Annotated in this window: 56 protein-coding genes and 1 pseudogene (1 of these 57 running past the window's edge); 38 read left to right on the top strand and 19 right to left on the bottom strand. The window is 33.3% G+C overall.

Translation table 11 applies throughout. The features are described 5' to 3' along the window. Positions 1–165: 165 nt before the first annotated feature. Both K6959_RS16205 and K6959_RS19940 read left to right on the top strand, forming a co-directional pair. On the top strand, positions 166–558 hold the full coding sequence (locus K6959_RS16205) for a hypothetical protein (RefSeq protein WP_163242895.1): 393 nt from the start codon (positions 166–168) through the stop codon (positions 556–558). Further along, the gene (locus tag K6959_RS19940; RefSeq protein ID WP_394373006.1) at positions 549–704 is read left to right on the top strand and encodes an HAD hydrolase-like protein; all 156 of its coding nucleotides are present in this window, start codon (positions 549–551) and stop codon (positions 702–704) included. Before K6959_RS16205 ends, K6959_RS19940 begins: the two co-directional genes overlap by 10 nt. 580 nt (positions 705–1,284) lie before the next feature. Here the strand turns inward: K6959_RS19940 and K6959_RS16195 are convergent. The 5 genes and pseudogenes from K6959_RS16195 to bioW all read right to left on the bottom strand — a co-directional run bounded on the left by K6959_RS16195 (position 1,285) and on the right by bioW (position 6,499). Continuing rightward, a complete protein-coding gene (locus K6959_RS16195) occupies positions 1,285–2,496 on the bottom strand; it encodes a cytochrome P450 (protein WP_163242897.1) in 1,212 nt (403 codons plus the stop codon). Between the two features lie 16 nt (positions 2,497–2,512). Then, positions 2,513–3,208, bottom strand: a complete 696-nt coding sequence (bioD, locus tag K6959_RS16190; protein WP_163242898.1) for a dethiobiotin synthase — start codon at positions 3,206–3,208, stop codon at positions 2,513–2,515. Next, positions 3,205–4,392 (bottom strand): 8-amino-7-oxononanoate synthase, encoded by a 1,188-nt coding sequence (bioF, locus tag K6959_RS16185; RefSeq protein ID WP_246234835.1) that lies wholly within the window; start codon positions 4,390–4,392, stop codon positions 3,205–3,207. The genes bioD and bioF overlap by 4 nt, the downstream gene beginning before the upstream one ends. Further along, complete coding sequence (bioA, locus tag K6959_RS16180) at positions 4,367–5,725, bottom strand: adenosylmethionine--8-amino-7-oxononanoate transaminase (RefSeq protein ID WP_163242899.1); 1,359 nt, start codon at positions 5,723–5,725, stop codon at positions 4,367–4,369. Before bioA ends, bioF begins: the two co-directional genes overlap by 26 nt. Then, positions 5,706–6,499 (bottom strand): annotated as a pseudogene (gene bioW, locus K6959_RS16175) (6-carboxyhexanoate--CoA ligase). Before bioW ends, bioA begins: the two are co-directional and overlap by 20 nt. Positions 6,500–6,858: 359 nt before the next feature. Between bioW and K6959_RS16170 the strand changes: the two are divergent. The 6 genes from K6959_RS16170 (at position 6,859) to K6959_RS16145 (ending at position 12,196) form a co-directional block, all read left to right on the top strand. Further along, positions 6,859–7,497 carry a MerR family transcriptional regulator gene (locus tag K6959_RS16170; protein ID WP_163242901.1) on the top strand — a complete coding sequence of 213 codons (639 nt, stop codon included), beginning with the start codon at positions 6,859–6,861 and terminating at the stop codon, positions 7,495–7,497. A gap of 368 nt (positions 7,498–7,865) precedes the next feature. Further along, positions 7,866–8,879 carry a serine hydrolase domain-containing protein gene (locus K6959_RS16165; RefSeq protein WP_246234837.1) on the top strand — a complete coding sequence of 338 codons (1,014 nt, stop codon included), beginning with the start codon at positions 7,866–7,868 and terminating at the stop codon, positions 8,877–8,879. Positions 8,880–9,009: 130 nt separating this feature from the next. Continuing rightward, a complete protein-coding gene (locus tag K6959_RS16160) occupies positions 9,010–9,276 on the top strand; it encodes a hypothetical protein (RefSeq protein WP_163242903.1) in 267 nt (88 codons plus the stop codon). Positions 9,277–9,581: 305 nt separating this feature from the next. After that, the gene (locus K6959_RS16155; protein ID WP_163242904.1) at positions 9,582–10,361 is read left to right on the top strand and encodes an ABC transporter ATP-binding protein; all 780 of its coding nucleotides are present in this window, start codon (positions 9,582–9,584) and stop codon (positions 10,359–10,361) included. Positions 10,362–10,449: 88 nt separating this feature from the next. Continuing rightward, on the top strand, positions 10,450–11,415 hold the full coding sequence (locus K6959_RS16150; RefSeq protein WP_163242905.1) for an ABC transporter substrate-binding protein: 966 nt from the start codon (positions 10,450–10,452) through the stop codon (positions 11,413–11,415). Positions 11,416–11,419: 4 nt separating this feature from the next. After that, positions 11,420–12,196 (top strand): ABC transporter permease, encoded by a 777-nt coding sequence (locus tag K6959_RS16145; protein WP_163242906.1) that lies wholly within the window; start codon positions 11,420–11,422, stop codon positions 12,194–12,196. A 165-nt stretch (positions 12,197–12,361) separates the two neighbouring features. On the opposite strand, the gene K6959_RS16140 is transcribed toward K6959_RS16145, so the two are convergent. After that, positions 12,362–12,808, bottom strand: a complete 447-nt coding sequence (locus K6959_RS16140) for a winged helix-turn-helix transcriptional regulator (RefSeq protein WP_163242907.1) — start codon at positions 12,806–12,808, stop codon at positions 12,362–12,364. 230 nt (positions 12,809–13,038) lie between these two features. Between K6959_RS16140 and K6959_RS16135 the strand changes: the two genes are divergently transcribed. From K6959_RS16135 to K6959_RS16125, 3 genes are all read left to right on the top strand, one after another. Continuing rightward, positions 13,039–13,572 (top strand): DUF4242 domain-containing protein, encoded by a 534-nt coding sequence (locus K6959_RS16135; protein WP_163242908.1) that lies wholly within the window; start codon positions 13,039–13,041, stop codon positions 13,570–13,572. 98 nt (positions 13,573–13,670) lie between these two features. Continuing rightward, the gene (locus tag K6959_RS16130) at positions 13,671–14,711 is read left to right on the top strand and encodes an acyl-CoA dehydrogenase family protein (protein WP_218944014.1); all 1,041 of its coding nucleotides are present in this window, start codon (positions 13,671–13,673) and stop codon (positions 14,709–14,711) included. Between the two features lie 215 nt (positions 14,712–14,926). Then, entirely contained in the window at positions 14,927–18,091 is a 3,165-nt protein-coding gene (locus K6959_RS16125) for a DUF3427 domain-containing protein (protein WP_223087037.1), read from the top strand. Between the two features lie 102 nt (positions 18,092–18,193). On the opposite strand, the gene K6959_RS19725 is transcribed toward K6959_RS16125, so the two are convergent. Next, positions 18,194–18,919, bottom strand: coding sequence for a D-Ala-D-Ala carboxypeptidase family metallohydrolase (locus K6959_RS19725; protein ID WP_163242910.1), 726 nt, complete (start codon positions 18,917–18,919; stop codon positions 18,194–18,196). Between the two features lie 449 nt (positions 18,920–19,368). Here K6959_RS19725 and K6959_RS16115 point away from each other — a divergent pair, with 449 nt between their 5' ends. The 4 genes from K6959_RS16115 to K6959_RS16100 all read left to right on the top strand — a co-directional run bounded on the left by K6959_RS16115 (position 19,369) and on the right by K6959_RS16100 (position 22,145). Beyond that, positions 19,369–19,677: a hypothetical protein gene (locus tag K6959_RS16115; protein WP_163242911.1), complete on the top strand. Its 309-nt coding sequence runs from the start codon at positions 19,369–19,371 to the stop codon at positions 19,675–19,677. 231 nt (positions 19,678–19,908) lie between these two features. Then, on the top strand, positions 19,909–20,187 hold the full coding sequence (locus K6959_RS16110; protein WP_223087024.1) for a hypothetical protein: 279 nt from the start codon (positions 19,909–19,911) through the stop codon (positions 20,185–20,187). A 59-nt stretch (positions 20,188–20,246) separates the two neighbouring features. Next, on the top strand, positions 20,247–20,552 hold the full coding sequence (locus K6959_RS16105; protein ID WP_223087023.1) for a hypothetical protein: 306 nt from the start codon (positions 20,247–20,249) through the stop codon (positions 20,550–20,552). Between the two features lie 426 nt (positions 20,553–20,978). Then, a complete protein-coding gene (locus K6959_RS16100; RefSeq protein WP_163240472.1) occupies positions 20,979–22,145 on the top strand; it encodes a DUF4272 domain-containing protein in 1,167 nt (388 codons plus the stop codon). A gap of 129 nt (positions 22,146–22,274) precedes the next feature. Here K6959_RS16100 and pepT read toward each other — a convergent pair whose 3' ends face one another. Beyond that, a complete protein-coding gene (gene pepT, locus K6959_RS16095; protein WP_163240470.1) occupies positions 22,275–23,513 on the bottom strand; it encodes a peptidase T in 1,239 nt (412 codons plus the stop codon). A gap of 482 nt (positions 23,514–23,995) precedes the next feature. Here pepT and K6959_RS16090 point away from each other — a divergent pair, with 482 nt between their 5' ends. From K6959_RS16090 to K6959_RS16060, 7 genes are all read left to right on the top strand, one after another. Further along, entirely contained in the window at positions 23,996–24,724 is a 729-nt protein-coding gene (locus tag K6959_RS16090; RefSeq protein WP_163240468.1) for a CPBP family intramembrane glutamic endopeptidase, read from the top strand. A gap of 12 nt (positions 24,725–24,736) precedes the next feature. Beyond that, positions 24,737–25,705, top strand: coding sequence for an ABC transporter ATP-binding protein (locus tag K6959_RS16085; protein WP_163240466.1), 969 nt, complete (start codon positions 24,737–24,739; stop codon positions 25,703–25,705). Positions 25,706–25,729: 24 nt separating this feature from the next. Continuing rightward, positions 25,730–26,497: an ABC transporter permease gene (locus K6959_RS16080; RefSeq protein ID WP_223087022.1), complete on the top strand. Its 768-nt coding sequence runs from the start codon at positions 25,730–25,732 to the stop codon at positions 26,495–26,497. A 1-nt stretch (position 26,498) separates the two neighbouring features. Further along, complete coding sequence (locus K6959_RS16075; RefSeq protein ID WP_163240462.1) at positions 26,499–27,296, top strand: ABC transporter permease; 798 nt, start codon at positions 26,499–26,501, stop codon at positions 27,294–27,296. Between the two features lie 131 nt (positions 27,297–27,427). Beyond that, positions 27,428–28,138, top strand: coding sequence for a hypothetical protein (locus tag K6959_RS16070; protein WP_223087021.1), 711 nt, complete (start codon positions 27,428–27,430; stop codon positions 28,136–28,138). A gap of 1 nt (position 28,139) precedes the next feature. Continuing rightward, complete coding sequence (locus K6959_RS16065) at positions 28,140–28,400, top strand: PqqD family protein (RefSeq protein ID WP_163240458.1); 261 nt, start codon at positions 28,140–28,142, stop codon at positions 28,398–28,400. A 378-nt stretch (positions 28,401–28,778) separates the two neighbouring features. Further along, positions 28,779–29,366: a diguanylate cyclase gene (locus K6959_RS16060; RefSeq protein WP_163240456.1), complete on the top strand. Its 588-nt coding sequence runs from the start codon at positions 28,779–28,781 to the stop codon at positions 29,364–29,366. Positions 29,367–29,703: 337 nt separating this feature from the next. Here the strand turns inward: K6959_RS16060 and K6959_RS16055 are convergent, their stop codons facing one another. The 3 genes from K6959_RS16055 to K6959_RS16045 are packed head-to-tail and all read right to left on the bottom strand — an operon-like array spanning position 29,704 to position 32,443. After that, on the bottom strand, positions 29,704–30,747 hold the full coding sequence (locus K6959_RS16055; protein ID WP_223087019.1) for a S66 family peptidase: 1,044 nt from the start codon (positions 30,745–30,747) through the stop codon (positions 29,704–29,706). A 9-nt stretch (positions 30,748–30,756) separates the two neighbouring features. Beyond that, positions 30,757–31,368 (bottom strand): CYTH domain-containing protein, encoded by a 612-nt coding sequence (locus tag K6959_RS16050; protein WP_163240451.1) that lies wholly within the window; start codon positions 31,366–31,368, stop codon positions 30,757–30,759. Positions 31,369–31,405: 37 nt separating this feature from the next. Continuing rightward, the gene (locus tag K6959_RS16045) at positions 31,406–32,443 is read right to left on the bottom strand and encodes an asparagine synthetase A (protein WP_163240449.1); all 1,038 of its coding nucleotides are present in this window, start codon (positions 32,441–32,443) and stop codon (positions 31,406–31,408) included. A gap of 540 nt (positions 32,444–32,983) precedes the next feature. Here K6959_RS16045 and K6959_RS16040 point away from each other — a divergent pair. The 10 genes from K6959_RS16040 (at position 32,984) to K6959_RS19720 (ending at position 45,781) form a co-directional block, all read left to right on the top strand. Next, entirely contained in the window at positions 32,984–33,718 is a 735-nt protein-coding gene (locus tag K6959_RS16040) for a P-loop NTPase (protein WP_223087017.1), read from the top strand. Between the two features lie 39 nt (positions 33,719–33,757). After that, positions 33,758–34,852, top strand: a complete 1,095-nt coding sequence (locus tag K6959_RS16035) for a phosphotransferase (RefSeq protein ID WP_163240445.1) — start codon at positions 33,758–33,760, stop codon at positions 34,850–34,852. A 56-nt stretch (positions 34,853–34,908) separates the two neighbouring features. After that, positions 34,909–36,156: a phenylacetate--CoA ligase family protein gene (locus K6959_RS16030; protein WP_223087015.1), complete on the top strand. Its 1,248-nt coding sequence runs from the start codon at positions 34,909–34,911 to the stop codon at positions 36,154–36,156. Next, a complete protein-coding gene (locus tag K6959_RS16025) occupies positions 36,119–36,388 on the top strand; it encodes an acyl carrier protein (RefSeq protein ID WP_163240441.1) in 270 nt (89 codons plus the stop codon). The genes K6959_RS16030 and K6959_RS16025 overlap by 38 nt, the downstream gene beginning before the upstream one ends. Further along, a complete protein-coding gene (locus tag K6959_RS16020; protein ID WP_163240439.1) occupies positions 36,385–37,116 on the top strand; it encodes an SDR family NAD(P)-dependent oxidoreductase in 732 nt (243 codons plus the stop codon). Before K6959_RS16025 ends, K6959_RS16020 begins: the two co-directional genes overlap by 4 nt. A gap of 14 nt (positions 37,117–37,130) precedes the next feature. After that, complete coding sequence (locus K6959_RS16015) at positions 37,131–38,591, top strand: class I adenylate-forming enzyme family protein (RefSeq protein ID WP_223087014.1); 1,461 nt, start codon at positions 37,131–37,133, stop codon at positions 38,589–38,591. 20 nt (positions 38,592–38,611) lie between these two features. After that, positions 38,612–39,472: a hypothetical protein gene (locus tag K6959_RS16010; RefSeq protein WP_163240435.1), complete on the top strand. Its 861-nt coding sequence runs from the start codon at positions 38,612–38,614 to the stop codon at positions 39,470–39,472. Positions 39,473–39,499: 27 nt separating this feature from the next. Further along, positions 39,500–40,327, top strand: a complete 828-nt coding sequence (locus K6959_RS16005; RefSeq protein WP_223087012.1) for a class I SAM-dependent methyltransferase — start codon at positions 39,500–39,502, stop codon at positions 40,325–40,327. Between the two features lie 16 nt (positions 40,328–40,343). Next, positions 40,344–40,823, top strand: coding sequence for an NUDIX hydrolase (locus K6959_RS16000; protein ID WP_163240431.1), 480 nt, complete (start codon positions 40,344–40,346; stop codon positions 40,821–40,823). A gap of 341 nt (positions 40,824–41,164) precedes the next feature. Further along, positions 41,165–45,781 (top strand): cell wall-binding repeat-containing protein, encoded by a 4,617-nt coding sequence (locus tag K6959_RS19720; RefSeq protein ID WP_281350642.1) that lies wholly within the window; start codon positions 41,165–41,167, stop codon positions 45,779–45,781. A gap of 101 nt (positions 45,782–45,882) precedes the next feature. On the opposite strand, the gene K6959_RS15990 is transcribed toward K6959_RS19720, so the two are convergent. The 8 genes from K6959_RS15990 to K6959_RS15955 form a co-directional block, all read right to left on the bottom strand. Next, entirely contained in the window at positions 45,883–46,881 is a 999-nt protein-coding gene (locus K6959_RS15990; RefSeq protein WP_163240429.1) for a C40 family peptidase, read from the bottom strand. A gap of 34 nt (positions 46,882–46,915) precedes the next feature. Then, positions 46,916–47,992, bottom strand: a complete 1,077-nt coding sequence (locus K6959_RS15985; RefSeq protein WP_223087010.1) for a dipeptide epimerase — start codon at positions 47,990–47,992, stop codon at positions 46,916–46,918. 16 nt (positions 47,993–48,008) lie between these two features. Then, positions 48,009–49,172, bottom strand: coding sequence for a DUF819 family protein (locus tag K6959_RS15980; RefSeq protein WP_163240425.1), 1,164 nt, complete (start codon positions 49,170–49,172; stop codon positions 48,009–48,011). Between the two features lie 131 nt (positions 49,173–49,303). Beyond that, positions 49,304–49,621 (bottom strand): DUF3870 domain-containing protein, encoded by a 318-nt coding sequence (locus K6959_RS15975; RefSeq protein ID WP_163240423.1) that lies wholly within the window; start codon positions 49,619–49,621, stop codon positions 49,304–49,306. 165 nt (positions 49,622–49,786) lie between these two features. Next, positions 49,787–50,545, bottom strand: coding sequence for an NUDIX hydrolase (locus K6959_RS15970; RefSeq protein WP_223087009.1), 759 nt, complete (start codon positions 50,543–50,545; stop codon positions 49,787–49,789). Positions 50,546–50,702: 157 nt separating this feature from the next. Continuing rightward, a complete protein-coding gene (locus tag K6959_RS15965) occupies positions 50,703–51,413 on the bottom strand; it encodes a hypothetical protein (RefSeq protein ID WP_223087008.1) in 711 nt (236 codons plus the stop codon). A 20-nt stretch (positions 51,414–51,433) separates the two neighbouring features. Further along, positions 51,434–51,682: a DUF6612 family protein gene (locus K6959_RS15960; protein WP_223087006.1), complete on the bottom strand. Its 249-nt coding sequence runs from the start codon at positions 51,680–51,682 to the stop codon at positions 51,434–51,436. Continuing rightward, positions 51,628–52,044, bottom strand: coding sequence for a hypothetical protein (locus tag K6959_RS15955; protein WP_223087005.1), 417 nt, complete (start codon positions 52,042–52,044; stop codon positions 51,628–51,630). The genes K6959_RS15960 and K6959_RS15955 overlap by 55 nt, the downstream gene beginning before the upstream one ends. 548 nt (positions 52,045–52,592) lie before the next feature. On the opposite strand from K6959_RS15955, the gene K6959_RS15950 reads away from it, so the two are divergent. The 6 genes from K6959_RS15950 to K6959_RS15925 all read left to right on the top strand — a co-directional run. Next, positions 52,593–53,231 carry a hypothetical protein gene (locus K6959_RS15950; protein WP_163240417.1) on the top strand — a complete coding sequence of 213 codons (639 nt, stop codon included), beginning with the start codon at positions 52,593–52,595 and terminating at the stop codon, positions 53,229–53,231. 247 nt (positions 53,232–53,478) lie between these two features. Then, a complete protein-coding gene (locus tag K6959_RS15945) occupies positions 53,479–54,126 on the top strand; it encodes a hypothetical protein (RefSeq protein WP_223087003.1) in 648 nt (215 codons plus the stop codon). 31 nt (positions 54,127–54,157) lie between these two features. Continuing rightward, the gene (locus tag K6959_RS15940) at positions 54,158–55,993 is read left to right on the top strand and encodes a DUF6792 domain-containing protein (RefSeq protein WP_223087002.1); all 1,836 of its coding nucleotides are present in this window, start codon (positions 54,158–54,160) and stop codon (positions 55,991–55,993) included. Between the two features lie 64 nt (positions 55,994–56,057). Next, positions 56,058–56,405: a hypothetical protein gene (locus K6959_RS15935; RefSeq protein WP_163240407.1), complete on the top strand. Its 348-nt coding sequence runs from the start codon at positions 56,058–56,060 to the stop codon at positions 56,403–56,405. A gap of 40 nt (positions 56,406–56,445) precedes the next feature. Further along, complete coding sequence (locus K6959_RS15930; RefSeq protein ID WP_163240405.1) at positions 56,446–57,207, top strand: DUF169 domain-containing protein; 762 nt, start codon at positions 56,446–56,448, stop codon at positions 57,205–57,207. 302 nt (positions 57,208–57,509) lie between these two features. Continuing rightward, a protein-coding gene (locus K6959_RS15925; RefSeq protein ID WP_374058342.1) for a serine hydrolase domain-containing protein crosses the window boundary here: on the top strand, positions 57,510–57,671 show its beginning. The gene runs 1,557 nt beyond the window's last position; the window shows 162 of its 1,719 coding nt (coding positions 1–162); it begins with the start codon at positions 57,510–57,512; the stop codon falls past the right edge of the window.

Here is a 57,671-nt window from a genome sequence, read left to right as displayed (position 1 = left end):
CTATTATAAGGAAAGATTGGCGATTTTGATAGATGGCTTTATAAAGCCATCAACAATTTTTTCCACGCTTACAACGTGTTATTTTTAATAAATTTATTATAATTACAAAACACCAAAGGTTATTCTATTCAAAGTTTAAAATAATTTAAGCGAATGAGTGATAAAATGAAGAATTTTACGATAAACAAAATTTTGTTTATTTTATTTTTAGCAGGATTAATTATGACGATATTTATTGTATATAAGGATATGAATAGTACATTTTCTTATATATTTGTAATATTATTTGTAATTTATCTGCTTGTATATGCTTTGTTTTTAATTACCTTAGTTATGATAAATATAAGGAAGCTAAAAAGAACAGAAATAAGAAAAAGAACTTTAACGTTCATCATTTTATTTGTTTTATTTAGCGCTATGATTTTCATTACTAACTATGCTTTTCAACCCGAAAAAAATGATAAATATAGTTTTTTAATTACAGCTTTAGGCTGTTCTTTTGGTGTGTCTTTTTTCGATTTAGCATTTTTTAAAAAGGAAAAATCGGAGTGTTTGTGATAAAGGCAATTATTTTTGACTTTAATGAAACTTTGGCGAATACTTCACTGATTTGTTATAATGCTTTTCAACATATATTTAAAAAGTTCAATAATAAGGGTCTTTCTTCTAACGATATTAAAGCAATGTTTGGCCCTTTGAAATAGAGATTATAGGAGAAAATCTATTAAATAAAAATAAAGCGAGCGAATTACTATATGAAAATATGCAAAAAATCATCACGAATTTGTTAAAACTTTTAAGGAAATGAATGATTTATTTCCCCTATTTAAAAGACAAAGGATAAAATCGGGGATGATTACTGGAAAGGAGAAGTTTAGCTATTTCATTAAAGGCTTTCCACATGAAAGGTTTTTTCGACGTCATCATAACAAGGTGATTAAACGAAAACCCCATTCAGAAGGTTTTATGAAAGTGTTATCTTTTCTAAATAGTGAAGCGAATTTGTTAACAATGGTGTTCTGAGATTATACACCCTGGCATTCAGGGGGTTCAATGGTTACCTGGCTATCAAACTTCGAAATTGTTTGTTTTATAGTGTTGCTGAATTTATTAGTTTTTAAAAATAAGTATCCTTTTGAAATAGGAAAATCGGGGGTTTTCCAAAAACAATAAATGCATTAAAAATTGAAAATCAAAAAATATGGATATATTTGCATTCATGAATATAAAAAGGGGCACCTAATAGTCGAAAATCGACTTATTGGATACCCCAAATTGCCATTCTCAATCTATACTAAATGTTACTTTTAGCGTGCCTAGCGATCGAAAGCCTACTAAGTTTCGCCATTGCAGATCATTTGTTGCTATGGCAAAATTGTTAAACCGTTTTAATAGTGTTTGCATAGCTATTTGTGCTTCGAGTCTGGCTAATGTGGAGCCTATACAAAAATGAGCCCCATAACCAAATGCTAAATGCGGGTTAGGATTTCTAGTAATATCTAACTTATGCGGCTCTGTAAATATTCTTGGGTCGCGGTTTGCGGCTCCTAGCATTAAATATACTTGATCGCCCTTTTTGATCATATTTCCGTTCAATTCTACTTCTTCTGCTGCAGTACGAGCAGTCATTTGTGTCGGACTTTCATAGCGTAAAATTTCCTCGATTGCTAATTCAATTAGTGCTGGGTTTTGTGTTAACTTTTTTAATTGCTCAGGATGAGTGATGAATGAAAGGACTGCATTGCTAATAAGGTTAACCGTCGTCTCATGTCCAGCAATGACTAGTAAAATACATGTTGCAAGCAGTTCCTCGTCCGATAATTCATTATCATCTTGCTGTTTGTCCTGTAAGAGCATACTAATTAAGTCTTCTTCAGGAGAGTGCTTGCGCTTTTTAATTAGCTCTGTAAAATAAGAAACAAGCCTCATGACAGTTATGTTCCCGTTTTCTAATGTTTTTCTTGTTCTTGAAAAATCGATTGTTGGAACTAAAGTGAGAGCCCATTTTCTAAATTGTTTTCGATCTTCTTCTGGTATTCCTAATATTTTTGCGATAACGAGACTTGCTAAGGGAAAAGCGAATTCAGTCACAACGTCGATCGTTTTGTTGTTTTCAGCTTCATGAAGTAATTCATGAACAACTTCTTTGATATAAGATCGGTATTTGTTCATCCTTGTTAAGGTAAATCCTTTACTGATTAACATGCGTAATCGTTTATGGTCTTGTTTGTTTTTAAAGAGCATCATGTTATTTTGAATATTTTTAAGAGATTGATACTTTCTTGTTGTTTCGGGCAACGGGATTCGATTTTTAAAAGCATTGTTTTTCAGAACCGTTACAACTTCTTCATACCCGGTTATGTACCATCCTGGATATTTAAATGAATCCATTTTATAAATTGGGTTAATAGAGCGCAATTCATCGTAATATGGGTATGGATTTCTAATAAATTCGGGTGAGGAGATCGAGATTTGTTTTGCTGCTTGTTGAGCCATTTTATCCCTCCATTATTTAATTACTCCATTTTTTAAAAAGTGAAAGCACATCAATGTGATCATTGATCATTTTTTTAATGTTATCTAACGTTATATCTTCTAGTTTTGGCGTAATCCCTAATAAAGGGACGTCGCATAATTCTTCGAATAGGGCTGGGTTGGTCTTTTCTGAAATATCTGGATTTTCACTTGCACCATTAATAACAATTCCTGCAATGTCCATGTTTAAGCTTTTTGCATATTCAACAGTAAGATAAGTATGATTGAAAGTGCCAAGGTTTGGTCGTGCTACTATAATAATAGGTAGTTGTAGAGCTTTAATTAAGTGACTAACTAGGAAATTTTCTCCTAATGGTACTGAGATGCCGCCAGCACCTTCGACGATAAAAAATTTGTGCTGACGTTTAATGATATTCCAATGGGACAATACATCATCAATGTTAACCACTTTTCCTTCGTACTTTCCTGCAACGTATGGAGCAAGCGGCTCTTTGAATGCAAATGGAGTAATCTCTTCATGGGAAAGACTCGTTTGGGACATTCGTTTTAACAGATTTGTATCACTATCAGGATCATCGGGTGATGTGCCGCTTAATAATGGTTTAAATACTCCAACATCGATACTGTTCTCTTTTAATACGGCTGCTAAACCAGAGGAAATGATTGTCTTTCCTACTCCTGTATCAGTTCCAGTTATGAAAAAACCGTTCATGAAATTACATTCAACTCTTTTCCGATTAATTTAAATGTTTTTAATAAGTAATCGATTTCATCTGTACGATGATCGGCTGTAACAGTTAATCGTATCCGACTTTCTCCAATTGCTACTGTTGGCGGTCGAATGGCTGGTGCGTATATATTTTCTTCATCTAGCCGTTTTGCAAATGTAACTGCCTTATTTGTTTCGCCGATTAGTACAGGGATGATCGGTGTGTTGTTTCCCCTTACTATGAATCCCATTTCTTCTAAATTTGTTTTGATTCGTTTTGCGTTTAAATGCAGCTGTTGCCGCTTTTCTATACTATCTTCAATCATGTTGAATGATGTACAGGCGGCTGCACAAATAGATGGCGGGATCGAGGTTTGAAATATAAACGTCCTTGCGTTATTTCTTAAAAAGTCAATTAACATATGAGATCCAGCAACAAATCCTCCTTCAGCTCCAACCGCTTTGCTTAGAGTGCCAATCACTACATCGGGAAGGGCATTAAAATATTCACTTGTACCTCTGCCGTTTTCGCCTAGAACCCCTGTTGCATGTGCATCATCAACAATGACAAATGCATCATATTTTTTAGCTAAGGACATGATTTTTTCGAGCGGACAAATTGTACCGTCCATACTGAATACCCCGTCTGTTACAATAAAACGCCGTTCATATGATTTAGCGGCAACTAATTTTTTTTCGAGGTCTTCCATATCGATATGGTCATAAATGATTGAGTCTGCCTTTGAAAGGCGACAGCCATCAATAATACTTGCATGATTTAAAGCATCGCTTAAAATAACATCACCTTTTACTGGTAGTGAGGATAGGACGCCGACATTTGCTAAATAACCGCTTGAGAATAGCAGTGCCGCTTCTGTTTTTTTAAACTTCGCAATGGTCGCTTCTAGTTTTTGATGCCATTTTGTATGACCGGTTGTTAATCTCGAGCCGCTGCTTCCAACCCCAAATTCACGGACTGTTTTTTCTACTGCATCTATGAGTCGTCTATCATTTGCTAAACCTAAGTAATTATTTGACGAAAACACAAGCTGTCTATTATTATCAATTAATACTTCTGAACTCGGAGCTGAATTCATCGTGCGAAACTTTCGGTATAATCCTAACTTCTTTGTTTCGTCCAGTCGGTTTCTCAGCCGTTGATCAAGCTGTAACATTTTCCACCTCATTTGTTACTTCAATAATTGCTTGTTTCATAATCGCGACCATTTCTTTTAATTCATTGATTGTACTAACTAGCGGTGGCATAAAGACAATGACATCCCCTAATGGTCTAGTTAACATTCCGAGTTCTCTCATTTTTAAAGAAACTTGATAGCCTACCCGCTTATCTGGGGGGAAAGGTTCTTTAGTAGCTTTTGAGCGAACTAACTCAACCCCGCTCATGAAACCGAGCTGTCTAATATCTCCAACGTGTGGAAGTGTATGAAGCTCAAGAAGAAGCTGTTGAAGCTCCTTTGATTTTTCCGCAACATTTTCCACGATTTTTTCAGATTCAAATAAACGTAAATTTTCAATTGCTACAGCGCATCCTAATTGATTTCCAGTATAGGAATGGCCATGGAATAATGTTTTTTGTTTGTTATAATCATCATAAAATGCCGAGTATATTTTTTCGGTTGTAAGTGTTGCTGCAATTGGCAAGTATCCTCCTGTAATCCCTTTTCCGATCGCCATTAAGTCTGGCTGAACATTTTCATGTTCACAGGCAAACATTTTCCCAGTGCGGCCAAAGCCTGTGGCTACTTCATCCACAATCATTAAGACATCATATTTTGTACAAAGCTTACGAACACCTGCTAAAAATCCTTCTGGCATGACAATAATACCTGCCGCTCCTTGTACGATTGATTCGATTGAAAGTGCCGCAATTTCATGATGCTTTTCAATTAATAATTGTTCTAAGTTTGCTAAACATTCATCACGGCATTGATCAGGGTCACCGCTTTTCGAACGGTATACATAAGGAGTAGGTACTTTGTAGCTTTCAAACATTAATGGACCGTATACTTGATGATATAGATTAATAGAACCGACGCTTACGGCGCCAATCGTATCACCATGATAACCATTTTGCATCGCAATAAATTTTTGCTTTTCGCCCTTTCCAATATTTTTCCAATATTGAAAGGCCATTTTAAGAGCTATTTCAATCGCTTCTGCGCCACTATCTGAATAAAAAACACGTGTCAGCTTATCGGGACTAATTTCAACTAGTTTTTCAGCAAGTTCAGTCGCTGGAATGTTTGTCATCCCTAATAATGTAGAGTGGGCGATTTTTTCAAGTTGCTTTTTAAGAGCATCATTTAACTCTTTTTTTCGATGACCATGGACATTGAGCCAGACAGAAGAAAAGCCATCATAGTATTCATTGCCATTTATATCTTTCAATTTGATCCCATTGCCGCTTTCGACAATGAAAGGATCTTTATCATAATCTTTCATTTGCGTGAAAGGAAGCCAAAGATATTTTTTACTTTTTTCAATTAACTTGTGTCCCATTTTCATCCTCCCATTGAATAAATACTGGCTGTTTTTCTAAATAGTGAATATATGACTTCTGATTTTTTTGACAATTGACAAAAAAAAAAATACGACACGACAGCCGCGTTCATCTCCCGATTTTTTCAACTGTGTTATACGTTGATAGCCAATGTATTTGTTTGCAACATAACCTGTTATGTATTCGGGATCATCTGACCAACATAATTCTGCGATCGTATTAGGATGTGCACACACCTTTGTGGCCAGCACAAGAGCCTCTTTCATTCTTAAATTTTTAGGCATTTTATAGTAATTAGCCCATTTTTCAAAATTTGCGTTGATCCAATCCATTCTAGAAACCCGGACACCTTTTTCTTCCCTATTATCGATCCGTTCACCTGACTGAATATCAATTAAAACAGCACCTCTAGTCACTTCGTATTGAGGCAGGTTTGTATATACTTTTTCGATAATTTCCTTTCGGATACCAGCTAGAGCCAAAAGCTCCCGACATAATGCTTGTCCAGTTTCGACTGAATTCACTTGATTCGTTTTAATTGGCAGCGGCTTGATTCGTGTAATTGGCTCGTTAATACAATCAAATTGAATCTGCATAAAATCTGGTTTTCCTCTTGAATGAGTGAGCGCCTTATTTAACAAAATATCGATCGAATGTTTCAAATCGTTATACGTTGAAAGCAATTCCCCACCGGAGATATGTTTTCCACCTTGTTCATGCGCTCCGTTTTTAGCCGCTCTCATCCTGACACTATAATATTTTTCCTTCGGCATTTTTCTATCCTCCCATTGAGATTAAGAACTGTATATTTTTAGTCACCCATCCCTAATGTGTAAACCTATTATTTAAAGTAGTTAACAGTTAAATAATAATAAATGTTAACTTTAATAGTCAATAGGTTTACGCAAATAAATTTTATTTGAGGAGAAAAGAAAACTTTTTATTCTAGTTTTATATTATTTCTTCCAATATTTCGAATATTGAATCTTAAGAAACAGGTAAATATGGCTTACATGTAGAATATATTCTACATGCCCACTACAAGATATAGATCATATGTGTCTGTGTTGTCTACAAGTGTTACACATTTTTTCTTATTAAGTGCTCTGTAAAAAGTGAGGTGTAAGTAAGTATGGAATATTGGAGGATCAGCGACTTTTCAAAAAAAGTTGGCAAGCATCCGAATACTGTTGATAGGTGGTTTAAGGAATTAGAAGAAAAGCATATTCATACAGTGAGTCGTACTGAGTATGGTGAAAAGGTTTATGACCAGCTTGATTTAGACATTGCTTTATATATAAGAGAAAAAAGGGATCAAAAGTGGGCGTTAGATGGGATCTTTTATGAGTTACCAAAGCATTTTGAACTTAGAATTTCTTTGAATGAACCGGACGAAACAAATGCTCCACAAGTGACAGATCCAAAGACGATGAGAAGAGAGTTAGAGAAACTAGTGAGAGAAATAACCGAACGACAAAACAGAGAAATGAAGCAGCAGTATGAGGAACTGCTAAAGCGATTACCACAACCTAAAACATTCCAAGAGGAACGTCAAGAAAGAATGACTGAAATGATCACACGTCGGAGAATAGAGTCCCAATTAAGAGATGAAGCACTCAACATGTGGTTCACAAAGCCGGAAGAGGAGAGGAAAAGACGTGTGGGATTCTTTCGAAAGGAAGAAGATCACGATAAGCGTGAACAATTTGTTCGAGATCACATTAACAAACATTTTGAAGAACGATTAAAGAAAGAATTTGATGTAATATAAGCAGATTAAAAAGTTTTTGAAAGACCTTTTATCAGTTGATGACCGTTGACAAACAAACTCATGAACCCTTGACTGACAAGTGTTTTCAACTACTCTGAGTAAATCAATTTAAATAATGGTTTGTCTGCAATCTTAAACTTATGACAAGTTGTTTAATTGTAGTTATCGTTTTTGATAACTACGATTTTTATTTTATGATAAAAGTTCTTGTTAAAATTTGTTGCCTTCTCCCTCTCTTTGACCAGCCTAAATTGAATATATTTAACGTTTAAAAATTAAAATGAAAATCTTGCAGGTTACACAGACATTTATGTCGTAATTATCAAAGGGAGTTTTCGAAAATTTTTAATATATAAAGGATGAAGACTATGAAAGAAACGTTAAAAAAAGTTTGTTATGAGATAGATTTTTCAGGGGTTATTTTTGTAAAAAGGGAGGCAGATGTTATTTTTCAATTAACAGCGGGCTATTCTAACAGGGCAGACAAACGAGCAAATTTGATCAATACAAAATTCGGAATAGCTTCAGGCTGTAAACTATTTACGGCAATAGGAATATGCCAGCTTGTTGAAAAGGGTATGCTCTCTTTTGACACTAAACTGAAGGATTGTTTACATATTTCATTCCCATATTTTCATGAAGATATTACAATCCATCATTTATTAACACATACGTCGGGAATACCTGATTATTTTGACGAAGCGGTCATGGACGATTATGCAGACCTTTGGAAAGAAAGACCTACTTATCATATGAATAGCTTAACGGATTTTCTGCCAATGTTCCAAAAGAATCAAATGATGTATAAACCGGGAGAAAAATTTCATTATAATAATGCTGGATTTATAGTTTTAGGATTAATTATTGAACAACATACTGGGTTAGCTTTTACAGATTATATCGAATCAAATGTGTTTGCTCGATGTGGAATGGCAGATTCAGGGTATTTTTCTTTAGATCATTTACCAAGTAATACGGCATATGGATATATTGATCATAAAGACGGAACTTGGAGGACTAATTTTTTCTCTATCCCTATAAAAGGCGGAGCTGATGGAGGTGCATTTATAACTGCACAAGATATGATGAAATGTTGGGAAGGATTGCTAGATTATAAGCTATTAAGTAAAAAATATACTAATATTCTTTTGACTCCACACGTTACAGTGAAGAATGAGCAGCACTATGGTTATGGTATATGGATTAGTAAAAAAAATGGAGATATTTTTAAATATTATGTTATAGGATATGATCCTGGTGTCAGCTTTCATTCATCTTTCTATCCTGGCTTGGGAATTAAAGCTGTTATACCTTCCAACAAATCATCTGGACCTTACGAGATCATCAAAAGTATAGAGGATAATTTAATAATAAATAAGTAAACAATACGTTCAGTAAGCGTTAAAGAATCGTTCAATAATCTTTGGCGCTTTTTTAGTTGCTAACGGTTATAGACTTTTGTAAAAAATAAATATGAATGTATATTTATAATATCAAAGGAGGGATTGGATTGTGATGAAAATGAAACTAGCGGAAATTTGTGATGCTCTGCTTATTCACGACTTAAAGGCATTTTCTGAATATAGACACGTAATACCGCTTTCAAGCACCTTAGAGGAAACAGTTCATTCCATCTCAACAGCTTTAAAGAATGGTGAGCAAGCCTTAATTGGTTATGTAGATGAAGAAGCAGTGGGAATCTTCTTTAATCATATTCTATCACTTGTTTATTTTATCAGGACAAAGTATGCCACATTTTATATGATTGGATACAGTTGAAAAACGAATAAGCTAGAAGCATCCTAACGATTAGGGTTCACTGTAAAACAGCGGTTTTTTCTATTTTCCTTAAAGTAAACATATATTCATAGTAAAATATAAGTTGATTTTTTGAACTAACTATTATAAAATAACTTGTAATATTTTAACTATACAATTCAGATGGGAATTCAATAAAATAAGACTGACCAGATCACTGGAGGTCGATTTTCTAAAGGAAGCTATTGTTTCCGATGGAGATCGATCTTTTTTGTTTTTTAAAGCTTCATAAGTTTATTGAATGGGTGAAAAGGAGGGTATAGTGATTGGAGCAATTTGTTCAAATCGATAAAGTGAGTAAGTACTTTTTGAATAAGAAGAAGTGCGAACGAGTATTGCATGACATTTCTTTTAACGTAAAAAAAGGGGAATTTGTTTCTATTCTTGGACAAAGCGGATGTGGAAAAAGCACGCTTTTAAATATTATTGGTGGCTTTCAAAAAGTTGATAAAGGAAGGGTTATGTTTAATGGGCAAGTCGTGAACAGACCAAGTCGTAAGTGTGTAATGTTATTTCAACATTATGGACTGTTACCGTGGAGAACAGTTTTGAAGAATGTTGAGTTAGGCTTAGAACAAGTCAACATGACTTCTAAAGAGAGAAAGGAATGTGCGTTTAAATATTTAACGTTAGTTGGATTGGATCACAATGCAGATCAATTTCCGCATCAATTATCCGGTGGTATGCAGCAACGGGTTGCGATTGCGCGAGCTCTCGCCATTAAACCAGAGTTAATTTTGATGGATGAACCATTTGCAGCTTTAGATACGTTTAATCGCTATTATTTACAAGATGAGCTATTGCGGCTTCAAAGTAAAGAGAAGACGACGGTCATCCTTGTGACTCATGATATTGACGAAGCTGTCTATTTATCTGATCGGATTATGATCATGAATGCAAACCCAGGACGAATTCATAAACAATTAACGATTGAAACTTCAAGACCGCGAGACCGAAGCCATAGCGATTTCCAATATTATCGGAAAATGATTTTTGAACAATTTCATCTTAATTCTCGAAAAACTGCAATTGAGTATGAAATTTGAATGGTTTTTATGAGTTTAAAATACTCCATTAAAATTAGATTAAATATAAGTTAGTCGCTAGCAAAATTGGCTAAAGGGGGATTCAACCATGAGAAAAGGAATATTATTCATGACTTTGTTCGTTGCTACCGTCTTTACTCTTACCGCATGTAGAGCGAATGAAGCAGTATTTAGAAAAACTGAAGATGGAAAACAAATCATAAAAATTGGATATTTACCAATTACTCATGCAGCACCGTTATTTATTGAAAATGAATTGGATGATGATCAGTTTGAACATGTTAAGCTTGAACTCGTGAAGTTTGGTTCGTGGCCTGAATTGCTAGATGCTTTAAATACAGGACGGATTGACGGGGCTTCGGTTCTGATTGAATTAGCTATGGCTGCAAAAGAACAGGGTATTGATCTGAAAGCTGTTGCATTAGGTCACAGAGATGGTAATGCAGTTGTTGTATCTGACGATATCAAAAGTGCAAAAGATTTAAAAGGGAAAAACTTCGCGATTCCCCACAGATTGTCTACCCATAACGTATTACTTTATGAAATGTTGAAGAAAGAACAACTGAAATATGATGATGTGAATATAATTGAACTCCCCCCTTCCGAAATGCCGGCAGCCCTTTCAGAGGGAAGAATTCACGGATACGTTGTCGCCGAGCCTTTTGGAGCATTGTCTGTTGCGATTAATAAAGGAAAAGTATTATATCAATCCGAAGACCTTTGGGTTGATTCGTTATGCTGTGCGATCGTTTTAAGAAGTGAGTTGATTGAACATGATCGGGATGCTGTTCAAGAATTCATGACTCAATATGTCAAGGCTGGAGAACAAGCACAAATGAAAAATGAACAGACGTATGAAATATTAACAAAATATATGAACGTTGAGAAGAAGGTGATGGACTTATCGTTACAATGGATTGCATATCTCAACTTAAGACTAAATGCAAAAGAATATGAACAATTACGGCAATATGTGATTGAGATGAAGTTAGCGGAAAACCCGCCAAAGTACCAAGATTTTGTCGACAGTTCATTTATTGACCAGGTGAAGTAGAGTGATGGCTATTTTGAAAAAAATATTAAATGTGTTCATCGGTTTAACAATTTTAGTCATTATATGGGAAATGATCATCTTAACAGGAAAGTATGAGGAAGCTCTTTTTCCTTCGCCGTTAAAAGTTTGCAAAGGGATCATTCACTTACTTCAAGATGGAACTTTGTTTGCTCACCTTCAAGTGAGCTTGCTAAGATTTGTCATTGGTTATTGTGCAGCTGTTGCAGCTGGGATTATATTGGGTCTTATCTTTGGCTGGGCTACAAGGTTGTGGAATATAATTGATCCAATTGTACAAGTTTTAAGACCGGTGTCTCCGATTGCTTGGTCTCCATTTATTGTTTTATGGTTTGGTATCGGAGATATTCCAGCGATCGTTATTATATTTATCGCTGCTTTTTTCCCAGTCTTACTTTCAACCGTTTCGGCTGTAAGAAAAGTGGATCGTACGTATTTGAAAGTTGCCGCTAACTTTGAAATGAAGCAACCTTTTTTATTAACGAAGATCATTTTCCCTGCATCTTTTCCGTTTATTGCAAACAGTCTTCATATCGCTTTAGGCACTGCTTGGATTTTTCTCGTTGCTGGGGAAATGGTCGGTGCCCAGTCTGGATTAGGATATATGATTGTAGACGCAAGAAACTCATTGCGGTTAGATCTCGTGTTAGCTGGAATTATTTCCATTGGGCTATCAGGGTTAATCCTTGATCGAGGAATTCAACAAGTTGAAAAATGGATTGGAAAACAGTGGGGAATGTCCCCAGAGGAAAATCGTAAGTAGGTGCAAATTTCCGGAAGCATTTTGCTAAAAAAATTCTGTTCTTTAATTCTCCAACACTAAGTAAACATGTAGGGCTAAAAGGTGTGAAGTACGGTGCCGGAACAAATAACGTTGAATCTCGAGCGTTTAGTAAATCAAGCCAATGAGGCAATTTCATTGGCTTTATTAGCTTTCGTTAGTTTGATCAACAGGTACAATGTTTAGATCTTCAACAGTAACCTTTTGTTCGCAATGGGCACAGTAATATAACATTTGCACTTCATGTTGGCAAGTGTTATGTACGATATTTTTATAGCATTTTTTTAAATGTTTCTTCCCCCAAAGGATGAGAGCGTGAAAGACATCTTCTAAATCACGACCGCTTTCCGTTAAAGTATACTCATTACGAGGTGGATGTTTTGAATATAATTTTGCTGTGATGAGTCCCATTTCTTCTAAATATTTTAAGCGGTCGGATAAAAGATTCGAGGATATTCCCTCTAGTGATTTCTTAATTTGGTTAAATGTAGTTTGACCGATGAGAATTTCATGGATAATTAATAAAGTCCACCGATCACCGACAATATTTAAAGATTGGGCAATGTTACATGGTAATTGGTACGTTTCTTTCATCATATATCCTCCAATACAACAAATATTAATTCTACGGAAAAAGCCTTATTTTATGTTACCATATTTCTTTCAATAATAGGTTGATTTTTTGAACTAAGTATAATAAAATAACTTATAATCAAATGAAATAAAAAAAGACTGACCAGACGACTGGAGGTCGATTTTCCGTAGGTTTTCCTATGGAAGGTCGGCTTTTTTTGTTTTTACAGGTCAGGACAGGAGGTTATCTAATGGTGCTATATTTAGTTGAATCGCTTTTTAATGGAACTGTAACAGGAAAAAATGAACTTGAAAAAAAAGTTGCCGACATTCATGAACGTCTTCAACAAAAGGAAATTACATTGATTGAAGTTCAAGTATCAAAAGACTTCTCAAGAGGATTTTTCATTTTTGAAAGTAAAGGAAAAGATGACATTAGCAACAGTTTAAGAGAATTATCGATTCCTGTGTCCTTCATTAAACCTGTTCGGCTTATCGGTCAAAATATTGAAGATGTGAAGAACAAAGGAGGTAAAGTGAATTACGTTGTTGAATGGAATTTACCAGAAGACATTACGATGGATGAATACTTAAAACGGAAAGAGAAAAATTCTGTTCACTATGCTGAAGTACCTGAAGTTACTTTCTCACGAACATATGTATGTGAAGACTTAACAAAATGCCTTTGCTTCTATGATGCTCCAAATGAATCATTAGTTAAAAAAGCTCGCGAATACGTCAAAGCGCCAATCGATACGATTACAGAAATTTCACCGAAAGAGTAAAGCACGACAAAAGATCGTAAAAAAATCTGATCCTTTCTAAGAGATATTTAGTTAAGGGGGGATGAGAAATTTTAACCGATGAATTGGAGAAGAAAGGGATGTTAGAAGATTTAATCCGGGAAAAATTAAAACCGATTGTAAAGCAAATTGATTTAGATGGGTTTTATCCTAAAGAGTACTTAATTTCGCTTGGGAAAGCAGGCTTATTGCAATCTGATCAGTTGAACGATAAGGAAATGATATTTCACCGTTTACGCTTAGTCGAGGAAACGGCTAAAGTATGTATGACGACAGGCTTTACTTTATGGTGCCATTTGGCGGCATTAACATATTTGCAAAAGAGCGGTGATCAATTTCTAAAAGAAACTTTATTGCGATCACTTGAAACGGGGCAATTGCTCGGGGGAACAGGTTTGTCCAATCCGATGAAATATTATGCCGGACTTGAGCCTCTCCATTTAAAAGCAGTGCGTGCTAAAGGCGGGTATGTCGTTTCAGGTCAACTGCCAGCTGTGTCAAACTTAGGAGATGATCATTGGTTTGGAATGATCGCTTCAGTTAGTGAACAACAGAGAATAATGGCTATTATTCCATGTGATCATAAAGGTCTCACTTTAAAAGAGAAGAAGTGCTATATTGGCTTGAACGGAAGTGCAACATATACGTGTGTGTTTCATGATGTTTTTGTTTCAAATCAATGGGTGATTGCCGAAAACGCTGATCAGTTTGTGGAAATGATTCGCCCGCTGTTTGTTCTTTATCAAATTCCACTAGGTTTCGGTGGAATCGAAGTCTCCATTCAATCTATAAAGAAAATCCGCAACAAACAAAGTGGGAGTAATCAATACTTAAATATTCAGCCAGAACAATTAGAGTATGAATTTAAACAGCTTCGTGAACGTTATGATCGTATTATTCAATTTAAGCAGCTTGCCGAGTGTTGGCATGATATTTTAAAGCTTCGTTTAGATACAGCATATTTAACGTTAAAGGCTGCCCACGCTTCGATGTTGCATTACGGAAGTGCCGCATATTTACAAAAAAGCGATCCGTCAAGAAGGCTCAGGGAAGCGTATTTCTTTATTAATTTAACACCGACTGTTAAGCATCTTGAAAAATCATTATCTCATTCAAAGTAGAGTCTTAAATACCGAAGAGGTAAAGCTTATTGCCCTTTGGTATTTTTTTATGCATTAAAGTCTCAAAAGCTCTGATTGTCATTATAGTTCCTAGTCCCGCTTTTACAGAGGAGTAATGAATAGTTGAAAAAGTTAATATTTTCAATCATCATTATACTTATAAGTAAACACAACTTTTTGTAAAAGGTAATCCATTCGGATTGTGAGGTATTAATATGCTTAATGAAGGGATCTATGAACAGGTCATTAATCAAAAGATAAAGAACGCTCTAAAAAGCGAAGAGTTTCATTCGTATGAGATTGGGAAAGAGAAGTTGGACGTAGAAGAAGCGCGCAAAATGCTTTCGTCCTATATTTCTAATGTCACAAGAAAAGCTTTGAAGTATATGAGGGATGACAATCAAAAAGACGATGATCTTGCTTTAGCAAATCAAATTAAGACGTGTAATGATATGATAGCAATTTTGAGTGAGAACTTAGACGATGAACAATTTCAATCGTTAAAAATTGCAGAGGAAGGAGAAATATTAACTTCCATCTATTCGCGAATAAATAGTATTAAAAAAAGTATTAAGAAGCAACAAGTGATTAAACCGGTAACACCAATTTCAGAAAGTTCTTTATTCACAGGGTCAAATTATGAACCAAATATGCTTGAAGAATTAAAGCGGGAAATATTATCAGCTGATTCAATTGATTTTCTTGTCTCATTTATTAAGTGGAGCGGTTTAAGATGTATTTTTGATGAGCTTAAATCATTTACACAAGAGCGGGGCGGAAGGCTACGGATTATTACAACCTCTTATATGGAGGCTACTGATTATAAAGCAATAGTGGAACTAAGTCAGTTAAAAAATACTGAAATCAAAATATCGTATGATGTTCAACGTACTCGTCTCCATGCTAAAGCTTATTTATTTAAAAGGAAGACAGGATTTAGTACTGCTTATATCGGTTCTTCCAATCTATCAAATCCTGCATTAACATCAGGGTTAGAGTGGAATGTTAAAGTGACAGAGAAAGACTCCTTTGATATTATTAAAAAATGTGAAGCTACTTTTGAAAGCTATTGGAATGATCGCGAGTTTAAAGACTTTAATGGAGAAAAAGAACAAGATAGAAGGTTACTAAAAATAGCTTTAACAAAAGACAGGCAGCGCGATAGTCATGAAATTCAATATTACCTTGATTATCGGCCTCATTATTATCAAAAAGAAATATTAGAAAAGCTGCAAGTAGAACGGGAAGTTTTTGGACGGATGAACAATCTTATTGTCGCTGCTACAGGGGTAGGAAAAACGGTTATTTCAGCTTTTGATTACCACCGATTCAAATTGAAAAGCAAACATTCCGCACGACTTCTCTTTGTTGCCCATCGTGAAGAAATCTTAAGACAAAGTAGAGATACGTTTCGAGCTATTTTGAAGGATCATAACTTTGGGGATATGTTAGTCGGAAGTCATACACCAACCTCTTTAGATCATTTGTTTATTAGTATTCAAAGCTTTAACAGTAAAAGGCTAACTGAAAAAACAACGAAAGACTTTTACGATTTTATCATTGTTGATGAATTTCATCATGCGGCTGCAGCTTCGTATCAAAAGCTTCTAAACTATTATAAACCAAAAATTCTTCTAGGATTAACAGCTACACCAGAAAGAATGGATGGGAAGAATATTCTTTCTTACTTTGATAACAACATTGCTTCTGAAATCCGTTTACCAGAGGCTATTAACCAAAAATTGCTCAGTCCATTCCAATATTTCTGTATTACAGATACAGTCGATTTATCTAAGTTGAAATGGAGCCGTAAAGGCTATGATTTGAAGGAATTAGAAAATGTTTATACTTATAATGATTTAAGAAGCAATCAAATTGTAAGAAGTATACATAAATATGTGACGGATATTAATGACACAAAGGGCCTTGGCTTCTGTGTATCTGTTGAACACGCTAAATATATGGCTCAATTTTTTAATAAGGTCAATATTCCCGCTGTAGCTTTATACGGAACTGTAGACAAAGAGGTACGGATAGAAGCACAGAATAAGCTAGTAGCTGGGGAAGTTAAATTTATTTTTGTCGTTGATTTATATAATGAAGGTATTGATATTCCTGAAGTGAATACGATCTTATTTTTACGTCCAACAGAGAGTTTAACTGTCTTCTTACAACAATTAGGAAGAGGTTTAAGACTTTCAGAAGGGAAAGAATGCTTAACGGTATTAGATTTTGTAGGACAAGCCCATAAAAACTACTCATTTTCTGAGAAGTTTAGAGTATTAATTGGAAAAACAAAACATTCTGTCCGTCATTATGTTGAAAATGGATTTTCTCATCTTCCAAAGGGCTGCTATGTCCAATTAGAAAAACAAGCAAAAGAGTATATTTTAAGAAACATTAAGGCAAGTGCCAACACACGCGCTAACTTAGTGTTAAAATTAAAATACTTTCAAGAAGATACAGGACAACAACCAACGCTTAGAAATTTTTTAAATTATTACAATCTTTCTTTGTATGATTTCTATGGGCAGAGCAAAAACCGAAGTTTTACCAGGCTTATGGTAGAGGCAGGAATAAAACAAGATTTTAGTTGTATAAATGAAAAAGCTATTACTAGCAGGCTGCCTCATTTATTTCATTTAAATTCCCCTTCCTTCCTGCGGTTTTTGATTTCATATTTAAGAGGGGACGGTACAATGTTGGGCGAGGAAGAGCAAATAATGTTGTCAATGTTTTATTATACCTTTTATCAATCGCATCCTGCTAAACAAGGCTTTTCTAGTATTAGTGAGGGTGTACAAAAGATGATCGATCATCAAGAGTTTAAAGAGGAAATATTAGAAATTATTCTATATCTCTATAGCAAGATTGAAACGTTAGAAATTGAAAATGACTTTTCGTTTCCTTGCCCCTTACGTGTACATTGCAAGTATTCAACAGCGCAAGTGCTTTCGGCACTAGGCTATTATAATGAACAGAAAAGCCCTTCTTTTAGGGAAGGAGTAAAGTATTTTAAAGAGAAGGACTTAGATATTTTTTTTATTACATTGAATAAGTCTGAAAAAGATTTTTCACCGTCTACTCTTTACAATGACTATGCTATTAATGAAAGGCTTTTTCATTGGCAAACTCAAAGCAGGGTAGCAGAAGGAAGTGAGACGGCAAATCGGTATATTCATCACGAAAAATTAAAGCATAAAATTGCCCTCTTTGTTCGTGAATATAAGAAAGAGAAAGGACATACAGCTCCTTTTGTATATTTAGGAACATGTCATTACGTCAGTCATACAGGGAATAAACCGATGAGCTTCATTTGGCGTTTAAAGGAAGAAATGCCGTCCTATTTAGTACCTAAAGCAAATAAAAATATATTATAATTACGTTTACTTTGACATCTAGTTTTGCATAGATGAGCCTCTTACCTATGGCAAAAGGTAGAGGCTCTTATGAATGATATTTATTTTAAACATTTAATCGTATTAATTCCACCACCACGATTGAGAACCGTAAGGGTACTCTACTCTGCTGTCAACGTGAGTGAAGGAACTTCCGTTATATATACCACTGAACCCAGAAGTTTTAGCAGTACTTTTTACTGTAGAAAGAGATACACCAGAAATGCTGATGTCTGCAGCAATTCCGTATAGATGCATACTATTTGTTGCACCGCCAACATTACCATTATGTCTAATACTTCTGAAGCCAGAATTAATTGTAATTGGCTTGTTTCCTACTTTAACACGTAGTGCTTCAAGCTTGTACATTAAGCGGCGGACATTTTCTTTCACTGTTGCTTCAGGTACTTTTCCGCCTGAAAAACCACTGCCATCTTTTGAATAAAATTCACTGTAACTAAAATGTTTAGTACCTGTTGATCTTTCAAGTTCATTTAATTTTTGCGCAGTAGCAGGTCCGACAATTCCATCATCAGTTAGCCCATAAGCCTTTTGGAATCTCTTTACAGCGGCTTTAGTACCAGGACCAAATATTCCATCAATTTTCACATAAGTTTGCGAAGGTGAATCAGCTGCCCAGCCTGCGACACGAATTTGCACTTCTTGAACGTCTGCACCAGAGGAGCCCTCTTTAAGAACGCGGTCAAAATTGTAAGCTTTAGCTTCAGGAGCTTCAAAAAGGGTTAAACCTAATCCAAATAGAAGAGTAAAACTAAATACAAGTAAGAATCTTGAACGGATTTTCATCATTCTATCAATCTCCTAACTAAATATTAATTTTTTTAAAACGAAGTGACTAAATAAGAATGGAGTCTAGCAATGTTGGCTTCTTTACATGGGCATGAGGAACAGTTAAGAAAAGTAAGTTAATAGCTTTGATTAAAACCTCCCTACTTTTTTATTTGATTTTACATGGTAATTTATGTATTTTCCATGATGGTACTTTAAATATAGCAAGAGATTGCACAGTTTGTATACAAGTCTAAAGTACTCTTTTTCAAAACATTGTTAAATGATAGAATTTTTTAGGTTGTTTGTTTTCTTCTCTAGTAAATATGACTAGCAGTAGACAAAAATACCTACAATTAACAGAGTGTTAATTGTAAATCATTTTTAATCTCTTTTTTTATAAATAGTATTGATTCTTTTTATTTAATATATTGGGATATATATGCAATCTTATTTTTTAACGGAAGGGGATGATCAAAATAGGAGTATTTATATTCATTAATATCCTTGTAGTTATCTTTACTTATTATTTTGCCTTTTTATATGCTGACAAGGATCGTAGTAAGACAATGGCGGCTGGAGGTTATTTGGTGTTGTTAGCTATTTTTGTATTTGCTCTCGCGATGATTTTAACATTTGCTTTAGCTCCATTATTACAGACGGGTGTGATCTTAATATATACCTATGGGATTAGTTTTAGTATTTTATTTTTTATAAATGGACTGATTATTTTAATCATTGGATTATTTACTAAAGAAAAAAGCAAACAAATAATGTGATATGATCGCATGGTGACATTAAAGAGGAAGCGGCAAGTCTAGTAGAGTAGTTATTTATAGATTAAGAACAATTAATTTTTGATCACACTATATATGTTTAATGCAAAATAAAAGTTAAGAGTATTGCAACCAAAATGTTAGAAGGTTGCACATATAAAAAGGCTTGCTAACCCTCTCAATATACCCTACCGTTATTGGTGTCTAATCAATTAAAGGTGGGGGGATGAAAGGATGCTAGCAATGCCTGAAATTAATCATATCAAAAAATTAAGGAATATAAAATCCTTGTCAATCAACGAAATCTCAAAACGCACTGGTTTTAGTTGGACAACTGTCAAAAAGTATGCAGATGAAGATCAGTTACCTGAAGAAAACGTAGTTGTAAAAAAAGGGATGATGTATGAAGAAAAGTGGGGAGAAATTGTCATTGATTGGCTAGTTGAGGATTATGCACTTAAAAAGAAACTAAGAAGGAATAACACGATTCTGTTTAAGAATTACAGAAGTTAGATTTTCCCGGTTCTTATCGAACCGTTTGTAACTTTATCAAAGAAGAATGGAAAGAAAAAATGTTGGATGAAGCGGATGAATGGAAAGTAGAATACGGAAGGCTGACTCATCCACCCGCTGAAGCTCAAGTAGACTTTGGAATTACAGAGGCAATCGAAGATGGCAAAGTGAAAGACATACATTGTTTAGTGATGATTTTCCCGTATAGTAACGGGGGGTTTGCAGTTCCTTTAAGGGCAGAAAACCAGGAATGTTTTTTGGAAGGTCTTAAAGTACTTTTTGATGAAGCAGGTTTTGTACCAAGAAAGCTTCGTTTGGATAATCTTTCGGCAGCGGTTGTTAAAGCAAGAAGCCGGAATCAATAAACTATTTTCACTGAGGCATTTCAACGTTTTGCGAGTTATTACGGATTTGAAGCACAAGCCTGTAATCCGAGAAAAGGAAATGAAAAAGGACACGTAGAAAACAAGGTTGGATATGTTCGTTATAACTTTTTCACTCCATCCCCCGTCATTAAAGATTTAAGAAAATAAGGGCTGGCAAAGTTCTAAACTTTTCGTTGCATTTTTCTAAACTTTTTACTTGCAAAACACAATATACAACTATTTTCTTAAATCTGTGAATTTTTCAAACACCAAAAAGTCCTATAGACAGCAAATAATTTTCAATAAAATTTCTTTTCTAATTTTGATGAATCAATAGTTTTATCGTCCCATTAAAAAATTCCATCCAATGTTAAGAGGAAGTGACTTGGGCAAATTTTATTATTTATATTTTGAAAGGATAGCGCAATGAGTACAAAACTTACAATTTATGGATCAATTCAAGAAGAAGAAATAGTTCCTTCAATAATAAAAGAGGAATTTAATGAAAAAAAATACAATGTTACCGAAAATGCTTCTTATTTTTATATTAAGTGGAGAAAATATTTTAAATCGTGTGAGTTGAAAGTGAGCATTAAGCCTTTAACAGAAAAAGCAATGAATGATTTACAACAGGATTTTGCTTGCAGACCGATGGATAATAAAGAGCTACAACTACAAATTCTCACTCAAATCAGTTATTTAAATGTAGCCATTCATATAGAAATGAAAGAGGATTTAAACAAAGAATTAACTCAACATTTTTTACGTATTTTACATAGAATTAAAGGGATTGCTTATTTAGCTAATGGGGATCTGCTTGATTGTAATGGGGATGTTATTGTGTACCGTAATGGAACAAGTGGAAATGCTCATTTCGTTGTTCATGCTGCTAAAAAATTTGTAAGGTCAGAGTCCCCTCATTCTAACGAGGGACAACAGCGGAAGGAGCGATCGCTATCAATTTTAACAGAAAATCATATCCCCTATATTGAACATTTACCGCAGTTACCGCCAGAAGCAGAGATTACATTTCGAACAAAAGAGGAAATTGCCCAACGTGCTGTTGCTTTACTTATGATCATTCAATTTGCTTGTGACGTAGCTAATCACAATAATATCGAGGAATCACGAGAGTTTATGAAACAACTGCTCCGAAAATATAATGTTGAACACGCAGTCACACAAAGGGAATGGGACTTTTTACATAGTCATAATGAAGGAATTGAAACTGAAGCAATTCAACTAATTTGGCAATATGAAGCATACTGGGTGCTTATATGGGCATTAGGTTTTGTAGAGGAATTAAGTTTTCCAAGTGATATTTGTAACTGTGATTTTGCTATTAAAACGGTTTCAAATTGTACTAGCTTTGAAGAGTTCTATGAAAAGGCAGTCTTAAGAGAAAGTGCAGAAATTCTTAATGAAGCTGATTTAATTTATCGATACCATTGGGCTTGTGTCAATGCTCGCGTTAATAACAGTTCTGAACCTGGAAATTTGAATGAAAGTGTCGTAGTTGAAAGGCATCGAGCATTAAATTGGCTTATTTCATATCAACAAGCCGATTGGGACCACGTAAGGACGGATACGTGAAATTAGTTATGTTTAATTTGTTGAATTATCTGTAGCTAATAGATAGAAAAGAGCCTTTCGGAAATGAAAGGCTCTTATCATATTAGTTGGACAAATGTTGTTTTTGCTTGATTTACAAAATATCTGTTTTTACTTCGCTCCTTGTTCTTCAAAAAGCTTTATAATCTTAATAATGACGTTTGTAGCTTTCATCATGTTATCAACAGATATATATTCGAATTTCCCATGGAAGTTTTCCCCGCCTGTGAAAATATTCGGTGTTGGCAGTCCCATGAAAGAGAGCTGGGAGCCGTCAGTTCCACCGCGAATTGGTGATACAATGGGCTTAATGTTAAGTGACTCCATTGCTTCATAGGCAATATCGACAATTTCTTTAACCGGTTCTATTTTTTCTTTCATGTTGTAATATTGATCTTTCATCTCGAGAATGATTTGGCTGTCATCATATTTTTCTTTAAATTTTTCCACATTTTTCTCAATGAATGCTTTTCTTTCATTAAATTTTGTTCGATCAAAATCGCGAATAATGTAAGAGAGAGTTGTTTCTTCTACATCGCCATGAATCGAAATGAGATGGAAAAACCCTTCATAGCCTTCTGTATATTCTGGAGCTTCTTCAGCAGGTAATGTATTGTGAAATTCCATTGCGATTTTCGCGGAGTTGACCAACTTCCCTTTTGCTGTTCCTGGATGTACGCTATTTCCTTTGATCGTAATTTTTGCCGCCGCAGCATTAAAGCTTTCATATTCTAGTTCTCCGAGCGGGCCGCCGTCAACAGTATATGCATATTTAGCATTAAATTTTGCAACATCAAATTTATGGGGACCTCTTCCTATCTCTTCATCAGGAGTAAATGCGACTCGTACTTTTCCGTGCTTGACTTCTGGATGCTTTATTAAATAAGCCATCGCTGTCATAATTTCAGCAATACCTGCTTTATTATCAGCGCCAAGCAAAGTTGTTCCGTCTGTTGTAATTAACGTATGGCCTTTGTACTGGGGAAGCTCAGGGAAATCTTTTGGCGATAGGACAACATTTAAAGTTTTATTTAAGGTAATATCATTTCCGTCATAATTTTCGATAATTTGTGGCTTTACATTCGCACCAATAAAATCAGTCGCTGTATCAACATGTGCTAAAAATCCTATTGTTGGCACTTGCTTATCTGTGTTGGCAGGTAGTGAGGCCATTACGTAGCCATTTTCATCTATTTCTACTTCTTCCATTCCTATCTGCTGTAACTCCTGTACTAACATTTTTCCGAGTGTTAGCTGGCCTGGTGTTGAAGGGCAAGTTGTACTATCTTCATTTGATTGTGTATCCACTTTAACATAAGAAGTAAATCGCGCAATAATTTCATCTTTCAATGTCTTTCAGCTCCTTAAAGATAATTATCCACATGCTTATCCTAGACTGTTAACAAATAAAGCATTTCTCGCGGTCAACTTATAAACAACTAAGTTTTTTTGCTTCTACCATGGTCTATAGGCACTTTTGTAGTTTGAGCGGAATAACCTTTCATCTTACTTGTTTACAGACTAAGATAAATGAACCGTATATTTATTTTATCACTGTTTTGTTTAAAATATCATAATAGACTTCTTGTTTTTGTGTTTAAAGTCATTATTGAAAATTAAATTTTCAGAAAAAACAATTGATATATATATGTACATATATATATAATATAAACAACTAATTGAAGGGGGTGTATCCTATGAAAAAATATGTTTCTCCAAAAGCTAAGGAGGTTAAATTACCTGCGGCTCTTGCAGCAGAGCTTATTATGGCTTAATGAAGCCGGAGAAGACTAGACTTTAGTCTTCTCCATCTCATCTCAGGAGTAGAAGCTATGAATAATTACTATTTAAATGTTAAAAGTAACATATTAATTTTGACATTAATAATATTAATAAGTATGTCTTTGATTTATATAGAAATCACAAAAATATCCCTATTTTTTCTAATTACTTATATTGTTGTAGGAAATGCAAAAAGAATATATTCTGAAAGATTTATTATTTTAAGTTATTTATTAAGACGAACGACTTACATAATTCCTCTTTTTTTACCTATCTTGTTTTTAGAGGATTTTAAATTAATCGTCGGAACAAAAATGACTTGGTATATTATTGGTGTTGTTGTAGCATTAGGCTTTATATTCGTAAACTATAATACTTGGAGGTTAATACTTCACTACGATTATATTTCATTATTTAAAAGAAAGAGGAAAATAGATTATTTTACAATGCCCTTTGTTCTAATTTTTTCAGCGATAGGTGAAGAGATTTTTTTTAGATTTTATATTATTTCAAATCTAAGAGAGGATAATCTATCTTTATCTATTATTCTTAGTACATTATTATTTTTTTTATATCATTATAGTACACCTTGGTCAGAAGGATTTACTCGAAACGACTTTTTAAATCAACTACTATTTGGTTTAATTTCTGCTTTTCTTTTTATTCTCTCTGGATCTATTTTTCCATCTATTCTTATGCATTTAATATTTAACTCACCTCATATTTTACAAAACATAAGATCTTATAAATTCAATTACGTTATTAACAAACGGAAATAGAGGGTTGGTTTCATGAATGAAGTAATTACAGTATCCAATTTATGTAGAGATTACAAAAGTACAAAAGGCTTTTTAAAGAAGAAAAAATATACTGTCCAAGCGTTAAAAGGAATATCTTTTAGTGTGAAAAAGGGAGAAGTTTTTGCGATTTTAGGGCCTAATGGGGCTGGAAAAACAACGACAATAAAAATTTTAACAACATTGCTTGCTCCAACATCTGGAGAAGCGAAGGTTTTAGGGTACAATCCATTTGGCGAAGAGAAACAGTTAAGGCCTAAAATCAACTTTATTTACGGTGGGGAAAGAAATTTATATTGGAGAATTTCGGCAAGAGAGAATTTAGAATATTTTTCTGATTTATATAAGGTGGAAAATTCCATTAAGAAGAAAAGAATACCTGAATTACTGGAGTTGGTCGGTTTAACCGATAGAGCAGATGAAAAGGTTGAAACATTTTCAAAGGGAATGAAGCAAAGGCTACAAATTGCAAGAGGATTGGTAAATGATCCGGAAATTTTATTTCTAGATGAACCAACAATTGGTCTAGATCCTGTTGGTGCCAGGGATCTGCGAAATATTATAAAAAAATTGTCAGCACTTGGAAAAACAGTTATCATTACTACTCATTACATGTTTGAAGCAGATGAACTTAGCGATCGAATAGCAATAATTAAAGATGGAAAGCTAGTTGCTCTTGATACACCAACAAATTTAAAAAGAGAGATTAATAATACAACCGTGGTAGAAGTTAAGGTTAAATCTGTTTTAGAAGAGGAAATAAATGCATTAGATAAGTTAGAACACACAATTACTACAACAGTGAGCAAGGCAGATGATTATCATTTAATAAGTGTTAACTCAACTGACTTTACTGAAACAATTAAACAAATTATTAATATTTTTGATAAAACAAAAATCATTTCTATAAGTTCAAGGGAATCAACGTTGGAAGATGTATATATTAAATATATTGGGGAGTAAGAAAAGATGAACCATTTTTTTTGAGTGTTTTACGTCAATCTTTTAACTCATCTTAAACAGAGTTTTGCACGATCAACATTTAAATTTATCATTATTATCCAACCAATTTTATATTCCCTATTATTATTATTAATGAGTCTAAAGTCTTCTACAGCTTTTATGGGAGAGTATATAGTGATAAGTGCAGGCATAATGACGCTTTGGAGTTCTATTATTTTCTCTTCAGCTGGTGATATTGAGAGAGAAAGGTTCATGGGTACTTTAGAATCAATTTATAGTTCTCCGACTGATTTTAGATTAATTATGTTAGGGAAAGTAAGTGCAAATGTTGTTCTCGGAATGATGTCCATGATCATTAGTTATCTTTTTATTTCGATTTTATTTAATATTAAAGTGCAATTAGCTAACCCTATGCTTTTCTTCTTAAGTTTTTTATTATCAATTGTTTCATTTATTCTTCTCTCTTTACTGCTAGCCTCCTTATTTACGTTATCAAAAAAAGCTAGGTTATTAATGAATTGTTTAGAGTATCCGATATATATTCTTTGTGGGATAGTGTTTCCATTGGATCTTATCCCTGTTTCGATAAGGTGGATTGGATATATCCTTTCTCCAACTTGGAGTGTTGAACTATTAAGAATGACAATGACGGGAGCCATTTCGTATAAAAATGTATTTTCTAATTTAACTGCATTAATTGTACTATCATTGTTATATTTAATAGCAATATTAGTTACATATAAAAAAGTAGATAAAGTTACTAGAATAAATGGTAAATTAGGAGTTCATTAATATGAATATTACATATTATATAAAGAGTTTTTTCTTACAAGCAATAATATCGTATAAAGCATTGTTTGGTTTTTTTAGTCCGAAAATATACATTTTAGTTAAAGTAGTAAATCCTATATTCCAGCTTATTTTTTTTAGTATGCTCGCTGGATATTTATATAAGACAAGTGATATAACACCATGGGTTATTGGAAATGCTTTTTTACTTTGTACATATAACATTTTATTTGGGGTTGCCGCAGTCATGGTCACTGAAAGAATGTTCGGAACCTTAAAACCCATTGTCGCGTCCCCTGCAAATAAATTATTTGTATTTTTAGGTAGAGGCTTTATGCATGTAATTGATTCGTCAATTACAGTAATACTAGGATTTTTTACAGGATTTTTATTCTTTAATCTTGATTTTTCTAATGTAGATTTAATTGCACTAGCAATGACAGTATTTATTAGTATGTTTGCGGCTACAGGGTTTGGTCTTTTAATAGCGAGTATCGGATTATTAATAAGGGATTTAAATATGTTACTTAATGTTTTATCAATGTTGTTATTAATTATAACTGGAGCTAATATTCCTTTGAGCCTATTACCTGATTGGGCCCAGCTAATTTCTTACTCAATACCAATTACTAGGGGTATTGAAGCTTCTAGACAGTTAATGGACGGTGCAACGTTTTATTCTGTGGGACCGTTAATAGGACAAGAATTGATTGTTGGAATTATATATATGCTGTCTGGATTTGTGTTTTTTAAGGTTATTGAAAGGTTATCAAAAATAAAAGGAACTTTAGAATCGTATTAGAGAGGTGGAAAAATGATTTATTTAAAACCTATTAATAAGTATATCAACAAAAATGAAATTATAGAAAACATTTCAACAAATGATAATGATATTATTTTTTTTTTTTTTTAAGTGGATCTTTAATAGAAGGAATGGGAAATGCTCGGTCGGATTTAGATATATTCTTACTTAATAATAAGTCTGTGTTAGAAAGTTTAAATAAAGTAGACTATGATTTTTCAGAATTTAAAAATGGTTTTAAAAATATAAATAACTTTGGATGTGATATTGAATATTGGGATATTGACTATATAGAGGAGTTATTTGAACAGATAAATAATATTGATTTTAGTAATACAAATATAAGATCATTAAATTTATTAGACATAGAAAAATCATCATTAGAAAGGTCGACTTCCTTTATTCATAGATTATTAGTTAGCAAATGTATAAAAAATGAAGAAGCTTATAATAAATTAAAGAGTAATTTAAAGGTGAACAATTATTATAAGTTGATGGTTAGACTTTATATTAATAATGTAGATAATCTTTTTGATGATATTATTGGTAACTATGAATACGAGGAGTATGAAACAGCTGTGATGATAGCTAGAAGTGCACTATTAAAAACTTTAGGAGCATACTTATTTAGTCAAAGGGTTTCAATTGATCGAGATAAATGGATATTAATGAAGCTAAAGGGTTTATCTAAAGCGAATAGGGAAGCTTCTAGTATATATATGAGGGGTAGGGAAATTCTTTTTACAATAAATAATTCGGATTTAATGACAAATGTTGAAGATATTTTAGAATTAAATAATGAAATTATTGAAACTATTCAAGGTAATTTAGGAGGAATTTAATATGAACGATATTTATAAAAAGAATATAATGTTTAGATTTAGAATAATTGGAAACAAGAATATTTTAATAGGAAATAGTAAAACATATGAGTTAAATGAGACGGGCAAGTTTATTTGGTCAAGTATTGACGGAAAATCTTCTGTAAAAGATATTAAAGAGCAAATCATAAATGAATACCATTGTGATGACAAAGTAGCAGAAGGTGATCTCAAAAATTTTCTTGCATTTTTAACTAGTATTAATGCCGTTAAAATATCATAGAATAAAGAGAGGAAAGTGTAAAAATAAAGTGCAGACTTGTGCAGCTGCTTTGTACAAAGTCTAGCGCTTTTTTCGTTTCAAAAAAGTCTCATATTAAGAGTATCGAGGTTAAGAACATATGGCATCCTAAAGAAACTTAATTCTACTATAGGTTTCACAAATTAGTTGATAGAACCTATAATAAGATGTGTAAATTATTTATAATGCATTTAGTCTATTTTTCAATAGCTGCTTTGTTTAATATTGAATAAATTGCATCTTTTAAATCAAAATACAAAATAGTATCTCCTCTTAATTAACGTTTTTAAGTATGTAATAACCGTATAAGAATGTTAATATAACTGTAGAGTAAAAAAGCTTATGAAGCGAGGACTTTTTATGAATCTTAATATTATGACGGAAAAAGAATTATTAATTAAATTAAAACAATATGGTGAAAATCAAAGTAATTTAACGTGTGTAATATTAGATATAGATAATTCTCATAAGAATTTTGGCAAGGAAATAAAAAGCAATATAATTGATTATTTATTAGTTGAAATATGCCAATCTTTTAACAACGCATATACATGCAGGTTTGGTAGAGATGCATTTCTAGTTCTTATACCTGACAATAAAATTTCCTTATTTGAAATACCAATTATAAAAGAAAATCTTCAGAAAAAACTACAACAAAACATGAAAAGTGAGATAACATTTTGTATAGGAATCGCTAATTACCCAGAAAACGTAAAAAATATTAGTGAGTTAACAGCAATAGCGAGCGAGGCTTTATTTGATGCAAAACAAAAAGGAATTAATAAAATTGAGATTCCTAGCGGCGAGCCTATGAAATTAAAGTCTCTTTATTTTCGAAAAGGACAATTAAAAAAGCTCAGTTATCTTTCTGAAACTATAAAAGAAAGTGAATCCTATATTATTAGAAAAGCGTTAGATGAATATTTTGATAAGCATTTTAATGATTAGTTTATGAAATCATTATTAAAATTTAAATAAGTGAATTTTAATTGCAGTGGAAAGTATCTTTTTTTAATAGAAAACGGTAATTTTGCTTTCATTAGTGAAAAATTGAATAATAAAATTCATTTGGCAATCAAGGCGCATTTTAAGCAAATAGAACAGTCGTTCATGAGCTTACAATGAATTTGCGAGCGTTTGTTCATAGTCTGAAGTTAATGACGAACTAATGTACATTAAAGAGACAGTTCCCCCGACTAAAATTCCAATAATGAAGTGGGGGATTTACTGTACTAATATCCGTTTCGGCACTAATTTTGCAGCATTGTATGTTCCTTTTCCTACTTTAACCTACTCTTCTTGGAATAAAGGTTTTTATTTCCCCTAAACCATCATGATAAGTAACAGTTGCATTTGCTCCATTAATTAATGTCATTTGTGGAGGACTATGACCAATATCAACATTATAAAGAATAGGTAGATTTAAATCCGATAGTACAGAATGAATTGTCGATTCAATGTTTAAATCTTTTTCTACCTGACAGTTGTAAAATCTTCCAAATAAAATACCGCTTGTGTTATTAAACCATCCGCTGTGTTTCATTTGCCATAACGAATCATATATATCATAAATATTTACGTTAGTTGATTCTAAATACCAAATTAAGGGGGAATCGCCGATAAAATTTTGTCTAAACTTTGTTATATTACCAAAGTGTGTACCAATTAAAGTTTTAAGAGTATTGAGACATCCGCCTAATAAAATCCCAGAAAATTCTGTCGATTTCGCTTCCTTATTTTCACCAAACAGTCTCCAAAATGTAGGTGTATCAAGATAAAAGCCAGAGCCTAAAGGCTTATGAGATTTTTCCCAACTCGATTGACAATATTTAGAAGATATTTGTGTGAATATCCCTGAATCCGTTTCTAGAATGTTTAACCATTTAGATGTTACGTTGTCCCAGTTCTTTGCAGAAAGATCTATGAGGTTGGTGGAATGGGCAGTTGCAGTACCTGTTAGTAATGTGTATACAAAATTTAATGTACTAATATCAGAGTAACCAATGATCCATTTTTTGTTTATGTTTTTTAATTTATCCCATGATAATAAAGGAAGAATGTCTATTAATAAATTACCTCCCCAAGGAGGAAAAATGGCATCGATTTGATCATTTAATAAGAAGTCTTCCAATTCAGAGGCTCTAGTTGTTTTATCTGCTCTCGTTTCTCTCCTGACAGTTTTCCCCTCTATTATTTTGAAGCCCCGTTTTTTAAAATTTAATATCGCTAAGTCAAGCAGAGGCTGAAATGCTTTTGGTACACTGTTAGACGGTGCTGTAATGCCTATAGTACTTCTATTTTTTAATGGGGGAGGAAAGGTGATAGTCATTTTTACCTCCTATACTTTAAAAGTAGAATCATTTAACAATTTAAGGAATCGGTTATATTTACCTTTATCAGTAATTTGACCGGTAATTCCAATTATATTGAGTTTGTTAATAAATTCATCTGTATTTAATATATTCTCTACTTCAATTTCATAAGTAATGAACTCGTTAGGAAACTTAGTACAATCAAGATCTATTTCCCAAGTATTAAATGCTTTTAAAACGGATCGTTTGTTATTAATATAACCTAAATATTTTAGCTCCTTTTTCTCTCCAAGAAGGGTTAGAACCGCCTCAAATGCATCATTATTTAATAATTTATAGATATGATTAGGATTATCAACTGCATCATAAAAACTATTTATTGAAATCGGTTTGTGAAATTCATAGGATTTTACTATGTTATTTTTAAATGAGTTTTTAATTTTAACGGTTAAAGTATATTTATTTTCTATTTTCCTAACTCTTAGAGTAATACCGTTTTTTTGAAAAAAGCGTTCAGGAGATTCAAAATAATAATTTACTTGTTCAATTGGATCTCGAACCTTTTCAAAAAATTCTAACGCACGGTAGTAGCCTTCTTTTTCAATTAACAGCTTTAATTCATTTTCTTCCTCTTTCAATTCTTATGATCCTCCTTATCGTCATTAATCCAATTTTTTAAGGGTTAATTAATTTGCCATTAAACCTAGGTATTAATTGACAATCACGAATATCATCATGATTTGTCAGCCAAAGTATAAATCTTTCAATGCCCATACCAAAACCAGAGGTTTGAAGAGGAGTTAATTCTTTCATACTTAAATACCATTTATAGTTTTTTTCATCAACTTTTAGGAGTTTCATACTTTTTCTTACTTGTTCTTTAGTTACATTACGTTCACCACATCCTACAACCTCACCAATACCAAACAGTAAATCTCCATTTAGAGCATATTTATAATCTAATGTTGCCGCTTGATAAAAAGGTACAGACATGTAGTCATGATGTGTAACCCAAACAATCCCACCATTCAGCTTTATTAACTCTTTTTCTCCTTCATCTGTAAGAGTTCTAAATCCTTCTTTGTGACTTTTGATGTATTTTGGATTATTTTTTAACTGCATAACGGCGTCTTCCATTGTAATTTGAGGATAACGAGTGTCTTTTAAAATAAACGCTTCAACATGTTTTAATGTACCAGCAGTTTGATAAATAATATCAGGTATATTCTTAAGTAGCCCTTTACATAAATAGTCTATATATTCGTTTACTAATTGAATTACATCTTCTAAGCCGCCAACAATTTCAGCTTCGCTATGGTAAAACTGACAAAGGTGTCTTTGATCAGCCTCTTCCCCTCGAAATGACGGCATAATATAATGAACTCCTTTATGATGATTTCTTAATGCATATTCTAAATGGAATTGCATTGAATCTGATAAGTATGTCTCTACTCCTTCTAAATTAACTTTTACTGGTAAGGAGTCGCTTCCTAACCCCATTGGACTTGTTACTGATCCAGTTGTTACTGGGAGACTTACTGACCTAATCCCTTTGTTTCTAAAAAACTCCCAAGTTAAATAAGTGATTTCGTCCTGAATAATCATAAGAGATGTATACCAAGGGTTATGAATCGCTTTTATAAAATGATTATCTAGATCTTCCCATGATCTTGGTGGAAAAATACGTTCTCTAACGATAGATGATTTATTCATACATAACACTCCTCGTATATTATGTTTAGGCGTTATTATTCGCCTATAATTTGTTAGTTCTTTTAATGTCAAAGGTTTGCTTTTTAAATGGTGAAGGCGATGAAAAAAAACGTTATAAATGAAGCATAAAAAGCTTTAAACACCCTTTTAAACATTCTAGTAATTCCCAATTTGTGACTGTTGCGTTTAAAGTTTTTCTTTTTAAGTAATTGTTACCTAGAAACTCCACAATCCATTATTTTCCTCTTAACATATTACTGCGGGTCTTAATAATAGATCAAATATTAAAAAAATTCAAAAATTAATTATATGAAAAATACCATAATATTTTTAGAGAGGCAAGTCATTTTCTATTTACTTTATAGAGATATATGTATATAAATATATATATATCATATTTTTTGAGGGAAAGGTACATTTTACTTTCAAATTGAAATTAAAGTTTTTTATTTTTATTGAAAATTCTCTATATTTGACTTATATCGTCATTTTTTGTTATAAAATTAATAAACTAAATATTTTGAAAAAAGGGAGTTTTCTATGAAACCTTTTGTTTTATATGTTTATAGTGGAAAGGGAGGGGTAGGTAAATCTACGGTTTCTGCCAACTTAGCTTTTACACTATCGTCACTTTCAAACAAGAAAATAGGGCTTTTTGATGCAGACATAGAAAGTCCTAGCATCCCCAATCTTATAAAGGGACTATCATTCACAAAACAAATCTATTTCCGGGATATGGTTATTTATCCTGCAGAAGTGAACGGAATTAAAGTTTCTTCAACAGGATTTATCAATAATCAATCTGAAAATCTATATTTTACTGGAAAAGTATTAGAAGGTGCAATGTCTCAATTATTACTAGATGTAAAGTGGGATGTAGACATACTAATCGTAGATTTACCTCCTGGGACAAACTATGTCCATAGTTATCTTATGTCTAAGTTGCAAGGAGCGGTTCTTTTAGTCACAACTCCTCAAGAATTAAGTTTTGCTGATACTCAAAGAGGGATTGATTTTATAAGGAGGATTGGTTTAGATATTATTGGTTTAATTGAAAATATGTCATATCTTGAATGTGATAAGTGTTTCGAAAAAAATAAATTTTATTCTGGAAATACACTCCAACAGCTTGCTGAGCCGAATGATATTCATATATTAGCAGAATTACCCATGTTATTTGATTTGAGCAACAATATAGATACACCTTTCGTTATTGAGAATCCTAATCATCCTGTTACATCAACATTTATAGATATATCAAAAAAAAATACTTAATACTTCAAAAATAGTTTATGATAGAAAGGGGTGAGAAGCATGCTTAAACCTGTTGATTATAATATGGGGCTTATCCCAGATGAAATTTTTCAAGAGTTAGAGGACGTATACAACATTAACATTGAAAAAGTACTACCATATGTGGGTGTTAACAATAAGCCCATTTTTTTAAATAAAAGATCTGAAACATCAAGGAAAATTATAATTAAGATTGAACAAGGATATTTTATGTTAAAAGAAATTCCTTGGTATATAAAAACAGATTATATAAAGGCAATACTTAGTTTACAAAATGAATTACATTTTATTAATGGGAAATCACCTAAAATACTAATGAGTAACGACGAAAGTCTTTCAGTTAATTTATTAGGCAAAGAATATTTTATTCAAGAGTTTATATTTGGTAATGGATGGAGTTATAATCGAAAACAAGCATTTTATGCTGGTAAAGTACTTCGGGAATTTCACAAAAACACAAAAAAATTCATTACTAGTCCTTTGAATTTTAAAACAGAAACAATAATGGAAAATGCTAAAGGAATTCTAAACTTACTAATGCGTAATTTTAAAAAGAGAAGAAATGGCCTTACAGAACAAAAGCAAAAGCTGTATTTACTATTCATAAAAAAAGCGAATATGTTAATAAAAAGGTATGAGAAAGAACTCTTAACATTATTTTATGGAAAAGATAGGGTAATTGTACACGGTGATTATAACCCAAATAATATTACTTTTTCAACAGAGAACGAGATTAAGAGTATTTATGATTATGATAATGTATGTATAGATGATCCGATTCATGATATTGCTGAGGGATTAGTAGATTTTTCAGTAATTGAATATAAGCCTTTTACATCAATGTTTCAGAAAATGCATATAAACTCTCCTCAAAAAGAATTATTTACTGCATTTTATCGTGGCTATTTTAGTGACTATAATGACGGTGACAACAGATTAATTAATATGATACCTAGTGCAATGATAATAGTGTTACTTGAGTTGTGTTGCTTAGGATTAATTAGAAATGACTGGGAAATTACATTATCACTTAATTACTTAGAAAACCTTGAGAGATTTCATAGTATGATCAGTAGCTACTTATTTGAATTAAGGGAATCATCAGCAGTTAATTAAGGGTTTGTTTATGATCAAAATCTGTTAAAGAGAGGAGGACAGCCATGAATTGGTCAATGGAGAAGTTAGAAAAATTAAAAGCACTATTGAGTTATGCTAAAGGAAATTCCAATTTTTATCATAAGCAATTATCTAACTTTAATCCTGAAGAGTTAGATCAGGATATATTTACACGTATTCCTATTTTATATAAGGAGGATATTATTGGTAAGGAAGAAACGTTGCTTACAATATCCCGTAGGAATAATTTAACAACAGAGTATACAAGCGGTTCAACTGGAAGTCCTTTAAAATGTTACAAGGGAATAAGTGAGGTATTAAGGAAAACAAAAGATCTTTGGACATTTAGAAAGGAAAATGCTCGAGTTAACCCTAAAGATTTGTATGCAATGTTTTATGCATTTACAGAAAATGACTTAAAGACAGATAAAATTCAGTTAGTTGATAACGCGTTATATTTGTCAATGTTAAACATGTCGCACGATAATTTAAATGATTATTATGAAGCACTTAAAGAATATAAGCCTAAATGGCTTCTAGGGGTGCCTTCAGCACTTTATATTTTTTCTAACCATATTATAAAAAATAATTACAATATTAATGAACTATCTATAAAATATGTAGAAGCTAATGGTGAAATGTTGTTTGATTATCAAAAAAAAGCTATACAAAGAGCATTTGGGCCAATACTATATAATCATTATGGTTGTAGGGAGTTTTGGTGCCTCGGCATGAGCTGTCATGAGGGAAACATGCATATCTTAAATGAACGTTTTTATTATGAAGTTGTGAATGTGGATGAAAAGGGCATAGGGGAGTTAGTGGTTACAGATTTAAGTAATAAAACGTGGCCGTTAATAAGATATCATATCGGAGATTTAGTCCATAAAGAATTAATGAATTGTTCATGTGGGAATGAAAGTCCAATTATCAAAATTACAGGGGGCCGCTCACAAGATTATCTTAAAATCGAGGATTGGACTGCAAATCCTATTCTTTTTCATTATGTTGTCATAAAAATGAATAGGCTATATCCAGATAGTGTACGCCAATTTAAGATTATACAAGCAGCAGAAAAGGTTTTACTTATGGAACTGGTTCCAGGAAAGAACTATAGTAGGATGATTAAACAAAAATTAAAAGAAGAGATTAAGGAGAGGCTTCCAAATCAAACAGAGTTTAAAGTGATAGAAAGGGATTTTATTCCTAATAAATTCGGAAAATTCAAATATTTTGAAACATATAAAAGAAAGGAGAATAATGGTGATGGATCTAAAAAATCAGCTATTTCAAATTATTCGTGAAGAGGCTAATGAAAATGGAGTATCAATTACCCAAGAACTTACCTTAGACTCTAACCTAGTAGATGAACTTAATTTTGACTCCATTATGGTTCTACAGTTAGTACTAAGGTTAGAAGATGAATTTGGAATTGATATGGAAGATGAAGATATTAATCATGAGTTATTCGAAAAAATCGGCAACCTTGTGCAGTACTTAGAAAAAAACTCCAACAAGGACCAACAAGTTTCATGATCATATCTTTAAAAAACAAAAACATCTTGCTTGTAGGCGGTTCAAGTGATCTTGGTAAAGATCTATTAAAAAAATTATTAAAAGAAGGTTGCCGTGTAGGAGCTACATACTTTAAAAATAAGATAGATTTAAACAATGAATTCGAAAAATATAAAGAAAATCTTTTTATAGAACAAGTAAATGTGAAAGATAATAAAAGTATAAAAGAAGGAATTAGCAAATTAATTAAAAAGTTAAATCGGGTCGATGTGTTTATCTATAATTCGGGAGTGTGCAGTGATTCCCTTTTTGGACTGATGAGAATTCAAGATTGGGAACATGTAATGGATGTGAACATTAATGGTGCCTTTTTATCAAGTAAAATCGTTACTAATCATATGGTAAGAAACAAATTAGGTAAAGTATTATTTATTGCATCTACAAAAGGTTTAGTGGGGTCTTATGGTCAAGCAAACTACTCTGCATCAAAAGCTGCATTAATCGGACTGATGAAATCTTTAGCAAAAGATCTCGGTAAATTTAATATTAGTGTTAACGCTGTTTGCCCCGGATTTATTATGACAAATTTAAATAAAAATGATCCTAGAAAAAAACAAGCAGCGATTGAATCTAGTGTATTATCTAAAGTTTCAACTGCTGAGGAATTATCAAACTTTATTTTATATTTAATTTCTGATTATGTCTCAACCGTATCTGGTCAAGTGTTTAAAGTGGATAGCAGAATGTGAAGGAGTGTAAAGTGATGCCACTGACTTTTGGAGACCTTTTACTAGATTCAGCCGGAAGATATCCAAATAAAAAAGCTATTATTGAAGGATCAAAATCGCTTACATATCGGGAATTACTTCTAGAAGTAACTAAGTGTCAACATGAGTTATTAAGTAAAAATAAAACCATCATAGCAATCTTTCTTCCAAACTCTATAGAATATGTTATTTCTTTTTTTTCTGCTTCTATGTTAGGTGCTATTATAATGCCTGTCTATTGGAAATTAAGCTCACATGATGTGAATATAATATTGAATAAAGCTGGTGTTGAATTAATCATTACAAACACACTTGGGAAAGAAAAGATTAATAATAACGCATTTAAATATCATCTAATTCATTCAGTTAAAAATAGCACTGACACGGCAACGTTAAAGTTAATAAATAAGGAAAAGACAAATACATCATTAATACTTCAAACTTCTGGAACAACATCAACACCAAAGTTTGTAGGGCATTCATTTTCATCGATTGTTTCAAACTTAAAAGCACATATAAAATCATTAAATTTATGTAATAAAGATACTGTATTAATTGTTTTGCCCATGCCATTTGGTTACTGTAATACATCTCAATTTCTAGCACATATTTACTTAGGAAGTACTTTAGTAATTTATGATAGAAAAATGGCAGACCCCAGATATTTACTAAAACTAATTGAGAAAAATGAAGTAAGTACATTTACCGCTGTTCCTACTTTACTAAAATCTTTTACTTTATTAAGAGAGGATATTTTCCAAAATTTTAACCTTTCATCATTAAAATATATATGTTTTGGTGGAGGAGCTGTTTCTTCTGAAATAATAACAGCTATTAAAAAAAGATTTAATCAAACTAAATTAGTTCAAACATATGGTCAGACCGAGGCAGGGCCAAGAATAACAACTAAATTTATTGAAAATGACTATGATATGACTAATGTTGGTAAGCCTTTGGAAGGTGTTTCAATCAAAATAATAGCGCAAAACAAAAAATTAAAAGTTAATGAAGTGGGTGAAGTATATATAAAGAGTAAAAGTCTTATGAATGGGTATTTCCGCGATCCGGAAAGTACGAAAAGAGTGCTGAGTAATGGCTTACTAAAAAACGGCGATTTAGGGTACTTAGATCAGAATCATGAGCTGCATATAGTAGGTAGAGTTAATAATACAATAAAAGTTAATGGAATAAGAGTAAGTCCTGAAGAAATTGAGGAAATACTTAAAGGTGAATTCAATCAAATAAAAGAAATGATCGTAAAAGGTGAGAAACATCCTTTATATGGTGAAATTCCAGTAGCGTTTATTGTCCCAATAGAATTTGATAGCGCCGAAACTTTAATCCAAAAAATAATGGAATTTTGCAATAATCATCTATCAAGTTACAAAATACCAAGAAAAATTAATATTGTAGAAGAAATACAAAAGACTGCTACTGGTAAACTAAAAAGATCTTAGGACAGCAGGTGATAATAATCATGTTTTTCTATCAAGTTGGTCCATTAAAAGTAAAAATTACACTTGAAAATAGCTTAAGTAAATTAGAAGAAGAGTTAAAAGAATATTATAGACATGCACTAATTGATGATAATAAATTTGACCACCATTGTCATATCGCTTCCTGGTCTGAAGGTCAGTATAAAAGCCCTAATAAAGACATTATTAAGTGGGAGAACAGAAAAGTAGAAGTAAGTTCTGAAAGAAACATCAAAATAGATTGTATGTGGGATAAAAACTTAAATTCAATCATTAATGTATATGAGGGATTTGATCACTTATTTGATCATGATAGGAAAAAATATTGGGAATTTTCACAAAGGATTTCGCTGTATCCAGTATTAGCTAAAAAAAGGGGTTTCATGATTCATTGTGCTGCAATTATAGTCAATAATAAAGCACACATTTTCATGGGGCCTAGTGGGGCTGGTAAATCAACTACTGCTCATAAAGCGATTATGGGCGGTTATAAAGTGTTAACCGATGACACTGCTATTATAACTAAAGAAAACGATAAACTCATGACATATTCTTCTCCTTATACATCAAAGTCAGGCTTAATTGGTGAGCGTGGTAAGTATGAAATAGATAAGTTTTATATTCTATCTCAAAGCAATGAAGATACATTAGCAGAAGTTGACAAAGGGACGTTTATAAAGTGCTTGCAAGAAAGAATTTACGAATCACAATATTGGTCGCATATTTTTCACTTTAACTCTAATAGCTTAAGTGGCGAGATAGGTAATCACTTGTTAAAAAACGCTTTTTATATAGTAAAAAAATATAAAGCATATGAATATAGATTTACATTAAAATCTAGCATCAATAACATTTTCCAATAAAAGGTTAAAAACAGGAGGTAGAATAAAATGCAGGTTAAAGACCAAACAATTAGTTACTTTAAAAATAAAGCATCGAAGTATGATTTAGTTGAAGAACAAGCTTATTGGCAGTTATCAGATAAACTACTTTGGGACTGTTTATCTACAATTCTTAATAAATTACCAAAAGACTTTACTTTTTTGGATGCAGGAGGGGGTACAGGTAGATGGTCCGAAAAAATATTAGAAAATTATCCATTAGCAAAGGGCTATACTTATGACTTATCAGAAGAAATGTTAAATGAAGCAAGAAGAAAAAAAGAAGATAAAAGATTGAATAATAGATGGAATATTATCCAAGGAGATTTACACAACATTAAATTAATTGAAAATAACAAAGTAGATATCGCTTTTAACTTTCATAATGTATTAGGGTTTGTTAAAAATCCAGAAAAAGTAATAAATGAAATAATGAGTAAAGTAAAATCCGGAGGTTATATCGTTTCATTTGTACCGAGCGTTTACCATGCTATCTTCTTTAATATAAGTTTAGGACATATTGAGGAAGCTAAAAAAGCTTCAAATAAAAAAGGGCGTTTTACGGCTGAAATGCCATATATACATTTATTCACACCAAAAAGTATAGAAGATATTTATATAAAGAAAAGTATAGAAAAAGAATATACTTTAGGTTTTCCGGCTTTTATCTACCCAGGCTATCAAGAAACACAATTAGAAGGCAATACTGAAAAAATTAAGGATATTTTAGAGAATGAAGAAGTTTTTAATACTATTTATCAATTAGAAAAAAGTTTTTTAACAGAAGAAACTGCATCCCGTGGAAATAATTTGTTCATAGTCGGTCGTAAAAAATAAAAAGGAGATTAATGAAATGTTGTATGTTAATGTAAGAGCTATTATTGAAAGGTCAATCCCCAATGGCAGAGAGATAATTATTCAAAAAAGGGATAAACCTTATGAAGGAGAAACACCTTATGAATTGCCAGGGGGAAGAATTAATAAGTTCGAGTCTTATATTGACGCATTAAAAAGAGAAGTAAAGGAAGAAACAGGTCTTACTGTAACAAAAATATTCGGTGAAAGTACAAGATTAACCACTTTACAAAAATCTACAGAAGTTGAAGTCTTGAGACCGTATGCTTCATATCAAACGCTTAAAGGTCCCGTTGACTCTTTAGGATTATATTTTCGCTGTGAAGCAGTAGGAGAATTATTTCATACTGGAGATGAAACTTCAGAAATTAGATGGATCAAGATTAATAAACTAAAAGATTTAATTCTTAATGATGAAATTCAATTTAGCTGGGTAGATAGATCTGGTATATTATATTATTTAAAAGAGTTTACATAAAAAATTTATTTTTAATGTAGTAATTTTGAAACAATTCATGATTCCGAATTTTGCATAAAAAATCTTTTAGTGTATTTCTTTAACTGCTTTTGACTGATTGTTGAGATTTTTATATCAAATTACTTGTGAAATTCATTAATGATTAAGTTGGTGTTAGCAGGTTGTTTAATAATTAAATCTTTTAATCCTGCTTATTAATAAAAAACATCTAAATATTCAAAAAATAAACTATGGGAAGTATTGACTTAAATACCACAATTAATTACATTTAAATAGAAGGAAATAATAGGAGGAATTTCTTATACTATTTTCTCGAAAAATAAGCAAGAGGGGGATGCTGATTGAAAAGAATAAAGCACTCATTAACGATTTTATTAGTATTTTTATTAATGTTTGGTCATGCTAGCCTTGCACTTGGAGCAGAGACAAAAGCAGTACAAAAGACCTCGTTAGATGAAATCCAAGACCAAATACTTAATAAGCTCAACAAAGATAAAACTAAAAATGCAGGAAATTTACAGAAAGAGAATATTTATAAGGCAAATGACTCAGTAAGAATTATTGTAGAAGCGAAAGGTGAAACACCACTCGAAGCAGCAACTAAAAAAGGCGTGATGTATAAAGAGCTAAGTAATAAAGAAAAGGCTTCTTTAAATAAAGCTGCTGTTGCAAAACAAAAAGACATAAAAAGCGCGATAAAATCTAAAGGGATTAATATAAATGTTTTTCATGAGTTTTCAACTTCTTTTATCGGCTTTAGTGGAAAAGTAAAATATAAAGATATTAAAAAAATTGAAAATATAGACGGAGTTAAAAATGTTTATATTGCTAATGAATATGAGCGTCCAACTCCAGATATGCTGGTCAGCCACGAATTTATAGAGTCTTACCAAACTTGGGGTGATGCAGGATATAAAGGGGAAGGAATGGTCATTTCTGTTATCGACTCAGGTGTAGATCCTGCTCATAATGACTTCATTTTAAATGAAACAACAGAAGAGGCATTAACAGAAGAGAAGGTTGAACAAGTAATTAGTAAAGAAGGACTGCCAGGTCAGTTTTTTACAGAAAAAGTTCCTTATGGGTATAACTATTATGATAAAAACAAGGTAATAAAAGACGAAGGCCCCGCAGCTTCTGAACACGGTATGCACGTAGCGGGAACAGTTGGAGCGAATGGCGATCCTGAAAATGACGGAATTAAAGGGGTTGCGCCGGAAGCGCAAATTCTTGGAATGAAAGTCTTTAGTAATGATCCTAACGCACCATCTACTTATTCAGATATTTATTTAAAGGCGATTGACGATTCTATTAAACTAGGTGCAGATGTCTTAAATATGAGTTTAGGCTCAGTAGCGTCATTTTACCAAGAAAATAGTCCGGAAGATGTAGCGATTACTAGAGCTGTACAAAATGGAGTTGTCGCTTCTGTTTCTGCTGGAAACTCAGCACATATCGGTAATAATTGGGACAACCCATATTTTAATAACCCTGATATCGGAGTAGTAGGCTCACCAGGGTTGAATAAAGATACAATTCAAGTAGCTGCTTCAGGAAATCTCTCTATAGAGTATATACATCAAATTACACTTGCAGGAACATCATACTCTGGTCTTGGCTATGGCATCGATAGTTGGGAAGGTTTAGAAGGTTTAGAGGTTGTAAGTCTTGCCAAAGAGAACGGTAAAAAGGAAACACCAGGTAAAAATTGTACAGTATGTGGGGATGAAAGTGATTATAAGGATGTTAATGTTAAGGATAAAGTAGTCTTAGTAAAGCGTGGCGGCATATCGTTTTATGATAAAACAAGACATGCGTATAATGCAGGCGCAAAAGCAATCATCGTATATGATACTGGCTTGTCTCAATTTTATACAGATCAAGGTGGATGGGGCTTGCCATTTATGATGATTTCAGCAGGTGACGGTGAAGCTTTAGAAAATGAGATCGCTGCTGGAAACATTAATTTAACTGTTACCGAAGATTCCGCAATCCCCGGTAAAGAATCCGGACGTATTACTGGTTTCTCTTCTTGGGGAACAACACCTAGTTTAGAATTAAAGCCAGAAATTACAGCTCCTGGCGGCAATATTTATTCCACTCTACAAGATAATCAGTATGGGACGATGAGTGGAACTTCAATGGCTGCGCCACATGTTGCAGGAGGAGCTGCACTTGTACAACAATATTTAAAAGAGGAGTACTCTGATTTAAATCAAGGAGAAAGAACACGGCTAGCTAAAAAGTTATTAATGAACACAGCTAAAATAATCGAAGACTTACATGGACAACCATATTCACCACGTTCTCAAGGTGCTGGGATGATGCAAACTTTTGCAGCTGTTACGACTCCTGTTTATGTAGTTGCAAAAGATACTGGTGAAGCAAAAGTAGAATTAAAAGATTTTACAGAAAAAAGCTTTTCAATGGACTTTACAGCTATTAACGATTCTGAGGATGAGTTAACATACAAAGTAGACACTCGCGTGTTAACTGATACATTTTTAGAAACAGATGGTCCAGTATACAATGCACTTATTGCAGGTGATATGGAAGGTGCAAAAGTAACTGCTCCTGATGAAGTGAAAATTCCAGCTGGTGAATCTGTTGATTTTACCATATCAATAGATTTATCAGAAGCAACAATACCTGGAATCGATGAAAATGGTGACGAAGTGACAGAACCTTTAAGAGAGGACATTTTTGTAGAAGGGTTTGTTACATTGTCTCCTGTAGGTGAACTTAATCCGGTCCTTTCTGTACCATATGTCGGTTTTTATGGTAAGTGGGATCGTCCTAATATTGTAGATGGATTCAAAGGGTTAAACGAAGAGAGATATTTTGATTTAGATACTTTGTTTGAGGAAAAAGGTACAGGGGAAATGTTAGAAACATCGAATGGTAGATTTGTTTCGCCTGTAGAATATGGAGATGTAGTTGTTTACCCGCTTTCACCAAATGGTGATGGTTACTATGACGATATTTATCCGTTGCCATCGTTTTTGCGTAATGCAAAAGAAGTTCAATTTAATATTTTAGATAAAAACGGCAAGCATCTCCGAAGAATTAAAACGGAGTCGTTTGTAAGAAAAACGTATTTCAATCCAAATAATAATAAACTTCCTATTTCTTTTGATCCTGATCGTTCTTGGGATGGAACAGTAAAGAAAAAAGTTATAAATGATGGGCTTTATTTCTATGAAATAAAGGCAGCAGCTCACCAAAGTGGTGCTAAATGGCAATCTAAGAAAATACCAGTTTACTTAGACACAACAGCGCCAGAAGTTACGTTATCATATAATAAAGCTTCAAATGAACTTTCATATGAAGTCGTAGAGAAAGGCATCGGAGTTGAAGCAATTGCTCTAATAATAAATGATAAGTTAATTGATTTATTAGAGGATACTTCGGGTAAGATCGATTTAGAAGATAACAGTGGGTTTGTGCAAATAGCTGCTATAGATAAAGCTTCAAATATCGGGATTAGCGAGTCAATTTCGGTTAACGACAGTGAAAAGCCAGTTTTATTTGTAGATGAAAATATCCCTGCTCCTTTCTCATCGTATCATACGTTATCTGTTCCAGTAAAAGGATATGTGACAGATAATGTTGGTATAAAATCAGTAACAATTAATGGTGTTGAAACGGAAGTCAACTATAATAATAGTAATGGACGTTATGAGTTTGATGGGGAAGCAACATTTGATAAAGATGGTCAATATGATGTGATTGTAACAACAACTGATCATGCCGGTAACGAATATTCGATTAATAGAATTGTATTCGTTGACACAACGCCGGCAGAAATGACAATTGACGTACCAGCAGTAGTTAATGTTGATCAAGTCGAAGCAAAAGTAACATTGAAAGATAACTTTAACAAATTATCACTTTATGTTGATGATGAACATCTTTTAGACTATGAATCTACCGAAAAGGCGCTTTCTCAACCAATTGAAAAAGAAATAAGCGTTCCGTTAAATGTTGCATATGGAAAGAATACGTATGAGTTTAAAGCAGTAGATTTAGGTGGTAATACAACGACGAAAAAAATAGAAATATCAAGAAGTAAAGTTTCTCGTTTAAGTGGAACTGATCGCTTTGAGACAGCCGCAGCTATTAGTCAGAACGGTTGGGAAACATCTGATGTAATTGTGTTGGCTCGCAGCGGAGATTACCAATATGCAGATGCTCTTGCTGGAGCACCGCTTGCCCATAAATATGATGCACCATTACTATTAACAGCAACAGATCAACTTCCTGCAACTATTGAAGCAGAAATTGACCGTTTACAAGCGAAAACCGTATATATACTTGGCGGCGATGGAGCTGTAAGTAGCACTGTTGAAAAAGCATTAAAAGATAAAGGATTAACCGTCCAGCGTCTAGCAGGTGAAAATCGCTTTGAAACAGCGGCAAAGATTGCTAATGAAGTTGCGGCAAGCGGAGTTAAGGAAGCTGTAGTTGTCGATGCATATAACTTCCCTGATGCTCTTTCAGCAGCGTCATATGCAGCAAAAAGAGGAATGCCTATTTTACTCACATCAACAACGATATTGCCAGATGAGACAAAAACAGCATTAAATGATAACAAGATTACGAAAACTTATGTTATTGGTGGCGAAGCTATCATTAATAATGATATCTTAAAAGAACTTCCAGATCCGTCTCGTATTTTTGGACAAGATCGGTATGAAACATCTGTGGAGTTAGCTCATAAGTTTAGAAATGGACAAAGTCATTATTATATAGCAACGGGCTTTGATTTTGCAGATGCTTTGGCAGGTGCAGCGTTAGCAGCTAAAGGAGATACAGGTATTTTGCTAGTAAGTAAGGTAGTACCTGATTCTGTTGCGAAATTCATAAGTGAAAACGACATTAAAACATTAACGATTTTAGGCGGCGAAGGAGTTGTGTCACAAGATACAGCGGCTAAACTAAATGATCTCCTAAAATAGGTTATTGCAACCCTTTTAATTGATTAGCTTTTTTTATCAATTAAAAGGGTTTTTTATTTACCAAAATAAAAAAAGGCTGTAAAAACAGCCCCATTATCGTTTTAATCTAAGTACCTTCTTGCTCCTGAAAACTCAATTGCGTATCCAGATGACCATACATCTATTATTTCTACAGAAGAGCTAGAGTTTGGAGAGTGTATCATTTTTCCATCCCCGATATACATACCGACGTGATGAACTCTTCCTTTTCCTTCATTATAAGCAAAGAAGAGAAGATCTCCTTTTTGCAGGTTTTCTTTTTCTACAGGAGTTCCATGTACTGCTTGAACGGAGGAGTCCCTTGGAATAGTAATGCCATGATGCTTGTAAACATTGTGTGTGAAACCTGAGCAATCAAATCCAAATCCAGATGTGCCAGCCCATAAATAAGGAAGTCCGATAAATTGCTTTGCTGTTTCAACTAAACTATCTTGTGTTGGGGCTGGGATGTCTTTTATAGATTGATAAACATTCACATCATTTGCTGATAGCCATTTAAACCCGTTATTTGGCGTTGCAACTAATAACGTTCCTTTAAGCTCAATGATTACAGGAAGCTTCGTGTTAAAACTAATTTCCATAAAAGGTTTTTTCATATGTTTATCATGATATAACCAAGCTGTATTAGCAGAAACCATTGCAAATCGATGTTGTGAAAGCTTGTCGAACGTTTTATTTGTTGTTAGCTGGTTTTTTGGCATCCAGCCGGGATAACCTTTATCGTGACGAGGAGTCGGCTGCCCTTCAACAGCAACTTTTACCCAGTCTCCTTTTTCCTCTAATATATAAACCTTTTCACCGTAAAGTGCTTGTGTTTCTAGTTTTCCAACAAGCCATAACTTATCATCTAACGTCATGCTAGTTGTCCACTTCCATAAGTCTACTGGATTCGTTACTGATGGTTGATCAATTTCTCTTGCGATATTAGGCTCTGCCCAAATTGTTGCAGCAACAACATCAATGTACGCTGTTTTTTCCGAGGTTGCATAAGAAATGTTAGGAGAAACGACAAAAAGAATGATTAACAAACTTGAAATGACAATCATAAAATACTTTTTCATTTTCCCATCTCCTTTAAAATATTTTGGTAAATGATTATTTCAACATACTTGCTTCTATTCCTATACCCGGGCTATTAAGACAATTTATGAGACTTTTATTATAGGACACCCCCTTAATGGCCTCTTTATTTTCAAGCCAAAGGGGTGCATCCATATCTGCTTTCGTAATATTACGATGTCCACATGCAAGATGAATGGCTGCTGCCACGGAAATAGGCGATTCCATCATACTTCCAATCATACAAGAAATTCCTGCTGCTTCTGCAATATCTGCAATGACAATTGCTTCACGGATACCCCCAGTTTTCATCAGTTTTATATTAAATAGATCGCAAGCTTGCATGTTTACAAGCTTTAATGCGTCTTTCGCTGAAAACAAGCTTTCGTCTGCCATAATCGGTGTTGTAACATGTTGTGTAACATAGGCAAGTCCTTCAAAGTCATCAGCTGCTACTGGCTGTTCGATAAATTCAATTTTTAAATTTTCTTCTTCAAGCTTTTGAATAAAGCGGACAGCTTCTTTCGGCTCCCAATGTTGGTTAGCATCAATTCGCAATGTTATTTCACTGCCAACAGCTTGACGTAATGAGCGAATTCTTGATAAATCTTCTTCAAACTTTCCGCCAATTTTAATCTTTAATGCATCATATCCATCTTTAATTAGCTCCATTGCTTTCATTGTCATTTTTTCTTCTTGATCAATGCTTAACGTCATATCAGTTGAAATACAATTGCGATATCCGCCTAACATTTCATATAGCGGTAAATTCCGCCTTTTTGAAAAAAAATCATATAAAGCAATGTCCACGGCGGCCTTTGCACAATAATTGCCCTTGCAAGCTGTTTTTACTTTTGTTAATAAAGCTTCTAGTGATGAAAGTGGTTGACCGAGTAATTCACTCTTTATCGGTTGTAAAATGGCTTCTTTTATACTAGCAATAGAATCACCTGTAATTTGCCATGTCGGGGATGCCGCCCCAACTCCCTTTAACCCACTTTCAGTTTCAATGTGAACTGTTATCGTTTCAATCGCCTCTACTCGCCGTACTGCTGTTACAAACGGGGAGTGGAGTTTGTATTGATCAATAGAAACTAAGATGTTTTGAATCATTTAATTTAGTAACCTCCTAAAGTAGTGAAAGGATTTTTGCAGTAATAAGCCCTAAGTAAGTGCCTAAAAATGACCCAGCGAGCGCCATTAACACACCAACTGGAATTAGCGCCCGGTTATAAGCACTTGCAAGCAGTGGAGCTGATGCCATCCCACCAATATTTGCAAGACTTGCAACACCGAGTGTAAATAGATCAAGCTTAAATAATTTTGCTAACAGTAACATGACTAAACCGTGGAAAAGCATAATCATAAAACCGGAAATAATATAAATTGGAACTTGGAATAATTGTGAGAAATCTGCTTGTGATGCTATTAAAGCAACAATGATATATAACATCACATTTGCGACATCCATTGATCCAGGAATTCTCGCAACTTTTGTCATCGCTAATATTAGTCCAACAACAGACGCAATCGAAATTGTCCATGTTGTAGCATTAATGACGTCACCAATTTCTGGCAGTTTATTACCAATTGCTGTTGCAGTTCCTGAAACGAAAATACCAATTCCAATTAGAGCCATAAGCTCAGGGAACGACATTTGTTTTTCTTTATGCTGATTATCTAGCTGTAAATCGAGTTTAACTTGAGCAAGATGATCGGATGAGGCTCCTGTCCATTTATTAAATTTTGCGGCAAATGGAACGAGCCAGAACATAAATAAAACCCATACAGAGTAATTCACAGTATCCATTACTAACATATAACCGAAAATAGTTTCAGGTACATCTAGAATTCCTTGGATCGCAACCATATTTGCTGATCCTCCTGTCCAGCTTCCAGCTAAGGCGCCAAATGCTTTCCAAGATTCAGGAGCATAATAAGATTGGAAAATAGCAAATGTAAGTGTAAAACCAACTACGATACTAATAACTGCAGTTGCATAACCGAGCAGCATTTTCGGTCCAAGCTTCACTAGCTTGCGCATGTCGCAATGTAATAGCATTAACACAATCATTGCAGGCAGTAGTGTCCCTCTAATTTGTTTGCTTGTGTCAGTAATTGAATCAGTTTCGCCAAAAACGCCAAAAGTCTTTAATAATGCTGCGCCGATGTAAATAAGCACAATTCCAGGCACATATTTAAAAAATTTCCATCCTGTTCGCTTTTCGAGCCAAGCAATAATAGCAGTAAGCGCAATAAGAACGCTAAAATATAAAAACCCATCTTCGATCATATAAATCCCCCTTTTTAAAATCTATTAATCATGTAATAAAAAAATCCAGCTGACAACGGGAAAGAAGCCCCCGTTGTCAGCTGGATTTCATCTACGGTTGAATAGATAAAGCAGCTGTGCAAAACGAAAAGTTATTTATTGATAATTTGCTGATATTTTTTTAATGCGTCTTTGTAGGCAACGATTAAGCCTTTTTGAGATGAACCGAAATATCTCGTTTCAATTTTGTGGATAATTGTTTCAGCATTTTGGATATGTTCGTTAATAAGCAGTGACCGGACAAATTGTGAGGTTAGCTCAATCGTTGAAGAACAATCTGCATCAACAATTTTCCCATTATTAAGATCGACTACTAAACCGATAAAAAAGGCATTAAATTTTTGTGTAATCGGGTTATTATTCGGTGCTTTTGCATCTCCTATTATGTAAATAGTATGCGGACTATACACTTAATATTCCTCCAATCAAACATATAAATGTATCCGCTTTCAAATTAAAACTATTATATCAAAATGATCCCATTCGGACAATACATTTTGATAATACTCTGAATATTAAAATAGTCATTTTTATAATTTATAGGAAGCTGATTAGTAAACGATTTCTAGTGTTGTTCAAAAATTTTCTACATATTTTAATAGGATAGGAAGCAAATAGTCTACTTTAGGTGATTGTTCATGCTTAATAAAAGGTTCAATCTTATCTATATGTAAAGGAACAAATAAAATCTCAGCAAATTCTGGTTGTATTCCTAATTTCGTTAATCTTTTATTATGATTGCTGAAGGAAGTCTTTAATTCTCCAACTGTATATTCTATCAACATTTCAAATATAATTACCCAAAAATCATGAGCTCCTCCATGCTTTAAAAATTTAGGAGAAAAGGAACGAACGGAGGGCGAATGAATATTTATTCCGATCTCTTCTTTTATTTCTTTATTCATATTTCCTTGCAAATCTAAAATGGTACCTTTTAAATCTGTTTCGTCAATTCCTCCGCCGGGGAATTGCAGCCTTCCTGGTGTCGATGTTTGAGTATTCATGCGACCAATTACAAGATGTCGATCTTTAGTTATTACGGCTGCACACGCATAAATCACTTTACAAGGATATTCGCAGTTTTTATTATTTATTGTATATAAGTAGTGTTTGTAATCCGACTTTGCAACGGTTACTGATAATTCTTTTGGAGTCCGCTTCATATTCGTAATTGTAAAAACTACGCCATTATGCAATGACGAATTTTGTTTTTTTTGCTCATCCCAACATAGTTGATGTTTTTCTCGAATTGCCAATGGAAGGGTTAAAGGAGTTGAATCAAGGTCAATAGTCATTTTTTTTTTTTGAACTTCTTCAATGATAACTGGTGTCATAATACTCACCATCCTTTTCTAAGGTCTCTAAATTGCTTTCTGAAAGACTTGAAAGTGCTTGTCAGTCGAGGCGCGTGTAGCACAAGGCGGAAGCGTATAGAACTTTGTTCTGAGTTCGTTTTGTCAAAGTATAAAGTGGCCTTTTTAAGGCCACTGTTTATGATTGAACAAAAGTTAATAAATATTGATCTTGCATTAAAACCATGTATGACCCATTCCCATTTCTAATCACATCGACACTAATTGTAATTGGTTTTAACCGTTCGATTTCACCATTGTATTTTTCTATTTGCAATTCAAAATCTCTTTTGCTGAGATCTTTTTGGGTAATACTACCTTTACTCATTTCGTCCATTAACGTCATTTGAACTTCATGATTTAATTTTGCCTGGTCGATTCCTTCGATCTCCAACGTAACCTTAAAAAAGTGATCTTTATCAGCTTTTGCACCAATCACTTTATACCTTGTATTTTTTAATGCGTTCATAAATGCATTAGCTAATGCTTCTATTTGTTGATCGTCCGCCCCAGGGATATTTCTTTTCGTATTTTCAATGTAAATTCCTATAAACAAATTTTTCTGAAATTCGCCATCTTTTTGTTTCTCTTCAATGGATTGTGAGCCTGGTACTTTTTCAACGTAACCCTCGACATTTTGATAGACAGTTGCTTGGATAAGTGCATCGAGATAATTTGCGGCTTCTTGCTCATATAATTCTTTTTCTTCCTTACTCCACGTTACTTCTTCTTTCTTCTCGTCATCCACTTTTGGTTTTTCGATTTTTACTTTATTATACTGTACGTATTCAAATGTGTTGGCCATGTTGTAATTAGATGTTCTTCCATTTACTGTTTGTTTGGATGTCAATTTTTCTTCATACTTCTGTATTAAATTTGTTTTTTTTTTTTTTCAATGGTAATAATTACGTCAAAGTTGTCAACTTCAATATTATCTAGAACAATTTGTTTGCCTGTATATTCCGACATTTTTTCAAAATACTGATTTGACATTTTTTCAAGTAAAGCGGCTGCGTCTTTTTTATCTCCTTTGTAAGTAAGAATATATAAATTGTTTTTTTCTTCTAGCTCAAATTTTTCGAAAATCTTTTTATCAAACTGTTGTAAATATTGCAGCATGTTTTCCGTTCTTTTTGTTGTTTTTTTTTCAGTTTTATTTCGAAAACGTATTTACTGTCATCTTCAATTTTTTCTACTGAATCGTCAGAGGAAATAATAAAATCGTCTTTGTCTTTATAATATATTTCATTTGTTTTGTCATTTGTGATATAGATCATATTATTTTTGAAATCGAATTTTTGAGTACCAGTCACTTTATCGTCCTGATTTATACTATGTTCACTAAATTTTACTTCAACTGAATCAACCTTTTTATGAGCTTCGTTTACCTTTTTAAACACTTCCTCTGTCGACGGTGTCCCACAAGCGGTAATAATAAATGTACTAATAATCAAACAAAAAAATAAAGCTAATTTTTTCACGTTTTACTCCTTTCTAACGTTAAAAGGTTTAAATGAATAAATCTTTACTTGTATAGTATAGGATATTTTGGTAAAAAAGTGAATAGAGTGATATTTTGATAGTATAGATTTTTCAAACGAATATTTGCTCAAAAGGGATATCTATTAGGTTCACTTAACATTAGTAAAAGCGGATAGAGGTATTGATACTAAAGGCAATAATTTTTTAATAAAAATATGGATGAAAATAACATTATTTATACATAATGGGAAAAAATCAACTTTTTATTATTTATTTTCGTTTTATTACTCTCTGGATGCACAAAACTTATTGAAGACAATATTAACAGTTCACAAACTGGAGCAAAGTTTGGTTTTGATAAATTAGGTTTATGGAAAATTGAAGTAACGGCTGATGGAAAATACTATACAAATTGCGATATTGAGGTGCAATAAAGGATAGAGAAAGGATTTTCTAATTATTATTTTTTAAAGGGGTTTGTCGATTGCGACAAAGTGCATATATTTCAATGTTAATTGTCATTCTTTTATTCATAGGAGGTTGTCAAATGAGTAATCAAGGCAAACAGAATGAACCAAAAGCCTCAAAAGAACTTTCTCCCGAAGAGTTGCCGCAAGTGGAGGCATTTCAAGACGAGTTCACACGGCAGTTTCTCGATTCAACCAAGGAAGTAAAACCAGGCTTCTATTTATTTCGCTCTGGAACGAACGGCTATACAATGCTTTTCCCCGAAAATGCGATCTTAAGTGACAAATTTTATGAAGTTGATCAGAACCATTTTGAAACGATTGGTATAGGAGCATCATTCGGTGAGAATATATCATATTTTATGAATTTAAGGTATTTAAATAAAGCTCACACAAACATGATAGAAAGTTATTTAGATACAATGCGAAGTCGTGTTGGTTATGAAGGGGAATTTGAAGAAATAAGTTTGCAAGATAAACAAATACACTATGCAAAAAGGGAAAAAGAATTTGAAAGTTCAAAGCGAATAGACTATAGCTTTTTTAGCTATATTAAAGCGAAAAATAGTAAGCAAGCAATTCAATTTATATTTGGTATCGCTTGTGATGATGGGAGTAAGCCTTGTCAATTAAATGTAAACGAAGCAGAACAACTGGCAAAAACGTTAATGGAATCGATTACGTTTATTCCAACTGAGGAAGAGAGCGATAATTCATAGTAATCGAAAGTAAAAGAATTTTTTTGAAAAAGATCTTCACGCTTTATATTAAAATATAAGTTCTCCATCATTCCCCTCATATACATAAAATGGTTGTATTTCCAATGGGCCTATATTAAAATATAAATATATTTATTTCCATTGTTTTTATGCTTAAACAAACTTGTTGAAAGGGGTTTGTCGATTGCGACAAAGTGCATATATTTCAATGTTAATTGTCATTCTTTTATTTATAGGAGGTTGTCAAATGAGTAATCAAGGCAAACAGAGCGAAGAGAATGAACAAAAAGCCTCAAAAGAACTTTCTCCCGAAGAGTTGCCGCAAGTGGAGGCATTTCAAGATGAGTTCACACGACAGTTTCTTGATTCAACCAAGGAAGTAAAACCAGGCTTCTATTTATTTCGCTCTGGAACGAACGGCTATACAATGCTTTTCCCCGAAAATGCTCAACTTAGTGATAAATTTTATGGTATTCATAAGAAAAGTTTTGAAAAAATTTATCTTGGGGCATTAATCGGTGAAAATATTTCCTATTATGCAAATATAAGATATTTAAATAAATCTCATACTAGAAATATAGAAAAATATTTAGATAGAATGCGAAATCGTGTTGGATATGAAGGGAATTTTGAAGAAATAAGTTTTAACGATAAACAAATATACTACGCAAAAAAAGAAAAAGAATTTAAAGAGAAAAATCGCACAATTTATTCTTTTTTTAGCTATATTAAAGCGAAAAATAGTAAGCAAGCAATTCAATTTATATTTGGTATCGCTTGTGATGATGGGAGTATGCCTTGTCAATTAAATGTAAACGAAGCGGAACAACTGGCAAAAACGTTAATGGAATCGATTACGTTTATTCCAACTGAGGAAGAGAGCGATAATTCATAGTAATTGAAAGTAAAAAGAAGGTGAGTAAAAAATGAAAGCAGAACAAAACGAAGTGCTTGAGTTAGAGGAAGTATGGTTGCGGACTTTAATGTTAGAATATAACAGTAAAAAAATGTCGAAAGAAAAGTTTGAAAAAGAATTAAGACGAATTCATTTCGAGGAAACAGGTGAAGACATTAATGCCAATATTACAATTATTCGCCCCGATGAGCTTGAAGGGTTACGCGACCGTGATTCTGGCTATGACGGAACGGCGATTTTCTTCTCTAATGAAAAAGAAAATATTCAACAGTTATACATCGTTTCTCAAGGAAGCCAAGATTTAGTTGACTGGGGTTATAATCTGTTCGGGATTTATGCCGGCCAAGATGGGGGCCAATATGAAGATACTAGTGAATTTTTAGATGAATCATTGAACGAAATTATAAACCGCGGCTTAATAAAAAATCCGTTAGAAACCATGAAGATTGCCCTTGCTCATTCGCTCGCAGAAAATAACAATCTGAACGCACGCTTAGTAGATGGCAAGTTTGATAAACTGTACGGTGTAAACGGGGCGCAACCAGATTTTTATCAGCTGGCAGAAATTGATGAAAAATTTTGGTGGGAATTAACAACTGAGTTTAATTTGAAGTTTGATGATTATAATGCCATTTACTCGCTCCCACCCGAGGAAGTAAAAGCTTTTGCAGAGAAATATTATCAACATCGAGGTGAAAATTCGTTTCAGCTCATTTCACTTGACGATCCTCTTTATGGTGCCAGCGGTAAAAGGGGCTTCATTGAAGGTATAGGGAATGTGAAATATGTAGATACAAATCCGCGCTATAGTGGAATTCGTTCTCTCGTTGATCAAATTCCTGATAAGGAAGCAGCTAAAATTCAGCAATATATTCTTAAATATGCCGATGATTATAAAAAAGGTGGCTTAGATGCAGTTGCTCAGGCGATGCTCGGAATTAATCTTGATTTAATCACTGAAATGCAAAAAGGGGTAAAATCCGGGGTAAAAGCATACTTTACTCGTTATGATGAATTGTCTGCAATGATTAAACAGATGAAGCAGAAATCACCCGAAGTGTTAAAAGTAATTCGTTATTTAACTGAAAATTCTGATCCGCTTTTGAACGCTTTAATTAAAGGCGGCTATTTAAAGGAAAGCGAGAAAAAAGCGGTTGTTAAAGAAATTGCAGGCCTAGAGAAAGATTTACAAGCAATATATGACTTGATTGGCTCTCTGGATAACATCAGAAGTGATCAAAAGACTAAAGAGACTGTAAAAATCGGTCACGACATTGTGATCGGGATAAAATTATTTCAGATTTATAAAAGAATGCAGAAAAGATTAGATACTATTGATGAAAATATTTCTAAAGTACTCAAAATTATTAACAGTGGTCATAGTATTGAGGAGATGCTGAATGCGATTGCCGGAGAGGGGAAAGGCTATGATGGTTTGGACATGCTCCTTTATCCAGTAGATGCAAACGGAAAAACAATTAAAGTAAATATTTCAGCTGCGGTTAGAATTTACCAAAAGGGGCTTTCGATTGTCGCCGAGAAAGAGGAAATATTACAAAGTTACGAGGAAACGATTCAGAGAGAACTAATAGATGATTACGAAAAGAGAAGGAGAATCCTCATATCTAAAATTCATCATATCGAGGCAAATCCGAAAAGCTATCAAGCTTTATTAATAAGTGAATATGAAGTATATCTTGGTGATGAAGGTTCACTCCAGAGAATTGATGTCCGTGAGCAAATTACCTCATTAAATATGCCTTCCGTTGAATCATTTCTCCAACCAAATCAATCAGCTATCAAAGAAGAAAAAAAATTAATTAAAAAAGAGCAGAACGAGCATTGAAGAGTTATTTGCTGAAGATAAAAAGATCGCAGCATTGTTCGATTTTCGCTAAGGGGGAAAAAACGTGGGGATATTAAAAACATTTACGACAATGCACGAACTCATAGAAACAGAAGATGTATTAAATAAGAGCAAATCTTTGAATCATCATTTTGATGACTTAACGGTGTTGACGAAAAAGCTGGAAAAATTAATTTCCAATGAAACGAGTGAAGGTGAAGGAAAGATCATTACTGCAATTCGAACAGAAATATTAACAGTATCGAAAAAGCAACTTATGATGCTTGACGGACTAAAAGAAGAAAATATAAAGCATGTGAAAAGTTATCAACAGCAAATTGAAGAGCTAAATAGACAAGAAATGGTTTTCTACTATGAATTTAAAAAATCTACTAATATTCTTGCCCCGTAGCACTTTGCTTTGGAGGCAATAAGAAAAAGGGGGTTTTTACATGTTTTTTTGGAAGGAAATAGTCAATGATTTACAAAATTTAATGAAGATTCGAACGATTCCTATCGGGATGAAACTATTTAAAAGTAAAGCAGAAATGGAAAATGTGCCAAAAATCCGCAGACCAAAGCAAATTCATACGGCAGATCAAATCGTAGCCCAAGCAGCTCGACTCGGGTGGACAGTAGGGATTACAAACGATGATTTGGCAGTATCTCAATGTGGCGCAGTTCTCGGTTTACATCCGCAAGATGAGGAGTGGCAAGCAGGAAAAGAATATGCTGGCGTGTGGTATGAAACAGCAGAGGATGCCGAAAAGCATCAACAAGCAATGGACGTAGTGCCGTATGGTGAACATGAAGCAATGGCTGTATCTCCACTCGCCTCATGTCGTCTAGATCCTCCAGATATTTGTTTAATTTATGGCACACCTGGACAAATGATGATCTTTATTAACGGTTTACAATGGAGAAATTATAAGAAGTTCAATTGGGGGATTGTCGGGGAGTCTTCGTGTGCAGATTCTTGGGGACGAGCATTGAAGACGAAGGAGCCAAGTCTATCTATCCCTTGTTTTGCTGAAAGGCGATACGGAGGGGTTCAAGATGATGAGTTGCTAATGGCAATTACACCTGAAGATTTAGTAAAAGCAATAGACGGCATGAAACAATTAGCAAAGAACGGGCTTCGCTATCCAATCCCATCATATGGAATTCAACAAGACGCACAAGCAGGATTAGCGTTTAGCTATGGAAAAAAATAAGTAAATTTTCATTTTCTCAGACTGATTGAAAACGTTTGACAGTCGAGGTAATCAGCACGGAAGATTGTTTGTCAACAGTCTGAGCTAACTTTTAATTTAATGTTATCAAGCTGAAAATACTCTAAACTACCTATATCCACTAGACCTGTTTATAAAATAGGAAAAAAGGTTTGGATATTTTTAATTTAATAGAACTTAAGCGGTATAGACAACTAGACACTTATTTTGGTACGCTGAATACACAATCGGTTGTAAGCGCTGTCATTAAATGAGTTAAGTCTATAGGAATAAAGGAGGAAGGAATGAAAAAGCTAAAGTCGGCTTTTATGTTGAAAGTTGCGGCAAGTGTTTCCGTCTTTTTTATAGGGGCAGGTGTGGCAGATGCCTCTATGAATAAACTACACGAGCCGACGATCGAACAAAAAGACAAACAATCGCCTGTTTTCCAACGACAGAAGTCTCAT

This window comes from Bacillus aquiflavi, from assembly GCF_019915265.1.
GTDB classification, from domain to species: Bacteria; Bacillota; Bacilli; order Bacillales; family Cytobacillaceae; genus Bacillus_BT; species Bacillus_BT aquiflavi.
This window is presented reverse-complemented; position numbering and strand designations above follow the sequence as displayed.

What these genes read in the sequence shown, in the direction of transcription:
- K6959_RS15950 (WP_163240417.1), top strand. Translation starts at nt 52,593, where the DNA reads ATGAGTAATCAAGGCAAACAGAATGAACCAAAAGCCTCAAAAGAACTT.
- K6959_RS15930 (WP_163240405.1), top strand. Translation starts at nt 56,446, where the DNA reads ATGTTTTTTTGGAAGGAAATAGTCAATGATTTACAAAATTTAATGAAG.
- K6959_RS16140 (WP_163242907.1), bottom strand. Translation starts at nt 12,808, where the DNA reads ATGAAAGAAACGTACCAATTACCATGTAACATTGCCCAATCTTTAAAT.
- bioD (WP_163242898.1), bottom strand. Translation starts at nt 3,208, where the DNA reads ATGAACGGTTTTTTCATAACTGGAACTGATACAGGAGTAGGAAAGACA.
- K6959_RS16030 (WP_223087015.1), top strand. Translation starts at nt 34,909, where the DNA reads ATGGAGAAGTTAGAAAAATTAAAAGCACTATTGAGTTATGCTAAAGGA.
- bioA (WP_163242899.1), bottom strand. Translation starts at nt 5,725, where the DNA reads ATGGGACACAAGTTAATTGAAAAAAGTAAAAAATATCTTTGGCTTCCT.
- K6959_RS16000 (WP_163240431.1), top strand. Translation starts at nt 40,344, where the DNA reads ATGTTGTATGTTAATGTAAGAGCTATTATTGAAAGGTCAATCCCCAAT.
- K6959_RS16145 (WP_163242906.1), top strand. Translation starts at nt 11,420, where the DNA reads ATGGCTATTTTGAAAAAAATATTAAATGTGTTCATCGGTTTAACAATT.
- K6959_RS16010 (WP_163240435.1), top strand. Translation starts at nt 38,612, where the DNA reads ATGTTTTTCTATCAAGTTGGTCCATTAAAAGTAAAAATTACACTTGAA.
- K6959_RS16070 (WP_223087021.1), top strand. Translation starts at nt 27,428, where the DNA reads ATGGGAAATGCTCGGTCGGATTTAGATATATTCTTACTTAATAATAAG.
- K6959_RS15945 (WP_223087003.1), top strand. Translation starts at nt 53,479, where the DNA reads ATGAGTAATCAAGGCAAACAGAGCGAAGAGAATGAACAAAAAGCCTCA.
- K6959_RS16020 (WP_163240439.1), top strand. Translation starts at nt 36,385, where the DNA reads ATGATCATATCTTTAAAAAACAAAAACATCTTGCTTGTAGGCGGTTCA.
- K6959_RS16100 (WP_163240472.1), top strand. Translation starts at nt 20,979, where the DNA reads ATGAGTACAAAACTTACAATTTATGGATCAATTCAAGAAGAAGAAATA.
- K6959_RS15980 (WP_163240425.1), bottom strand. Translation starts at nt 49,172, where the DNA reads ATGATCGAAGATGGGTTTTTATATTTTAGCGTTCTTATTGCGCTTACT.
- K6959_RS16130 (WP_218944014.1), top strand. Translation starts at nt 13,671, where the DNA reads ATGTTAGAAGATTTAATCCGGGAAAAATTAAAACCGATTGTAAAGCAA.
- K6959_RS16205 (WP_163242895.1), top strand. Translation starts at nt 166, where the DNA reads ATGAAGAATTTTACGATAAACAAAATTTTGTTTATTTTATTTTTAGCA.
- K6959_RS15970 (WP_223087009.1), bottom strand. Translation starts at nt 50,545, where the DNA reads ATGACACCAGTTATCATTGAAGAAGTTCAAAAAAAAAAAATGACTATT.
- K6959_RS16090 (WP_163240468.1), top strand. Translation starts at nt 23,996, where the DNA reads ATGAATAATTACTATTTAAATGTTAAAAGTAACATATTAATTTTGACA.
- K6959_RS16135 (WP_163242908.1), top strand. Translation starts at nt 13,039, where the DNA reads ATGGTGCTATATTTAGTTGAATCGCTTTTTAATGGAACTGTAACAGGA.
- bioF (WP_246234835.1), bottom strand. Translation starts at nt 4,392, where the DNA reads ATGAGGTGGAAAATGTTACAGCTTGATCAACGGCTGAGAAACCGACTG.
- K6959_RS16040 (WP_223087017.1), top strand. Translation starts at nt 32,984, where the DNA reads ATGAAACCTTTTGTTTTATATGTTTATAGTGGAAAGGGAGGGGTAGGT.
- K6959_RS16025 (WP_163240441.1), top strand. Translation starts at nt 36,119, where the DNA reads ATGGATCTAAAAAATCAGCTATTTCAAATTATTCGTGAAGAGGCTAAT.
- K6959_RS16060 (WP_163240456.1), top strand. Translation starts at nt 28,779, where the DNA reads ATGAATCTTAATATTATGACGGAAAAAGAATTATTAATTAAATTAAAA.
- K6959_RS15990 (WP_163240429.1), bottom strand. Translation starts at nt 46,881, where the DNA reads ATGAAAAAGTATTTTATGATTGTCATTTCAAGTTTGTTAATCATTCTT.
- K6959_RS16045 (WP_163240449.1), bottom strand. Translation starts at nt 32,443, where the DNA reads ATGAATAAATCATCTATCGTTAGAGAACGTATTTTTCCACCAAGATCA.
- K6959_RS16110 (WP_223087024.1), top strand. Translation starts at nt 19,909, where the DNA reads ATGCTAGCAATGCCTGAAATTAATCATATCAAAAAATTAAGGAATATA.
- K6959_RS16015 (WP_223087014.1), top strand. Translation starts at nt 37,131, where the DNA reads ATGCCACTGACTTTTGGAGACCTTTTACTAGATTCAGCCGGAAGATAT.
- K6959_RS16085 (WP_163240466.1), top strand. Translation starts at nt 24,737, where the DNA reads ATGAATGAAGTAATTACAGTATCCAATTTATGTAGAGATTACAAAAGT.
- K6959_RS16125 (WP_223087037.1), top strand. Translation starts at nt 14,927, where the DNA reads ATGCTTAATGAAGGGATCTATGAACAGGTCATTAATCAAAAGATAAAG.
- K6959_RS16065 (WP_163240458.1), top strand. Translation starts at nt 28,140, where the DNA reads ATGAACGATATTTATAAAAAGAATATAATGTTTAGATTTAGAATAATT.
- K6959_RS15985 (WP_223087010.1), bottom strand. Translation starts at nt 47,992, where the DNA reads ATGATTCAAAACATCTTAGTTTCTATTGATCAATACAAACTCCACTCC.
- K6959_RS16150 (WP_163242905.1), top strand. Translation starts at nt 10,450, where the DNA reads ATGAGAAAAGGAATATTATTCATGACTTTGTTCGTTGCTACCGTCTTT.
- K6959_RS16165 (WP_246234837.1), top strand. Translation starts at nt 7,866, where the DNA reads ATGAAAGAAACGTTAAAAAAAGTTTGTTATGAGATAGATTTTTCAGGG.
- K6959_RS16115 (WP_163242911.1), top strand. Translation starts at nt 19,369, where the DNA reads ATGATCAAAATAGGAGTATTTATATTCATTAATATCCTTGTAGTTATC.
- K6959_RS16075 (WP_163240462.1), top strand. Translation starts at nt 26,499, where the DNA reads ATGAATATTACATATTATATAAAGAGTTTTTTCTTACAAGCAATAATA.
- K6959_RS16195 (WP_163242897.1), bottom strand. Translation starts at nt 2,496, where the DNA reads ATGGCTCAACAAGCAGCAAAACAAATCTCGATCTCCTCACCCGAATTT.
- K6959_RS16035 (WP_163240445.1), top strand. Translation starts at nt 33,758, where the DNA reads ATGCTTAAACCTGTTGATTATAATATGGGGCTTATCCCAGATGAAATT.
- K6959_RS15960 (WP_223087006.1), bottom strand. Translation starts at nt 51,682, where the DNA reads ATGCTGCAATATTTACAACAGTTTGATAAAAAGATTTTCGAAAAATTT.
- K6959_RS19725 (WP_163242910.1), bottom strand. Translation starts at nt 18,919, where the DNA reads ATGATGAAAATCCGTTCAAGATTCTTACTTGTATTTAGTTTTACTCTT.
- K6959_RS16055 (WP_223087019.1), bottom strand. Translation starts at nt 30,747, where the DNA reads ATGACTATCACCTTTCCTCCCCCATTAAAAAATAGAAGTACTATAGGC.
- K6959_RS16170 (WP_163242901.1), top strand. Translation starts at nt 6,859, where the DNA reads ATGGAATATTGGAGGATCAGCGACTTTTCAAAAAAAGTTGGCAAGCAT.
- K6959_RS16105 (WP_223087023.1), top strand. Translation starts at nt 20,247, where the DNA reads ATGTTGGATGAAGCGGATGAATGGAAAGTAGAATACGGAAGGCTGACT.
- K6959_RS16005 (WP_223087012.1), top strand. Translation starts at nt 39,500, where the DNA reads ATGCAGGTTAAAGACCAAACAATTAGTTACTTTAAAAATAAAGCATCG.
- K6959_RS15940 (WP_223087002.1), top strand. Translation starts at nt 54,158, where the DNA reads ATGAAAGCAGAACAAAACGAAGTGCTTGAGTTAGAGGAAGTATGGTTG.